The sequence below is a fragment of the Sphingobacterium chuzhouense genome (assembly GCF_014692525.1).
In the GTDB taxonomy this organism is placed as follows: Bacteria; Bacteroidota; Bacteroidia; order Sphingobacteriales; family Sphingobacteriaceae; genus Sphingobacterium; species Sphingobacterium chuzhouense.
Map to the genome: position 1 here is coordinate 576,715 of NZ_JACNYL010000001.1, position 57,671 is coordinate 634,385.

Below are 57,671 nucleotides of genomic sequence, written 5' to 3' on the forward strand. Positions count from 1 at the left end.
ATGGGTTTTCCGGCATAAGCCTCAAACCGTTTGTCCGATCGACCAACTTCTTCCGCTTTTGCCCGCAGTGAAAAATCTGCCGATGCCATGGAGGTCATATATTCCAGTTTATTACCCCTGTTCACGTTCAATATCTGGCAGACTGGTCCCAAGCCATGTGTTGGATAAAGGTTACCATTCCGGGCAGCGTTTTCCTTCAACCGCCAGAAATCATAGCGCTTCTCCTCCACAAAGAAACTGTCCAGGATATCGTGGATATAGGCGCCTTCGCAGTGCACAATGTCACCAAAAAAACCTTGTCTTGCCAAATTCAGCGTCAACAGCTCGAAGAAATCATAGCAACAGTTCTCCAGGATTACACAGTGCCTTTTCGTCTTTTCAGAAGTCATCACCAGTCTCCAGCAGTCCTCTACTGTGGTGGCGGCCGGGATCTCCAGAGCTACATGTTTGCCGTGCTCCATTGCGTAGATAGCCATCTCGGCATGCGTTGCCCAGTGCGTGGCAATATAGACCAAGTCTATGTCCTCCCGGTCACATAACTTTTTCCAGATTTCTCCATCACCGGTGTAGATCTGCGCGCCATGTCCCGGAGAAGCTATCCTTCCTTTCGCCGCCTCCGCTTTCTCTTCCCGCACGTCACAGATTCCCTGAATAGCAACCCCTTCGATCCTGCTCATACGTTCTACCGCAGCGGAGCCACGGTTACCGACACCGATAAAACCCAGCCGAACTGTATCCAATGCTGGCGCAGCATAACCAGACATGTTAAATATAGGATCATACGATTTCTCAACTTCTTTGATGATATGGTCTAATTGGGTTGGCATCTGCCCCCGACTGGAAGTTTTGCAACCCGCCAGTAAGCCTAGCCCGGCCAGTCCCGACAATTTCAAGAACGATCTTCTATTTGTATCCATACGTTTTATTATTGATGCGTTAAAGTTTTCTATTGTATCAACGAGCTCGTTGCACTCGGTTATTGATGCGTTAACGTTTTTCAACGGTTAAACGAATTTTACTTGTATTCCCTAACGTTAACCTGATTTGTTCCATTTGTTCCGCATACCGCCTTATATTCGATTCATCTATTGCTCGTCCCGACATTCCAATAACACGCTCCATGTATACATCTGCCGGGCTAAGAGCAACCAATCCTACTATATCTCCCCAAGGGATTATTCCTGGAATATGCGACGCCATGTTCAGTTCATTTTCATTAACATTTGTTTGATAATCAGGAACATAAGTTACAGGCATATCAGACAGAAAGAAATATCCGGGGTATTGATCAAGTACACTATAAATCAGACTAGCTATGGCGGTTTCTCTGTCCGCAATGATGTGGATCTCCTGGTCCGGAAAACGTTCATTCAGATATCCCATTACCAACCCTATTTCGGAGGTCCAGGTAGCCATTATACTTTCTCCCATCCACAACAGCGATCTCGATAGCGTGTGGAAACGAGGCAAACGCCCGTCGATATCGTCGCCTTGTTTTGAGCTTCGCTCCCCCAATCCAAATAAATCCACCATCACGACACCATCTCCATTGGTCGTCCATCTATCCAAGCTATCCGGGGATATCGATGAAGCACCTCGCGACGGAAATACAACGTTTAATACCTGCTTCCCAACAGCAGGTTCTTTAATCAACAGAGGAATAAGCCGCTGATCCGTTGCCGTCAAAAGAAAACGTTGGTAACCGGCTTGCTCAGGTATTTTTTCTATCTGACGAATAGCTAACTCTTTATAGCTTAACAGCAGCTCTCTTAATTCCTGAATCTTTACTTTCTTATTGATCTTTTCAGACTGTACTAACGCATTTTGCATATGTTTTCCTCGTGCACTTACGTATTCGACAGTTGTCGTGATTTTAGCTTTGAGTTCCGATGAAACGCCTACTGTCAACTCCTCTTCGTCCAACGGACAAAAAGCCGTGTCGATGGAATTCGCTGCATCTGCTTTCAAATATTGGTCAAACCAATCCAGCATACGACGTTGCATTTCCGCTGTATAGTCGTGTTTTTCGTCAAAGAGTTCATACACGAAATGCGCGCTATGTCCGGCTTCATCATAGTGCTGTTTTGCCTTGTCGTATGTTTTCAGCATTTCGTGCACATTGAATGCGGCATTTCCATCTTGTAACGCAGTAAGTATCTTAACCGCTCGTGGCGCTATCGATGCCAGTACATCGGCTTTTTCCATATCGACAAGACCTTTTGGATGAAGCTCACACACGCAATTGCTGTTCATAACATAGGATTCAAAAGTTCCTACACTCACTACAGGGACAGCCGCCTTAATCCGTTCATCCAGTGCGGTCAACCACCACGTCTGGTTTCCACCACCACTCGCTCCGGTTGCACCAATTCTATTCGGATCTACATACGGAAGAGATTGCAATAAATCGATGGCCCTTTGGTTATCGATCAATTGCATACCCATCAAGGGGATCCCGAGATCTAAAAGTGACGATCCCAGACTTGCACCGTGATATTCATGGAGGTGATTCGATCCTCTTTCTCCCGCACCCCAAGCATCCATATTCAAGCATACATAACCGTTTCGCGCCAATAATTGTGCTGTCTGCTGTACTATATGACCTTTTTTCGCTCCGGGCCAATGGCCGTGGCTATTGATAATTGCAGGAAAAGGCCCATCCCCTTTGGGCACATATAGATTTGCTGGCACATATACACCTAGTTGGGTCTGGAACAAGATATTATGCACAACCAAACCATCAAGGTTAATCGTTTTGACAATATGCATGTCCAACTCGCCAAAATCAACCGCATCCAGATTCAGATTTTTCCGAATCCATGTTGTTATATCGAGCGGTTGTTGACGAGCGTTCCTGTCCCTTGACAAACTCCGCACATGGTCCATAACCCAGCTCTCGGTTCTATCTAGTGTTTCTGGAATTCCTAAAACGCTAGGCAATGAATTAACTTGTTGCGCCTGAGACAATTTTACCATAATCGATTGAAGAATGATAATCACAGCAATATAAGTATAATGCATCAATCGATATCCCACCATAATGTTGTTGCTGCGTTATCAGTTCCTCCCAACAAAGCACGACCTTTATTCAATTCTTCCAAATTATTTGTTTCTTCCGTCAGCGGATAGGGCATCCGTTTGATAAAGGTTCCTACAGGTAAATCTGCATTTTCTGACTGGATTAAATTGTACATTTTAGGGAAACCCGAACGTCTAAATTCTGCCCAAGCCTCCATCCCATCGGGAAATATGGCTAACCATTTCTGTACACCAATCTGCTCTCGTTGCGTAGCTTCTGCAGTAGCCCATGCAACAGGTGTATTCGCCACTGCCAGAGAACTATGATAATCCCCAGGCGCCGCTGGCAGCCTGGTAGAGGTAAGATAAGCGTTGATAGTATTGCCATCACCCACACCCCATTGTGCTAAACTCGTTTTTATGCCATCTTCGTACAAACTTTTGGCATCCGCTCCCATATTCCATCCATTCAAGGCCGCTTCTGCCCGCAAAAAATAAGATTCTGCAGCACACATAACGTGTTGACGTTGTACCAGATTGCCTTCGATAACCACATTCTCCTCTTCAACAGAACCACTATACCGCACCCAGTAGGTCCCTACATTCGAATTGCGAGCTGCTTGATTACGTGTTATGCCTAAATCTGTTGCCGTGGAACCATTGCGTAAACTATTAAACTGTCCTCCATTTATACTTGGCTGAAAATAAATACCCAGACGGGGATCTTCATAACCTTTGAGATAAGATGCAATAGTAGAACTCATGGCGAATTCATTCCACGCTGCCACCTGGGCTAAACCATTGGTATCGTTTCCATCTAAGACTTTTGCCAACGATGCATTTTGCCCGTTTTCCTCCATTACACCAGATGCCACTGCCGCTTCTGCTTCCGTCCTTGCTCTAGTAGGATCGGCCTTCGATATCCGCAATGCTAATCGCAGGCGAAGCGAGTTGGCAAATTTTATCCAATTATCAATATTTCCATTGTACATTAAATCATAACCTTCGTACACCTTTGTTCCTGCCGGAAGTGCCTTTAAAGCATCCACAGCTTTTGTCAACCGCACAAAGAAATCGTCATAGATTTTATCCATCGGATCATAAGGGATAATATCTTTAGGTTCTGCTGCATCAAAATATGGAATAGGCCCAAATTGATCCGTTAAACGATGAAACGCATATACCCACAATATATTGGCTAAAGCTCCTTCTCCGCTGTCTTCCTCCACATTATCCATAATACTTTTCAATTGCGGAGCTGTATCCACGTATACGACTGTCCAGAACCGGCGTTGCCAATCCGGTGTTAAGGCATATCTATCTGTTCTAAACGAGGTTGTTGTCAGCGCAAAATATTGCGCATAAAGATCTGGTCCTAAATTTTGGACTGTTTGATAAAACGACCGGTTCATAGCCGAGGAAGATTGCGCCTTTGCAAACATAAACGGCCTTTCCTGTGCACCAACTTCCGTTAGATAATCAGGATCTCTGTTCATCTTTTCAAAATCCTTCGTACATGATACCAAGCCAAAAACAACTATCGCGCTATATATAAATGATCTTTTCATGTTTTCTAAAATTTAAAATGTAACCTTTACGTTCAAACCATATGTGCGCACCGTCGGAGGCAATCCTACCTCTACGCCTTGGTAATTACCTGCCCCTAAAGCGCCTTCCGGATCTACGGGGTTCTTGATTTTACCTAATCCCGGTATATCTAATTTCGATTTTCCTCTATAAAGGAAGAACAGATTGCGACCAGTCAACGAAACCTGTGCCGATTGAATACCTTTCCAGGATTCCACATTAAATTTATAGCTTATCGCCAGTTCCCGGAACCGGACATTCGTCATATCATACGTAAAGAACTCACCCCAAGCATCACGACCACTTTGTGAGACCGTCGTCCAAAACTGTTGAGACGTTATCGCCGTGCTATTGGTTGTACCATCTTCATACACCGCCGGGATCACCCAATTGCCTTCTCGATGGGTTTCTGTAAAATCGGCTACGCCGAATGCGGCTAAATAGGCTGCAGTTCCCGATACTATTTCACCACCTATACGTGCATCTAAAAGGGTATGTAAGGATATATTTCCATAGGTAAATGTGTTGGACCAGCCTAATAACGCTTTCGGATTAAAGTTGCCTAGCTTTTGATTCGCTTCCACTACAGGTAATCCGTTGGCATTCACAATGTATTGTCCGTTAGCATCTTTTTTCCACACATGCCCATATAAGTCTCCGTATTTCTCCCCTTCATTGACGACGACCGTAGCGTATTTGGTGTTTTCGGTTACATTGGCACGTTTTGTTTTTTCATGTAATTCCAAAATCGTGTTTGTATTCGTAGCAAAGTTCACATTCGTATTCCAGCTAAATACATCATTTCTTATCGGAGCCCCTGTCAATTGAATTTCAAACCCCTTGTTTTCTATCTTTCCGGCGTTGATGTACTCCCGGCTAAATCCACTCGCCATAGGTAATCCCAAAAATATCAATTGATTAATTGTGTTACTTTTGTAATAGGTTGCATCAAAAGTCAACCGATCATTGAAAAACCGCATATCCAACCCCACTTCAAATGATTTCGTTAACTCTGGCTTCAAATCCGGGATCGCTTTTGTAGCACTACGCGACACAAAACCTCGACCCGCACCTAGACCAAATTGGTACAATTGATCTAATAAATAGGGATCCGCATCATTACCCACTTGTGTATAGGATGCTCTTGCTTTACCAAATGTCACCCAACTGGGCATGTTCAACCATTCGTTGAATACAACCGACAGACCCGCTGATGGATAGAAAAAGCTATGCGGTGTCGGTAAAGTCGATGACCAGTCATTGCGCGCTGTCAAATCCAAAAAGATATTATTGTAGAAGCCAAGTTGAGCACTACCGTAAACGGAGTTTAGCTGCCGTTCATAACGGCGCACGTTTAGAAATTCAGGTGTGGTGGCCATCCGGAAAGAAAAGTGATTAGGGATGGTCAATCCGTTTGCCATATTTTGGAAAGTATCATAAGTTCTTTTCAAAAAGCTGGTTCCCACATTGTAATTCAACTGGATATTATCGCTTAGTTTATGCTCACCATTCAGCAAGAAATCAAAATTCTGTTCCGAATATTCAGTATGGGTTTCATAATACTTCCCTCCGTAACGTACGTCCCCTAACGAAACCGTACTATGATAAAACGAGCCATCCACGACATCCTTATACTTATCAAATGAATAGCGTCCTAAGACATTAAGCCAGTCTGTCAGTTGATACGAAACAGACCCCAAAGCAGTTATTCTATCGCGCACTTCGTTTACCGATGTACGGTTAAGACTCCAATAGGGGTTATCATATAGTGTAGAGCCAGACCAGTATTTACGAAGCGGTTTTCCGTCTGCAGGGTCAATAGTCTCAAAATCTTTTAATTCCCCATCATCCATATCCCTCGGCATGATATACGCTTCTATCGGAATTCCCATATCTCCCAAACGCGGACGGTTATCAACCTGCTGGTTGACATAGTTCAGCTTTACATCGGTCTTTAACCCCGGAATAAATTCGGTGTTCAGCCTTACATTCAAACTGTTCCGTTTAAGGTCGTTGCCTTGGAAAATACCGCCAATCTTGTTATTTGAATAGGACATATATCCTTGGACTTTTTCAGTTCCACCATAGGTACTGATACTGTTATTGAATGTAGAGGAGTTTTGAAAAAAATTACGCACGTTATTGCTATATGTCGTACCTCGCTCTCCCCAGCTCTCACCAATATTAGTTCCTGCCACGCCGCCATTTCCGCGGCCATACGTGTTTTGGAAACTGGCCAACATATTAACTTGGTCGATAGCCGCACTACCATTATATTCTATATTATAACGCCCCTCACGACCTTGTTTCGTTGTGATGATGATGGCACCGTTCGCTGCACGGGTTCCATACAGTGCCGCGGCGGAAGGACCTTTTAGGATGTTGATGGATTCAATGTCATCCGGGTTGATATTTGCCGCACCATCACCGGTTCCATAATTAGGGGTCGTACCTGTAGCTTGTGTACCAGGCGTATTATCGTAAGGTACACCGTCTACCACAACCAGTGCATTATTATTTCCCGATATCGATTTATTTCCCCTTAATACTACACGTGCCGCAGCGCCGGGACCTGAAGAAGCTGTGGTAACAACGGCGCCTGCTACTTTACCGCTTAAGCTGCTCATGATGTTACCGCTATTATCCCGCGCATCATTGACCGCCTCTGCGGAGATTTGCTGGGTAGCGTAGGTCAATCCTCTTGTTTCCCTCTTGATACCTAAGGCTGTCACGACGACCTCACCGATATTTTGTTCTTCGGGAACAAGGACAACCTCAACACTGTTTTCGCTGCCCACAACCGCCGTTTGGGCAACATAGCCTAGTAAGGTTACACGCAGTTTATCGCCTGGCGATGCTTCTAGGTTGGCTGTCCCGGTTTCATTCGTTGCCGTAGATAGTTTTGTTGTTAGGTTAACCACGGTAGCACCCGGTAAAGGAGCATTATTGCGCCCCTCTTTTACGGTGATAGTCCTTGAGATTGTTTGCTGCCCTAGAGCGACTGTTGCCCCAAGACATACATAAAGGATCACAATCCCTGATAGAAATACTTGTTTAAGGTAATTTTTGCGTATCATAATGTTGTGGTTTATTATTATTTTGACTCTTGTGTTATCAAAATTTGATAAGGTCAAAGAAATACGATATGGGTGTATATTCCAACTATTTCCCTAACTAAAACATCGGTAGCGTTATCGGAAATGTACAAAGTACACTACAAAAAAGCCCCTTTTTCAAGTAAGAAAAAGAGGCAAAATCCATCAAAAATAGACCTATATCTTTAAGGATTCAGCAAATCATACACCCGGACATAGTCCACCTGATATTGTGCAGGAAAAACTTCATCATCTATACCTTGTTGACCTCCCCAATCGCCACCGACAGCAAGATTTAGTAGCCAATGAAACTTCTTATCAAAAGGCCATACTTTATATCCTTTTCCTTCATTCGGAAAATTGAACAATTGAACACCATCCACAAAACCACGGATATATTGTGGCGTCCAATCTACGCGGAAGGTATGAAACTCAGTAGTCGCATTTTCTATTTTCTTAAAAGCGGTCTTTTGTGTACCGATGGAATGGTTATAGTCTTCGGTATGTACGCTGATGTGAACAACATCCTGATCGTATCCTACATGTTCGAGAATATCAATCTCTCCCGATGCAGGCCAATCCCCATACGCCCAATCACTAGGCAACATCCAAGCGGCAGGCCAAGTTCCTCGACCTTTGGCAGCCTTGGCTCTCACCTCAAACCGACCGTATAAAAAATCACCCTTACCTTTGCTAACCAAGCGTGTAGATGTGTATTCACTGCCTTCATAAGTTTCCTTACGGGCGGTAATGGTCAATAGGCCATCTGCCACCCGCACATTTTCAGGACGTGCTTCGGTATAATACTGCAATTCATTATTACCCCAGCCACTTCCTCCGATATCATAGCTCCATTTTGCAGCATCAGGAAGTCCCTCGTAATCAAACTCGTCTGCCCAAGAGGGGGTAGCCGAAAACTCATATTCCTTTGGTGCCGGAGGTTCAGGGATAACGATGTTGTTCATATACGACTTCTCAGAACAAGACAATAAAAGTGCAAAAGGTATTAACCAAAAATTCATATTTCTTTTCATTTTAATTTTAATCAAAGGATACTTGTTATTTTAATCTACTATTTATCCCGCTCCCCGCGAGTTGGTGGGAAGCAGGATATTACCCAACGGATCTCAAGGTAAATGTCCACCAGCCATCACCACCAATATTGACACCTATTTTCAACAGGTCATATCCCTTTCCATCGACATTTTTATTCCTCTCCAAGATATCATACGTTACTTCATTCCAAGTAGGCGCACTATCTGTTTCACCTCCATTATGTGCTTTCTTTACACCAATGTGAGCTCCCTTACCGATTAACCGAAGTTGTCCCAGTTTCCGGACACCGGCCCCTTCTACTACAGAAAACTTAAATGTACCTGAACTCCATGGTGTTTGATCACCTTTCAGGTTCGCCGCAGGTTCGCAACCCGCGGTTTTATTACCTAAATATCCATCTGCAAAGAAATCGCCGTGGTTATCGTAAACGAATGTACCTTCCGCATTAAATGAAAAGGTGAATTCATCGTTAAACTCACATGCGCGGGTTATCACGTCTGCAGTACCGCTGCTCCACCATTCGCCGTTATCCGCCCCCGGCCCTACCTTAAACGCACCTGCTTCCGGATTTAATTTCCAAGTTTTTTGTGTACAGCTTGCCAAAAAACCCAATGCCGTTTCATCATCACAAGCTTGGGGGTCGTTCTCCGCCACTGACACCGTCTTGGTCACGGTAGCCATTCCTCCCTGTCCAATGACATCCAATTTAATATCATAGGAGCCTTCAAAAATCAAGCTTGCCAGTACTACATCGCCTTCCAATTTCTGCCCACTACTTAATACCGTCCAACGTGCAATAGTGGGAACATTGGTTTTATTCGTTAATTGTATTCGACCCGGCGCTACTTCTGTAGCTTCAAAATCAGGCTGCGGCAGATTGTCCAACGACAGGTTGTCGCCCTCAATCTGACAAGCTTGTACCAGAAATAGCAGGAGCAACACACTCCATCTGTTTATTTTTGTTCGTATTTTACCCTCGATTATCATGATACTGTTTTTTATTTTGTTCCACCGTATTCTTTATTTTGCTCTAACAAGGTATTGTCCAGTTCCAGGAGCGGGATAGGCAGTACTTCGTGTTTACCTGCCACAAATCCGCGATTGCTCAGTGCTTCGGCAGCATCTCCCCAACGCACGAGATCAAACCAACGATGTCCTTCACCGGCAAGCTCTAGCCTTCGTTCACGCTTAATGTTCTCAAATGTTGCTGCTACAGATCCCAGCCCTACCCGGGCACGCACCGCATTGAGAAGAGCTGCTGCGCGCGTGGCGTCGCCACCGCCCCGAACGAGTGCTTCTGCTTCGAGCAGATAGGTATCCGCTAATCGAATTTCGTAGAGGTTTTGGGGAAAGTTTAGCTCATACGTTCCCACGCCTGTCCAACGGTTAGACTCTCGACCTGCATATTTTTCCAGAAAATAACCCGTATCCATATAGCCAGGTGTATACGACGCCTTTCCTTCGGCCACCAATTTATTCATATCGATAATGGTGTAAGGATAGCGAGGATCATTTCGCATTGCATCTGCCAAATTTTCCGTTACCGGTAAAAAGCCCCAACCAGCCACATAATCGGGAGCACCAGCTCCTTGTCCGTAGCTGCGGGGGCCTATCATAATATTCAGAATATTGCCTTCGGTGCATTGAATACATGGCCAATCTCCTATAGAGGTGTTTGTAAAAGAAATTTCGAGAATAGATTCACTATTAAATTTATTATCTACTTGAAATATATCTCCATAATTGTCCAATAAACGATAACCATAAGGACTACTTTGGCCAGGTGTTCCGTTGACATCAGCAAGTTCTGCCGCTGCTTGAGTAAATTTTTCCTGTTGTAGATATACTTTTCCTAAAATCGCTTTCGCCGTACCTTGTGAAAACCTTCCTGCTTCTTTTTGAAGCGAAACAGTTAATGGCAAATCAGGTATCGCTTCAGTAAGATCTTTCTCCATCAGCGCGTATACATCCGCTGGAGCTGCCTGTAACACTTGATATATGGCATCACCGGCCAAAGGTTCCTGAATCAAGGGAATATTTCGGAAATAGCGAATGAGATCAAAGTAAAAATAGGCTCTCAATGCTTTCGATTCTGCCGTGAATCGACGTTTCTGTTGTTCATCCATCTGGATATCCGGCAGCTTCTGCAACAACACATTCGCGCGCATAATACCCATATAATTTCTTTGCCATAAGTCTTCCTGTGGTCCTACTGCCGGAGTTAACGAATAATCTGACCAAGCCTGGATTTGGGGTTGGTCGGATGACCCGCCACCACCCGCATAGTGATCATCAGAAGCAGCAGATGCTGCTAATATCTTCGTGGTATAGTTAGCGGCTTGATACCCTACGATGTCGTAGATCGCCACTAAACCATTGTAGGCTTCTTGACTATTTTTGTAATAGTTTTCTTCCAGATCGGTTCCACGCGGTTTCAGTTCCAAAAAGCTATCCGAACAGGATTGAAAGCTTAAAAACGAAAGGCCAGCTATGACTGTAAATAATTTGATATGTGGTTTCATTTGTAATTCTCTTTAAAATGCAACATTTAGTCCGAACATAAATGACCGTGCCTGAGGATAAATACCACGGTCAATACTCATAACATCACCACCAATCTCCGGATCGAAACCAGAGTAGCGAGTAAAGGTCAACAGATTCTCTGCCATAACATATATCCGCGCTTTCTGCAGGCTTATACGCTGTGTCCAATCACGGGGCAAAGTGTAACCTAACTGTACTGTTTTAAAGCGGAAATAGCTACCATCTTCCAGATAGAAATTGGACGGATTCGTAAAGTTGTTATTTCCGTCATTGTCTGTTAAACGTGGAAAATCGTAAGAAGATCCTTCGCCTGTCCAACGACCTAGGGCACGTGTAGAATAGTTCGCATTGTTCACGTCTAATCTTCGTAAACCTTGAAATATCTTATTTCCGGCAACGCCTTGTCCGAAAATCAGCGCATCAAAATTCTTCCAGGCAACATTCAGTGTCAAACCGAACGCCCAGTTTGGCGTCGGATCGCCGATAAATGTTCGATCGTTTTCGTTGATGACACCATCACCGTTTAAATCAGCCCATTTAAAATCGCCGGGGCGTGCATTGGGTTGGATAAGATTCCCCTCGCTATTGGTATAGGCGTTAATTTCTGCTTCGTTTTGGAAAATTCCCATGGTTTGAAAACCATAAAACGAATTATATGCTTCTCCGACCATAGTACGGGTAATAGGGTAGCTTGACGCTTGAAAACTTGCTCCATTAAAATATTGTACCCCTGCACCAATGTTCGTTACCTCGTTCCGTAAATAAGAAACGTTGCCATTGAGGGACAGCTGTACATCACCGAAACTATCGTTATAGCCTAGTTCCAATTCTACGCCGGTGTTTTTCATATCCGCGACGTTTGCGGCCGGATTTGATATTGCGCCGACATAAAACGGAATACGAGGATTCTGTAAGATACCTGTGGTCACTTTGTTGTACCAGTCGAACGTCATACTAAACCGCTGTAGCAAGGTTGCCTCCAAACCGATATTCGCTTGGCTCGTTTGTTCCCATTTTAAGTCTGGGTTGGAAGGTGCATTCGGACTATATCCAATCACTGCGATGTTATTTTCCGTCCCTATATTGTAATTTCGCCCCCCACTGATCGTAGCAAAGTAAGCAAAGTCGCCAATATTATCGTTACCCACGACGCCGTATCCTCCGCGAATTTTCAACATATTGATATAAGGATTATCTGTCAAAAAGTTTTCACGACTGGCGACCCATCCCAATGAAAAAGAGGGAAAGACACCGTATTTATTATTGGATCCGAAACGGGAAGAGCCATCACGACGAATCAGTCCTTCTGCGATATATTTCTCCTTATAATTGTAATTCACGCGTGCAAATAGAGAAGACACGGTATGACCGGGATCTTCATAGCCAGAACCTTGACGTTGGTCTGTAGGAACGTTATAGTTCAACGAGGCATCCTCGTAATTATTAACGGGTAAACCCGAATAAATGACGTTAGTTCCTCTTGCTCTTCTATCATAATATGCGCCCTGTCCGAGTAATATCGTCATATTATGTCCTTCAATACCACGGGTATAGGAAATCGTATTTTCTAAATTCCAGTCAAATCCTCTATGGTTTCCGCGTGCAAAGCTATTTTCATCTCTTTTGACGAGACTATTCAAATAATGAACAGGAGTAAAGTTTTCATCACCCCAAAACGATAGTTTCGATCCTAATGTGGAGCGTATTTTCAATCCTTCTATTGGACTGATTTCGCCATATACGTTTCCAACGATATTATCGGACCAGCCGTGATTGCCCAATCGGGTCTGCATATACGCAAGCGGATTGGTCATCTCTTGTAATACAATGGTGGATATGGCATATGGGTTACCAAAGGCATCTCTTGGTACGGCTTGGGTAAGATAAGGTCCTTCGGGATTATTTAAGATATCCGCGTCTGTTTCGATTACCGGTGTTATAGGGTCGAGGTTAATAGCGGAAGACAGCGGACCGCCATATTCACTGTTAGTGTTTCCGATCCCTTGGCTTCGTTCGTGTGAATAACCTAAATTTTGTCCCAACGTCAACCATTTTGCAATCTTATGTTCCGAGTTCAGCCGGATATTCGCACGTCTATAATTCGAAATCTCCGACGCAACAATCCCTTCTTGCGTCAGATAACCAAAGGAACTGTAAAAAGTGGACACTTCATTTCCCCCACTGACGCTCAATTCATGGTTTTGTCGGAAGGCGTTTTTATTGAAAATTTGTTCTTGCCAATCCGTGCCCTCCCCTAAGGATCTCGGATCACTAAATCGTGGAGTATTTCCTGCTGCTATCGCTGATTCATTGCGTAACGTCGCATACTCCGTTGCATTTAATAAACTTAATTTCCGAGCAGGAGCAGAAGTTCCCAGAAAGGTATTGTAATTAATTCTCGGAACTCCTTGCACACCCTTTTTTGTTGTAACCAGAATAACGCCTGCTGCTGCCCGTGCACCATAAATGGCTTGCGAAGAAGCATCTTTCAATACTTCGATAGATTCGATATCCGATTGGTTCAGGTAACTGATGCCTCCGGCATCGACGACGACACCATCCACCACCCATAATGGATTGTTGTTACCAAACGTGGTGAAGCCCCGGACACGGATAGTAGCCGCCGAACCCGGCTGTCCTGAATTCGTCGCAACGGTAAGACCCGAAGTTCGACCTTGTAAGGATTGCTCAATACGGGTGACCGGCATCGTTTCCAGATCGCTGGCCTTGACACTGCTGATGGCTCCAGTGACAACGCTCTTCTTTTGTGTACCATACCCTACTACCACAACCTCTTCCAGTTCGTCAGAACCTTCCTGCAATTGGACATCATAAACGCCACTCTGGGTCACCACAATCCGGGAAGAAAGCATACCCAGTTGGGTGAATACTAATGCGGCCCTGTTTCCAGCTACTTCCAAGACATACCGTCCGAATTGATCGGTACTGGTTGCCTCATTACTCCCTTGGACAGCTACAGTAACACCCGCCAAGGCTTCCTGATTAACGGCAGACGTCACACGTCCCCGTAATTGCATCGTCTGTGCAGCAAGTTCCATAACAGAAAAGCACATACAAAGCAAAATGCATGCATGTAAAATTCTAATCCTCATAAGTTGAATTGTTTAACATGGTTTATAAATTTTAGTTCGCTGTTGTTCTCCCTAGCGCGAAGAACCTTGGTTCAAAAATAGACTTCAAATTGGAAAAGCCAATTTTTTTCGAGACTACAATTACCACTACAATAGGCGTTTGGAAGCCTAAAACAACATTAAAACACCACTACAAACACCCTACAAAAAAATATAAAAGACTGGTTATCAACAGTATTTTACACAACCCATATTTATTGCTTCGACCTCATCACTCATCAGTCTTCGTATATTGCATTAAATAATCATATAGGTTGACCTCAGAATCGATTTTTAATTTTTTTCGCAAGCGGTAGCGGCTTACCTCGATTGCTTTGACGGTGACATGCATGAGTTGGGCAATTTCTTTGGAGAGAAGATTCATGCGTAGCAACGCGCACAATTTTAATTCATTTGCGGTCAGATCAGGGTGTTGCTCTTTTAATCTCAGGAAAAAGTTTTCATTCGCATGATGGATATGGGTATTGAATTTTTCCCAATCTTCATTTGTCCTTTCCGCAGAGCGGATAAGTCTAATCAATTGTTTGAAGTTTTGTTGCGCTTCCTTATCTTCCATACGATCCATCGTTTGGGCGATATTATTTTTAATCTTACTCAATACCTCGCCGCGCTGGATAATGTTCATGGTTAAATTTGCCAGTTCTTTGTCCTTAAATCCAAGTTCCACTTCCAATTTTTCATTACGAAGTTTGATAACTTCTTTCTCCTTCTTCTCGATTTCTAACTGTCTTACGTGAAGTTCATCCCTATGTCTTTCTTTTAGCTTTTTACGTTGTATACTAAGCAACCAGAAGATAAATACAAGCAGTAGCCCCCCATAGAACAGGTAGCTAACTGGATGCGCATACCATGGTGGTGCTACACGAAAAGAGAATGCCTGTTCTTCTGATTCATTCCCCATCCCATTTCGAGATTTGACTCTAAAAACATACGTGCCGGCCGGCAAATTGGTATATTCCTTTTCACTCCTATTACTCCACGCTGACCATTTTGTTTCCAATCCTTCCAACATATAACTGAACTCTACTTGCTCCTGTTGATCATACATGGTCGAGCTAAAGTTAAATTGAAGGGAATTAAAAGCATAGCGCAATTTTGTACTGGGTACATCTTGTTGTAGATAGCCTCCAAACAACAATTTCTCTTTCTTATCACTATCAAACGCTTTTACTGCACGGAGCAGCATATTGGGTTTAGATGCGCGATCCTGATAAGCTTTGTAATTCAGTAAAATGCCCCCCTTTTGCCCACTTATAAACACATTTTCTGCATCGTGTACATAAACCGACTCAAATCCGCCTAATATCTCTCCGTTCAATTCCGGAAAATAAGAAACGGTATAGGGATATTCTCCTAAAGGACGGGAAAAATCTAATAAGCCTAATCTTTTATTGGTAGCAAACCATACATTTCCCATCTTATCCTCCGTCATGTATTGAATAGGTATGTTAACAAGCGCCTGATATTGATCTGCCGGTGTAAAAGTATCATGTCCGGCATCGTATATGTACACGCCCTTAGGCGTCGAAACAAGTATATCGTTTCGAATATGAAAAACATAGTTGTGCAATATAGCGGGCAATCCTTCCGCGACGTCATACCGCTTGTGTTGGATGATTTTCTTAAAATCCGGCGACAAAGATAACTTAAAAACGCCGCGATAAGGATGTGATACCCATACGACGTGATTTTTATCATCGTAATACACAAATCGTAAAGACTCGTCTGAACCACCTATATGCCCATTATCCACAAAATATTGACCGTCGAATAAGAGATGTCGTAATCCCAGATAGGAACCAACAACCATATTCCGCGAGGGAGAAACTCGAGAAGCTGCTTGATATGTCCAGATTCCGGTGGCGGTATGAATCGGTCTTACACCATCATCCCTAACTTCAAAACTTCCCTCTTCATGTCCGATTAGCAACCGACCGTTCACTTCCTGGATAGACCATACCTGTCCGTCACTATGCGCCACCTTTTCAAATCTTGCCTCCGACATGCCGATATTTTCCAACGCATTGCCCCTATAGGGCGTTACATACAAACCGTTGGACGTCCCGAGATATAGTTTATGGTTGAAAATACGTAGACTATACGTTCCCAGCTTCGTATTCTGGTCTGGATATATATATTTTATAGCACTATTGACTGCGATATAGTCTATTCCGTCATCCAAAGCTAACCATACGTTGCCATTTCTATCTTTAAATATATCGCGGATATTATTCGTCTGTAGCCCCTCTCCGTAACTATATCGCTGAAGGATCTCTCCGCTTTTATCAATAATTAACATGCCTCCGGGATACATACTTACGGCAAACAAATCATTTCCTAAAAATCGAATACTGGAGATTCGGTTTGTCGAGAACCGGGAATCCATCGACGTTACTTTGGGGAAAAAGTTGCCCTTTGTTAAATAAAAAAGACCGTCTTTCATCGTCGCAATCAACAAGGTATCTGCTCCGTACGGCACCATACCCGTCATGATTGCACCTTTTTTTAATGGATTTTTTCCAGTCGTCGATTTCCAAACACCATTTTCGTAATGCATAACCCCTCTTTCCATATCCTGCGCATATAATGCGTCTTCAACCGAGGTCATATATTGCCAACTGCTAGGCGCTCGATCTACATTGATTTTATCCTGATAGTAATGAAAAATATGATTATTAGCTTGAAAAAAGACATGGTCTCCCGATAAGGCAATATGCCATACATCGGCAAATTGCCTTTCCCTCACAGGGATTTCTTTCACTAAGGAATGATAAACTAACGTGCCCTTTTCATCGGCTTCAAAATAGCCTATTTCATCTTGTCCCCCTACATAAATCCTTCCATTTCCGTCATAACAAACCGAGCGTACAATAGTGGAATTGGGCAATGGATATACATGCCAATACCGTCCGTCAAAAGAAAGTAACCCTTCATTGTTAGCGAAATACATGATACCCTGCGTATCTTGGGTTATACCCCAGTTTTGGACACCACCCTGATATGCCTTACTAGAATAGTTCACGATTTGCGGCATCGCTATTGTTCGTTGCGCAAAACCTTCCTTCTGGAGCAAGAAGAAAGTTAATAAAAGAATAAAAATATACTTGCTCATCTTATTTAGGCATATACACAATCCCACTGATCCGTTTATATTTGATCTCTCCCGAATACGTTTTTCTCGAAAGACGGAAGCCGATGGACGAAGATAGCAAAATACCCCTAAGAAGACAATTTCGCTTAACAACAAACAGATGACAGGATTCTCTTTTTCAATGTGTAAATTTGTAACGTAACAAACCATTGTCATGATTACAAAAGAACAAGTATTGCACGCTTTAAGTCATGTAGAGGAGCCGGATCTCAAAAAAGATCTGGTCACTTTGAATATGATCCAACATATAGAAATCTTACCAAATAAGATTAAGTTTGATGTGGTATTGACGACCCCTGCTTGCCCGTTGAAGGGGCATATAGAACACGCTTGCCGAAACGCTATCGGTCTATTTGTAAGTAAAGAGGTGGACGTAGAAATCAACATGACTTCTAGGGTGGTGGGTGTAGACGCGGCACAGCTGGAAAGTATTAAAAACATTATTTTGGTTTCGTCAGGTAAGGGTGGCGTGGGCAAATCGACCGTAGCGAGTAACTTGGCGTTGGCTTTAGCGGAGAGCGGTGCAAAAACCGGTTTATTGGATGCTGATATTTACGGCCCTTCTCTACCACTTATGTTCGGGTTAGAAGGTACACGTCCCGAATCCGTTCAAATTAATGGTAAACAGAAAATAGCACCCGTAGAGAAATTTGGATTAAAGCTATTATCTATTGGCTTTTTCACCGACCCCAATCAACCTATTCCCTGGCGTGGACCGATGGCAACATCGGCTATCAAGCAGCTCTTTGGCGATGCACATTGGGGTGAATTAGATTATCTGGTTGTTGATATGCCGCCGGGAACAGGTGATATCCATATTACCGTAGCCCAGTCTTATCCTATTTCAGGTGCTGTTATCGTAACTACACCACAACAAGTTGCCTTAGCCGATACCATGAAGGGTATGGCGATGTTCCGCATGGAAGGTATTAATATCCCTATTATTGGGATTGTAGAGAATATGTCGTATTTCACGCCAGCTGAATTACCGGATAACAGGTATTATATCTTTGGCAAAGATGGCGGAAAACGGCTTGCTGAAGATAATAATGTACCATTTTTAGGTGAAATACCGTTGGTAAAAGCTGTTGCCGATGCGGGTGACAATGGCTTCCCCATTCTTTTAGATGCGGATGAACCTGTTGCTAATGCCTACAAACAAATCGCTGGTCGCGCTGCACAGGAGTTAAGCATATTAGCAAATAAAGTAGGTTAAAATTATTCCTGTCCGCACGTTAGCGGACCGGACAGGCTCAAGTAGAACTATTCAGCGCCAAAAGCGCCGTAATAACCAGCACCGATCAATGCGGCCTGACTGTTTAAAATAACACGGATGGATACTTTCTCCAACAAATGCTTCATGTGTGCATTTTGGATGAACTGCTCCCGGAAAAGATCTTTTTTCAGCAATGGAAATATCCTAGGCGGGATTCCTCCCCCCAGCCATAAGCCCCCTACCGCTTTATGCTTCAGCACCAAACTAGCCGACTCACGTGCCATATAGCTTACAAACAAGTCCATAGCCAAACTACAGGTAGCGTCTAGCTCCCGCATAGCAGCATGGCTGATCACTGCGGCTGGATTATCATTGTTTTTGAAATTTTCTTTTAACCAGGCTGGTTCACTATGTCCTTTAACGTCCCGAAGGAATTTATATATTCTAAATATTCCCGGTCCGGATACCACATGTTCCCAACTGATAATTTCGTCTTCGTGTTGTAAATACTTCAGTAATTCCACATCGAGATCTGTACGGGGTGCGAACTCGCTATGACCACCTTCGGTTGCAAACGGGCGATGGTATTCCCCGTCCCAAAATATGCCAGCTTCACCCAATCCCGTTCCTGGCGCCAACACCGCCATATTACCAAGGATTGTTTCTGAACTTTCAAACAAGGAAACTGTATCTTCCGCGCCTAACCCGACTAAGCCATACGCGGTAGCTTCTAAATCGTTAATAATATGTACTCTTTCTATATCAAATTCGGTCTTTAACAACGCGGCATCCAATTCCCAAGACAGGTTTGTCAATGTTACTTTATTTTCCAATACAGGTCCCGCCACGCCGATTGATAGCACATCCGGTCGCGCGCCATTATCAAATGCAAGAAATTTTTGTAAAATCTCCTCAAATGTACCCATCGAACGAGATGCAAATGTTTCCTCCCGTAACAGGGAAAGTGCGTTATCTTTTACTTCAAAAACACCAAAACTCGTTTTGGTCCCTCCTATATCTACGGCCAAAATCTTCGTACCAGTTCGGCCTCCCCCCTCTTGATGCGGCAAATAAAACCTATATGACATAGCTCTTCTGATTGATACGCTATAATACGAATCTTTCTCGAGCTATGCAACCAAAATATTTATCTTCAAAAACAAGTTTAGTATCCAACGCCATATCGTCGTGCGGAAGTATCCCATCAGCGCACGGAAGTGCGGCAACGTCGTACGCCGACATCGCTTCGTCGCCCTACTTTGTGTTACTTCCCTCCATCTTTATCGCTTCCTCGTACGGGGAGATGATCTCGGTATACGGAATAATGACTTCCCCCTATCGGGAAATCACTTCGTCGCCCTACTTTGCGCCACTTTCGTCCTTCTTTGTCGCATCGGCGTACGGGGAGACGATGTCGGCATACGGAAGTATCACCTCGGCGTACGAAAGAATAGTTTCCCTGTATGAAGAGATTAAACGGAAGACCATCAATATCATTTCCCTGTACGAATTAGCTAAGTCGCCGTACCACGAAATCATTTCGTTGCCCGACGCACTGTTCAAGTCGTACGACGTCATCACGTCGGCGTACGGAAAAACAGCCAAAAGACATTTCTTTGTGATTATGTGCATGTACATGCGAATGCCTGCACGGAACATATTTGCTTTGTACAACGTCAGCATCAACATGTAATGTGACTTTACCGCTAACTACAGGAACATATTCGTTAATGCAAGTGACATCTGGATACCTGCAAGGTACAATACGTTTATATAGTCTCATGTGATCGACCTGTTGGGGGACTGGTTCGCCCTGTCAGGCAACAAGTGGATTTTGCACCGTGTCAATATCGACTTGTGCAGTTTCTTGTTCGTTATGTCAATGTACATAGATGCTATATACATGGTCAATGGGGCTATGTACATGTGCAAAATCATGCATTTGCCGTCGTACAAAGAAGAATCTAGGGATATTGGAAATTACGCATAAATATTATAATATTACGGGAATAACATTTTAATATTATGATATGCCGTGCAATCCAGAAAAAAATTCAAGAACGTCTTTTCAAAGGAAAAGCATTGCTTATTTTTGATCCGAGACAGGCGAGGAAGTCAACACTTGTAGATGGCCTCATCACTGAAAGTACACTTATGACAATCAATTGCAGTTGATCAAACATAGGAGAGCCATAACAACTCTCCTACACTATAAACAAACAATCTAAACAATTTAATTATCAAAAGGATTTAAAACTGTACCCATAACAACTTGGTAAGTATTGTCAGGATCTGCTACATCGGTTAGCAAAACCTCATTGGGCTCTTCTTCCGAGTCAATCGGTGTAATTTCAAATGTTCTTCCATTGAACGGAGTATGAAAACTCAATACGTAATTATTCCAATACACAGCCGTAAAACCCTGCAAGTTCAACAAACTTCCGCCAAAAGCTAAAGTAACGCGATTTTTGGATCCGGAAACTGGTGTGATATTGTAGGTTACACCTCCCTGCACAGCACCATTTTGAAGGATAAATGACATGGCTTCATAGCCATAATAATACCCTATATTAAAAGCATTTAGTATTAATCCATCGTTATCTAATCTGCTCTTTACAAGATCCCAATAATATCGACCCGTTTCTCCCACTTTGCTATATGCAAGTCCCCAAGAGTTAACCTCAAACCACATATTTAGCGGATAAGAAATCACCACAAGCTTTATTTTTCCACTTTCATCGGCTAAGTAGCCTTTAGGATATTCCGCCGTTGGTTCATGAAACGTCATGCTGGAGAACTTAACACCATCGACTTCATGCTCCTTATAAAATTCCAGTCCGTTGGGCACTATCCGATAGGAGAAGAGATCTGTTCCCATCTGGGAGAGATCCTGTAAGGTATTATAACTTTGATTTAAGAACGTTCTTTCACCTTTTGTATTCTCTAGTTCAAAGGCAGGAAGGAAATTGAAAAACTCGGCACCTTCTCTGAAAGCGTTAGCCTCAACTTCCAAATCATTTTTTAAAGGTAACATCACAATTTCATTCCCACTTTTCTTTCCTTTTAGCACCACCGAATCTGCTGTTGCTTTCAATACGATAAATTCGAAATCTCCCTTCATCCCGGTATCATCCGCCCCATGTCCTCCATTATCCATCCCCGGTTCTGAAAATAAATGGATAATATCATTATATCCGTTGAATGTCAGCACAGGTCCGGAATCATGAACAACACCATACGTGCTGGTTAATATATCGTCATCGATATCCGAGGTAAGCATCGCCTGTGCATTCGATATAAATTTGACAAAGATGGTATATCCTCCAAATTCCAGGTCGCTGCTTGGATAGTATTTCATCATCCAGCCCGTTTCACTTCCTTGCAAAATATTGTAAGCGTTAGTGACAGCTTCCGTCATCCGTACCGAAGCATTTTCCTCAAAGATTCGGTCTTCCTCCCGTTTACAAGAGGTCACGAGCAAAACCGGAAGCAAAAATGCGAGTATAATATATTTTAATTTCATAATTTTCTAGTTTAAAGATGTCTGATCAAAATCCGGCAGGGCTGCTTGTCTTGCCAGTATTTCGTCCCTTAATTCATCCAGATCAATATCCCATGTATTGAGGAAATACGTGCGAACAATATCCAATTTAGCTTCGATTATTTCCTGGCCTGCCTCTCCCCCACTACTGATACGTGCTTCCCATTCCTGGGGTGATAGCGTGATATAGAAAGAATATGTTTCCACAAAATCCTCATTTGCTTCTTTGGAGGCGTAGGCCGAAATAAATCCATCAGCTACTGCTGAATCATCATCGTATACGTCACTCCAGGCATCTGCAACATAACCCGAACCTGTAATTTCCCTAAATGACGAGGGATAATCCTTCGTTTGATGCAAAATATGCGCAAACTCATGGTGCATGGTATGGAAATAATAGTAGTTCAAAAAAGGAATATTCGTACTGGTTGCTGCGGTCAGATCATTCAAAGCATAGAGTGTAATTTTAATACCCCCTTCTGCCGTTCCAAGTACAAATGTTCCATTATTTCGATAAGCAGGCGAGCCGATATAGTTCAGAAGCTTTGGGAAATACGCACGTATAAACTCCTTGCTACCGGTTATCTTATCATAGGGTTCTATTCCGAGATAGTATAACAGCTTCGTCATCCGCACAGCACTTTCATATCGCGCAGGACTAAGATTATAGTTGTAATCAGACTCTGGTTCTACAAACTTATATACAATAGCAATATTGTAATCTTCGGTGTATGTTTCTTCAATATAGTTATCCAGCTCGTTTCGGTCGATTTCCTGATCCACAAAGATACTATCCGGATCTAAACTATCTTCCGAACAGGAAAACAATAGCAAAGAAGAAAACAACAGTACATTTAATTTTTTTATCATTTTCATAATTATCTTGGATTAGGGGTTAAACCTGCGGAAATAACGTCGGGAGGCAATTGCAAGGCTTTTCTATTGTCGCGAGCCGTCAATTTCGTTGCCGATTCGACAGTGCCTATCATCGTACCCGAAGAAATAATCCGACGTTCAATCTCGATGCCGTAACGTTTTACATCAAACCAGCGTAATCCCATATGCAGCGTTTCAATACGGCGAATAAATAACAAAGCGTGGAGCATATTTTCCTGCGTTCCTTGCTCAAACTTAATCATATCCGGATCAAGCCTTTTCTTGGGTGTGGGTTCCTGGGGGGTAAAATAGGATAGCCTATTTGCCCAGGTATTGATGCTCGCTACAGTAAAAGTAGCCGGAGGATTCACCAATGTATTATCAACCCAACGCTTCATATCCACTAGCGCTTCTTCATACCGTTTTAGGTGAATAAGCGCTTCCGCTCGTACCAACATCGTTTCTTCCGTTGTAAAGGGGGCATACGCTGCACGACGATAGCCGATTCCGGCAACGGGATCAGTATATTCAAACTGATAAGAAACACGGGGGAACAGATGCTTATCCAAATTTGTTCCGGCATAAACAAACAACATTGGTTTATATCCGACGGAGTTCACTCTGCCATAAGGAGCGGCTGACAGCGCTGTTTCTGTGTTACTGATCAGTGCACCATGCGCATATTTGGATCCTGTATAATAATTACCAAAATAAGCACCGTGATTTGTACCGGCTGTAGCGAGCATTAAATTTGCTTTAATAGAGCTCCGGTTATAATAGATTGCGGCATCCGTAACACCTCCCACCGCTATAGAAGCAATAAGATCGTTATCACGCATGATAGAGGAAGGGTTTGTTCCAATAGCGGCATTGGCATAGCTAATAGCTTTTTCCCAATCTTGCATATACAGCGCTATCCGCGCAGCCAAGGCGTTCGTTGCCCGGGTATTCATGTGGTATTTAGGCGTAGCCCCATACGATGCATCATCGATCAACGGCAGTGCTTCTTCCAGATCGCGCAGCATCAGATCGTAAACCTCTTGTACAGTGGGCCGTTCGTATTTAGGGTCTAGTTCTTCCTCTGGCTCCGTCATATAGGGAATACCCATGTCACTTGCTGCATGTGTCTTATGATAATGCTGCGCAAATACATTTACCAAGATAAAATGTCCATACGCACGCGCGGCCAAAGCTTCACCACGTTGTGGATTTAAACTTGCCGGATTCCCCAGCTCCTCAATGGCCTCCAAAGCAGCATTGGCACTACCTATCGCTTTATAACAAGATTCCCAAAGCTGTTTCGGACTGTCGTCCGTATCTTCCGTCACTTCGTTCCAACGAAACAACTGCTCTAAATCCCGCTCATTGTATGGATTGCTCGCACCATAATCGTCGACGTTATCTGACGAAAATTCTGCTGAAACCAAATAAGCTGTTTCCGGATACGCGGAGACCAATATCTTATCAATTTTTGCCTCGGTATCCAGTTTCGCCCGGTTATCCGGCATCTCATCCAGAAATTTATTACAGGAGGAGAAGCCTAGACCACCTATCAAGGCTATTACTATATATAATTTGTTCTTTCTTTTCATTTCAATCCTATCTTAAAGTTTCCATTACAACCCTAAACGCAATGTCAAGGTATACTGTCTGGCAATCGGAGCTGCTACACCACCTGCGTTTACAAACTCAGGATCTTGTCCGTTCAGTTTTTTATCTGCATAAAGCAAGAACAGGTTGGTTGCATTGAAACGTAGTCCCAACGAGTTCACCTTCCAGGCACTCAGCCAGTCTTTCGGCAACTCGTACGTCAATGACACGTCCTTTAAACGGATAAAATCTCCCGCTGCAGTCCTTACGGATGAATAATTATACGTATTGTACGCATACTCTAAATCACTACTATAAGCGCGGTTTTGCCCTTTAGAGGCTATAATAGGCACATTCGTATAAGCTTCATCTCCCGGTACCATCCAGCGGTCTGCAAATTCTTTCGTTGAAGCGGTAAGGTCGTTGTATTCATGTTTAAACACGGGGTCTAAACGCACCACATTTCCATACGAGTAGGTAAAGAATACATTCAACCCAAAATTTTTGTAATTGAATTGGTTACCCCAACCTCCGGTATGAATCGGATCGGTTGGTCCTTCGAATTTAAGATAATCAATTCTATCACGTTCCTGGAAATATATGCCTGTAATGGTTTCTTCATTATCCGCGCCTAAGAACACCGGAAGACCTTCGTTATTCAAATGCGAAAAAGGAACGGAATATAATCCCCTTACAGGACCACCTTCTCTGGCAAATCCGGTTCCGGTAATCAAATCGATAACACGGCTGCGGGTATCCAAACGGGTGACTTTTGTTTTCACAAATGAATAGATTAAATTAGATGTCCATTTAAACTCGCGATCCCGGAATATATGACCGGTTAAACTCAATTCCGCTCCATGTGATTTCATATCCGCCACGTTCCCCATTTTAGAGATGATACCGCCGATGCCTTGTGTGTTTACCACTCCGATGAGGTCGAAGTTGTTCCGCTTAAACCAATCAAACTCCAAATTGATTCGATTGTCCAAGAATCCCATGGATGTCCCGATATTCAGCTCATGCTTTTTCTCATAAGTTAGCTGGCTGTTCGCCAAATCCATAATTTCCAATCCGGACTCCGCATCCTCTGCTGTTGGTCGCCAGGGGTTATATGCGCGATATACCGCCAACGAGTTGGTTACGTTCGCAGGGCCTCTATCCCCCGTCAAACTATAAGAAGCTTTCAAGGTCAAGTGAGACATTGCCGGAGAAAGGCTTTCAAAAAAGTTTTCTTCGTGTGCGTTCCAGGCACCAGCCACATTAAAACTTGGCATCCATCTGGCGGATGTCGCTTCACCCAGCTTATTCGCTCCCTCGTAACGGAATGTCCCGTTCAAGATGTACTTGCCAGCATACGCATAGGTCAAGTTAGTAAAAAACGCGGCCTGCTTATATCGTGTACTGGTGGGATCATTGTCTTTGTTTCTGTTCATGTGGAAATACGGTGTATTTTCCTCCTGTCCTCTCTTAAACACCTTATAATCCGTAAACGGGCTTTCTCCTAATTCGTATTGTAAGCCCCAGCCCCTAAACCAAGTATTGTTTCTATCCGATGCCGTCAGTTCAGAACCGGCAAACGCACTTATGGTATGGTCATAATTGAAGGTCTTATTGTATTGTGCCGTGAAACGGAACAATTGCTCAAACATTGTGTAGTCGGTGCGATTATAAATTCCTCCCTCCGGTAATACTGAAACCGGTAATGCATAAGGATTATCCGGGTCCGTATACAAGAACGGGTTTCTGTCCCGTATCGTCGTATTCTGAGGATCGACACCGGCTCTATAGGCCATCGCTTGGTTGGACAGGTCTTTCACATAGTGATGTTGTGCGGTAGATTGGTATCGTACCGAACCAAAGGCACCTACTTCCAATTCCGGGATGACTTTCCATTTCAAATCCCCTTGAAAACGCAAATCTGCAACGTTCACATCCATATAATTGTTTTCCAATTCATGTAGAATGTTAAATGGTGCATAATTACGGGTATAAAACAGATCTGGATCTAATGTACGCGAAGTGTTCATGGCATAAGCATAGGGGTTGATGTCGAAATCACGCTTCACCTCTCCAAATACCACATCCATCGTTTGCCCTAGAGTTCCCGGCGCCTGTTGTTGACGATATGATCCGTTGGTAATGATATTCAAGCGCAGCTTATCTGAAATATTGTAATTAGCGTTCAAGTTACCGGTATAACGATTTACTTTACTCCGCTTGGTCCATCCCGGATCCACCAATGCACTGATGGATGAATAATATTGGGATTTTTCCGTACCGGACGACATGCTCACCGCATGGTTATGCTGTAGGCTGGGTTGAAACAATTCGCCAAACCAGTCGGTATTTCTATACTCCGCTTCGCGTAAAAACTGATTCACATGATGTCGATTACCGAATAAATCATTCGGGATTTCACCACTTTGAATACGTCTATACAAATCGCCATAGACACCGCTATTATCCGCTACCGCTAAATCTGCAAATCGGATATAGCCTTTCTCATACATATCCTGGTAAACCGACATCTGCTCCTGGGAATTCATGATATTAAATTCGGAATAACGCGGTGTTGCCCGGGAAGTATATTCTCCGGTATAGTTCAATGAACTACGACCCGCTGTTCCTTTTTTCGTTGTGATAACGATGACCCCTGCCATCGCTCTTGCACCATATATGGAGGTGGCTGAACCGTCTTTCAAAATCTGGAACGATTCAATATCGTGTGCATTCAAGCCGGCTACCGCGGAGCTAATCAAGGTCAGCGCGTCTCCCGAAGACAGGGCATCTGCGTTTACATCAGCGACATCTTCTACAATTACACCATCAATAACCCATAGCGGTTTTGATGCGCCATAAATAGAGGTTGCACCACGCACGCGAATTTTCGGAGCCGTACCGAATGTCCCGGTTACGTTTTGCACCGAAACCCCTGCCACACGGCCTTCCAGTCCACGGCTGGGGTCAATCTGTCCACCAATCTGTGCGGCTTCACCCGAAATCTGTGAAGTTGCACCGGTAAACAAACGACGGTCTACCCGTTGCCCCATCCCCGTGACGACCACTTCTTCGATCGCTTGGTCTTCCGCCATCAGCTGCACATTCAACGTCCGTTGATTGCTTACAGGTATATCTTTCGTCAAATAACCTACGTAGCGAAACGTTAAAGTACTGCCGCTGGGAGCATTAATCGAGAAATTACCATTCTCATTGGTTGTGGTGCCTTGTGAGGTTCCTTTAACACCTACAGACACGCCTGCTAAAGGTTCGCCATTCATAGTAGTCACGCGACCTGTAATTGTGTTTTGTGCATCAACTGCAATAGGGGCCGCATTGGGCGCCATCTCCCTATAATTTACCGTCACCGTACCCGCAATAATCTTAAATGAGTAGTTTTGAGTCGGTAACATCATATGCAGTGCATCTTTTACATCCGTTTCACGTACATTAAGATTAACACGCGATGATTTAGAAATCACATCATCATTGTACAAAAATTTTAGGCTTGTCTGTCTGCTAATCTGCTGAAAAGCATCTTCCAACCTCGCATTCTTTAAAGAAAGTGATACTTTCTGTGCAGTTCCTTCTGCATAGGCACAGGTCATGAAAACCAGCAGGAGAAAAGTTGTAATCTTCATCGTCCGGAGAATTAAGACAATAGGCGGCATCCATGCTTCTTTTCGCCTTTTGTCAAATAAGAAGTAATTCATACATTTGAGTAATTGAGTTAATGTGTAAGGTTCATTGCTTTATTTAACTTGATTTCAACAGGGGTGCTGCAACATCCCTGTTTTCGTTAAATATCATTGTTCGTTGTTGTTGTCAAGTTCTATCTCATAGTTTGTTCTTTTTTGTGATTAATAGTTTATTCGTGTTTAGTGTAAATTTTAGATCGCTTACAAATGCCAGCATGGTTAATACTTCCGATAGATTGACATTCCTGCCGATTTCACCCGAATACGTATTGTCTAGCGGCACATCCTGTGATAAAGACACATCGATATTATACCAGCGTTTCAGTTGGTTTGCAATGTTGACAATATGATCTTGCCGGAAATAGAATATGTTATTTTTCCAGGCAAGATCTCTTTGTAGGTTAGTTGTGCGTACTTTTAGATTTCCGTTGTTCCACTCGGCGCTTTGTCCCGGAGCAATGATGACAGATTGCGTATCATTCATCACTTCCACGGCACCCTCTGCCAAAGAAGTCTTTACATTTTTCCCATAAGCGGATACATTAAAATGCGTTCCCAATACACGAATATCTACTTCTTCCGTTTCCACAAAGAAAGGTCTTTCCTCATCCTTCGCTACCTCAAAGTAGGCTTCTCCTTTTAGGTATACACGCCGCTCCCCTTCTCCGAATTGTTCCGGAAACCGAAGTTCGCTCACAGCATTAACCCACACCGCTGTTCCATCTGCCAACGTGATCTTGAAAAAATTGGCTGCAGGAACGACCAACGTATGGAAAATGAGTTCACGTATAGCAGGCTCACTGGAAAAGTTTAATTCATTCTCTATCATTGACGATCCGGAAGCGATATTCAACGTATCATCCACTTTCACCTCTTTACCATTGGCAAGGATAATCTTAGCGCCTAAAAGAGCCGGACCTACATCATCTGTATTTAAGTCCAATTGTGATGTAGCAATTTGCTCCTCACCTGTTGTAAAATCTGTTTTATAAATCCATAAAGAGAGGCACAAAGAAGAAACTAATGCAATAGTCGCAGCGACGCGCCACATGAATTGATGACTACGCTTTTTTTCACGCTTCTTTTCAATACGTTGCCAAGCAGATTCTTCGTCTAAATTATCCAGCCAGTTTAATTTCATGGACCCGCCTTGCGCTAGGAGCTCATCAAACAATTGCTTGTTCTTGGGGTGAGCATCTATCCATGATTCCAATGCTCGTTGTTCATGGCTGTCGAGCGATTCATTTCTGAACCGCTTAGCAATTATATCAGCGATATTGAATGGGTTTGTATCCATAATTTAAGTTAAGAAACCTAAATTAGGATTTGGGGTGACAAGAAAAATAAAAAATCGTCGCTGCGGATATTTGAGAAAAATGGATAGTACTAAGGATGTGCATATGCGTGAATTGAATTGATCTATGGATTTCGCCTCAGTAGGATAAAGAGCGAAAACGGTATTTAAAACCCTATACCGTAGAGTAGGAGAAACAGCCAGAAATAATTGAAATTCAGTTTTTCGCGCAACACGCTAAGCCCTCGGCGCTTATGTGTTTTTATGGTATTGATACTGACTTGTAACTCTTGCGCGATTTCCTCATTAGAATAGCCATCCACATAACTCATGACCATAATCTTTCTGCACCCTTCGGGAAGTTTTTCCAAAGCGCCATAAATTGCTGTCATAAACTCTGCCCGAATAATCTGATGTTCATAATCGATGTCATCAGACTCTGTAAACGCCGTACGTTCCCAGAATTTTTGCACGACTTTATTATGACGGCTCAGATTGTATACGGCATGCTTTATCGAAGCGTATAGAAAAGATTTTATGGCGTTTTCGTCATCAGACAATCGAGTTTTGTTGTTTAAATAAGCAACGAACGCATCCTGTGCCAAATCTTCAGCGACATTCTCATCCTGCACCATCTGCCAAGCAAAATAGCATAATGCACGGTAATGCTTACTAAAAAGGAGCTTATCTTGATCTGTAGCCTTCATGGACAAGTCGCTTAACAACTGAAAAAGTTAGTAAGTTAGTTGCAATTCAAAGCTAATATACAAAATAATATTTTGCGTGGTAATTTTTGTAAAAAATTGTTGGAATTAACTTTTTTGCATTTTGCCTAAGGCAGTACAAACACCAACTCTCCTTTTTGCTTTTCTTTATAAAACACCATGGTACATAGATTTTTGCTTCTATCAATTGCGAGAATTTCCAATTTCGTTAAAGCAATATCCCGTTTATCTCCGTCGTCTACTATTCGAAGTGTCGCCCTAGGTTTCAATCCGACAGCAAACTCTCCATTCCATGACAAGACTAATTGTTTCCTTTCTGCTACGTTGGTCATGGCAATCTTGTTTTCCAGAATCGTCGTACTCCATTCGTTGGCTTGCTCCAATTCAATCAGACCGTCCCAATAAAAGCGTGGATCGTCCGCATCTAGTACTGCCGGAATTACCTTAATATCCAATGCCGCTTTTCTTCCTGTTCCATCTAGGATAAAAAGCCGTTCTTCTCCGTAATTTTCCGTTGCTGTAAATGTAATCGTATTGCCATCAATTTCAATTTCTACCAACGAAGTCTCCGAAACAGTATAGTTTCCGTTGCCACTCTTAACTTCTATCGTTGATGCGTAGCCCTCCAAAATTTCGATACTGTTTTTATCTAGCTCCAAAGCTTGTAATGGTACTGCTTTTTCTTTCTTGCAGGAGAACAGCACAGTTCCACTAAGCAACAAAAGGATGATAAGGTGTATATTTATTGTTTTATTCATATCTACTTTGTTTTAGTCTCTACTTCACAATTTTCAACCTGATGACGTCACCGCTTGCGGTCACCGCACGAAGATCAATCTCTCCTTCGTACACTGTCAAGTTTACCCGGCCTGTACTAAAAGGAACCCGTGTGCCATTTACAAAAAAGCTATTAAATCTCCCAGCTCCGCTGCCTACAACACGAGCGACATTATGTTCAACTACAATCGTCGGTTCTTCAATCCATTCGTAAGTAGCGACATTATTATTACTTCCTGCATAGAAATAGCCCATTCCCGCAGCGTAAAACGGACTGCTGGTTTTTAATTTCAAGAAATCTATATCGGGCAGACTACCGTCTGGATTACGTGGCCACAGGAGTTGACTCTCGTCAAGACTGATAAAATCATCCGCCGTGACTTCCATGTTCACGGGTAGAAAAGAATTATTGCTGATCTGAGAAAGCGTTTGATCGACCATCCGAATATGCAACCCAGCTGTACGTGGACTAAAAGACAGGTTATGCCGGATAATATGCCCGTAGCCATCCACATCTACGGCTTCTTCCCTACTTTTCCGTGTTCTCATATCATAGTTGGCGGGATTTCTGTAACCGGTATTGTTTTCGAAGAGAAGCCCCCCTAAGTGATGATTGGCATACAAACCTTGATTGTTGTTTTGAAAAGCGATATTGTTGCGGATAATGTGCATCGGGATCGTAGATGGTGTACTAGGCGATTCAGACATGCCATAACCACCGGATTTAATACCTGCGCCGTCGCCTGCCACTTCGAATGTGCCGGGTTTATAGCCGTTGTAAAATGCCCAACAATTTTCAATCGTATACGCTGCATGGGCATTGATCAGATCAAATCCATCATCGCTGTTCCACCAGGCACGGCACCCTCGGAACACGTTCCCTGTACTGGTGGTGTTCATGGGATGTCCGCCAAAACCATCCACATTTCCTCCACGTCCGCCATCGGAGATATAATCAAAGTTGTTGTAGGCGTCGCAGTTTAAAACCAGGTTATTGGCCCCTCTTACTAGATAAAATCCAATAGCCATACCATCATGCATCGCCAGGTTTTCAAAAATGTTATTGTTTCCTCCATCGTTCCGGAAACACTCCGATTGCGTATGGCCAACGATAGTTACCTGTGTGCCGACAACTTCAAAGTTTCTAAAATGTAAGTTAGAACCACTAACATAAAAAGCAATTACTCGTCGATCGACTGGTTTGATATCTGACATATCGAATATCGGGCGCTCCCCGTCATAACCAAAATAATGTATTCGTTGATTTTCACTCGCACCACTTTTACTCATATCAAACACGTGTGCCCATACGCTTCCGCTGGTGGGTGTCATAATCTGCTCCGGTTTGATCCGATACGTTCCACCGCGGAAATATACGGTATCACCGGATTGCACCAGCGACTGCGCTTTGTTCAGCGTTGCAAAAGGTTCTGCCTTTGTTCCGGCATTATTATCATCTCCGTCTACGGCGATGTAATATGTATGTGCGGACACCGAAAAACCTATCGTGCATAGCATTATTAAAATAAAAAGAATATTTTTTTTCATCGTTATTGGTTTAAATTATTCTTCTACATTCCATTTAAACGGCATATACCAATTTTCACGGTTCATCAATTTACTACGCACCGCATCGGCTTGTGGATTGCCCTCTTTGCTCAATTTCTCATAAATCTTATCCGCGAGAAACGACGGATCGTTACGGCGTATCGCTATGCGTAACAAATCCTCCCAACGGCTACCTTCGAATGCCATCTCCAACGCAGCTTCTTCGATCAGGTAATTCTCAATCTGTGTCAGGCTATCTGTTGGGTTGATATCCCGAAAGGTCACATAAGCCCGTCCCCGAAGACCGTCGTTACGATGCCATGTGCCCCTATAAAACGGATTGCTCCCGTTACGGGCGTCGAAATCATAGGGAAACGGCAAATGTGTTTGCTGTATATCCGTTTTATCCGTCTGATTTGGATCGTCGTAAACCCGACCGATTCCATTATTTAACAGCCCTACAGCCAATTTATGATGGCCGTCTCTATTAGCCGCCTCGGCAAAGCGTAGGTGCAGTTTTGCCGCCCGATACAAATGCCATTTGCCGTCACGTTGAAATTTATCGATGGGTACCATCGTCCCGATATCCGAAAACTCGTCCGTATATTTTGTAACGACGCCCTCTTTCCCTATCATGGACACTGACAGATCCCGTCGTGCATCATAAGGCACACCATTCCGCTGTGTCTGGCTATTCCATAAATCAAACGATTCCTGACTCGGTTTCAAGAGATGGTCACCACCATTTGCAGCGAACAAACTGATGAATGGGTTTTGCGGACTAAAATTACTACTGAACGGTAAGGACCATACCCATTCTGTATCCCACAACACATCTTGTGTACGCGAGAACATCGACCGCCAACCCTGCGTCTTGCTGTTAATCAGGGTGCGTACATCCTGCTCGCGGTATCGCAGATAACCCACCGCGATATCATTGTTTGTTGCTACTTCAGCCCATTTGACTTTATATCTGTCGTAACGGAAGTTATCGTTTCCTAAATTATCATAACTTGTCATCACCAGCTTATAATATTCCGCCGCTTTTTGGTAATCGTTCTTCCATAAATGTAAATCGCCTAATAGCGACTGCTTATTGATATAGAAACGCTCCATTATATAGCCATCGACCGCATACATCAATGATTCCGTACTCGAATAAAGCAGCTTATAGGGAATAGCTTCCATATCGGTGATAAGCTGTGTCAACAGCTGTTCAAATTCCAGCAATGGGTACTTATTGTTGTCCAATACGGCATCCGTATCTTCGAGTGGATCAGTCACGTAGGGCACCCGTCCGAAATGTATTCCCAATTGCAGGTATACCCAGCTTCGTACTGCCATAATATCCGAATAGCGTTGGTTGTATTCCTCCGGCGTAAATTTATTTTCCTTGCGCATCACCTCAAAATTGGCCAGCACATCGTTACAATTGAGAATAACTTCGTAAAACTTACGCGGATTGACGTACGGATTATCGCTGCTGATGGCATCGACATCGTTCGTATTGATTTCCTGCAAATACGGATTTGCCCTGTTGGTCACCGTGAGGAGGTCCGCACGCAGCTCGTTCCATAGCACGTGCTGCTCGGCCAGCGACAATAGCTTTCCATAAACGCCAATAACGGCAGCATCCGCATCGTATATATTTCGATACATCTGTTCTTTGACCAACACTTCGTCCGGTTCCACGTCCAGAAATTTGCTACAGGACGAACCAGCGAAGCAAATCATGGCAACTGAAAGACTATATATAAAGCTCTTCTTCATTTTTTCCTTTTTTTATGTTAAAACCCAGCTTTTATCCCTACCTGTATCGTCCTAAACTGCGGCGCCCTTCCGATATCGATGCCTTGGCTATAGATCGAGCTGTTGGCACTAAATTCCGGATCATACCCTAAGTATCTCGAAACCGTAAACAGGTTATTGATCGTCAAGAAAGCATCAAATGATTTCAGAATATCATGATTTACCGGCACTTGGTACCCCACATTGATTGTCCGCAGACGCAGGTAAGAACCATCTTCTATCCAGCGATCGGAAAATTCTGCATTGTCAAGCGGATCACCCCAGTTGGCACGAGGTATGTTCGTTTGCTGCCCTTCCTCTTTCCAACGGTAATTCGCGGCTATGCTCTGGTTGTGATAGCCCGATACGCTTTCCAAACGGTGGCGTGTCGCATTATAGACATCGTTGCCCAGTGAATACGTAAACAGCGCATGCATTGAAAAACGCTTGTAGCGGAATGTGGTGTGTAATGAACCGAACCAATCCGGATTGGGGTTGCCGATAACTGCCCTATCCTTTTCATCAATGATATTATCACCGTTTTGATCCACAAAATGTACATCTCCTGCTTCAAAAGGCAACAAACTACCATCCGTTAAACGTCTGCTCAAACCGGTGTTCGCGGCATCACGTGCGGTTGCGAATACACCGTAGGTCTGTAGACCATAGAATTGGTTTGCTGCGCCGCCTTCCTCCGTAATCATACGCGCACCGTAATACGTTGTTTCAAACGGACCGTCCGGTAGTGTTAGCACCTTATTGCGATACGTCGCCAATTGCAGCCCCATATCCCATTTCATATCTGGTTTATTGATCAAACGGCCTGTGATGTTCAAATCCAGTCCTTGATTCTGCATCGTAGCACCATTGGTAAACGCCAGATCCATACCTGTTTGCGCCGATAACGCCTGATAGGTAATCACGTCTTTAAAGCGATGGTTATAGATATCTACCGATACATTTACACGTTCTTTTGCCAATGAAAGATCCAATCCCAGATTTGTTTTGAAAGCGCGTTCCCATTGCAGGGCGGGATTTCCGATATTGCCCCGGATAAGACCCTGTATGCCTAGAAAATTCTGGGAAATATAATACGTACGCGCAGCATAGTCGCCGATATCGTCATTTCCGGATAGGCCATACGAAGCACGCAATTTCAGGAGGTTGACAGCGTCTGTACGGAAAAAATCCTCCGCAGAAACTAGCCAGGCAGCATGAAGTGCCGTGTTCATAGCAAAGGCGTCCTTACCCAGCTTCAAAGCACCCCGACGGGCTTCATTGCCAAAACGCGAGGAACCGTCCAAGGCCGTATCCCAGCGTAACATATAGCGTTCCTTATACGCATAGTCGTGCGACATGTAGGTGTTCACCCAGTTCGCATTCCCAAATCCACCACGGATCTGACGCAGCAGGTTGCTTCCGCCCGTTACATTCACATAATTGTCGTTTGCTGTATTAAAAGCCAATCCGTAATCATATTCCGCGTTGCGTTGCTGTATGCGGAAACCGATTCGGTTGCTTAGACGATGATCTGCTCCGAAATTATGATGGGCACTAAAGTAGGTATCATTGAACAAACTAAAGAGCTTCCGGTTCTGGACACCGGCTTCGTTCCGTATCGCTGCCGTAGGCTGGTCTTCGGAAAACACACCCAATTCGGGTATGAAGAAATTCTCACGGCCTTTATCGTATACTAATCCGGCTACGGTACGCAAGGCATAACGTTCATTAAATTGATAATTGAAATGCAGGTTTCCGACAAAACGGTAACTCTGATTTTGCCCTATCGTGTTCTCGCTCACCAGCACCGCTGGGTTACTCTGATTGAAAATATCTATATCAGCAAATACCGGTGACATGTTACCCTGCTCATCAAAACCATAAGGTGCCAAAAAGGGTGATTTAATCAACGCCTGATATAACGGGCTGCTGTGCGAATCAATCCCTTCGTTTCGTATATCCTGCCGATTGTAGAAAAAAGAAAGGTTACTCTGCATCGTAAACTTTTCAGATAACGTAAGATCCCCGTTCAATCGCATATTGTATCGCGTCAGATTATCGTATTTTAAAATACCCCGGTCATTCGTATAACCGGCCGACAACGCATACTGCGCAATATTATCTCCCCCCGCTACTTTCAGATAATAGTTTTGGTTGATACTATGATCCATGACCTCCGATTGCCAGTCGGTTTCATTCATATAGCTATAGCGCTCGGTATTTTCGGCATCCAGTTTATAATATGGTAACCGCGCAATAGAATCAGCTCCCAACCCCTGTGTACTCAACAATTCCGACAAGTAGTTTCGATATCCCCTGCTGTCCATCACCGGCAGGTTTTTCGGCTTGTTGTTGAAACCGGTCGTTGCCAGGAAATCAATCCGGGTTGCCAACTCCTTCGCACGGGCGGTCGTTATAAAGATGACTCCGTTACTTCCTTTGGTACCATACAGTGCCGATCCATCTTTTAGCACGGAGATATTATCAATATCTTTCACGTCGATATTTGCTAAGCCCGATTGGCTATAATTGGCGACCATCTCCGCACTATAGTCTTCGTCATCGTAAAGAACACCGTCGACGACCAGTAATGGTCTGGATGTGCCGTAAAAAGAATTGATACCGCGGAGGCTTAGGCTTGCGCCTGTATTGGTTGTTCCCGAATTACGCACCACATTCAACCCTGCGATTTTTCCTTGCAGGAACTGCGTCGTGTTATCATTGGATGTCGTTTTCCAGCGGTATTTTTCCAAATCCACCGTCTGCACCGCTGCGACCTGTGACAGCACACTTTGTTTTTCGTTAAACAAGATCGCTTCTTGCCGAATCGGATTATAACCTTCCTCGTGCAACCAGATCTCCAGGTTGGATTCTCCGTTCTTCGTAAACACGATTTTCTCCTGATAACCGGGTGCAGTGACGATTATTTTCGCTGTAGGTGCAGGTAATTTGAGGGAAAATGTACCATCATCTTCGGTAATGGCAGCCGAGAATCCGACCACCTGCACGTTGGCACCGACCACCGGCGCACCACTGTCCGCTGCCCGAACCGTCCCCGATAAGGTTAACTCTTGGCTAGCACCCATCGTCATTTCCAGTTTTACGGTTGGTACTACCGACGGCGCTGCTTTCAGCGTTCCCACAGCCATGCAGCTGGCCAACGTAGCACTACCGATGAATATTCTATATATCAATTGCATCATCTAATTGGTTTAGTTGGTTTTTAGTTTGGGTACAAAGCGTAGATAATCCAGCACCAGCGTGTTATTTCCGTCAGCCGTAGTTGCCGCTGATCGCAATACCGGGACAATCCGGTTGTAGTCTGCCAAGTTGAACTCCCCCAGATAGACTTCGTTGTAATTATTACGTTCTACATTCGTATACGGAAATTCATAAATTGACTTTCTGACTTCTACATCGGGATCCTCTTCGCTCGGACGTGTATCAAATTCAAAAATGCCGACCTGCTGCTGGAATACGTTTGTCTGAATATCATTCAAGGCACGCCAATACACATCGTAGGTCGTGCTGTACATCCGAGAGGTCCGGTATATTATCTGCAGACTAGAAACTTTATGATTTTGCACCATAATATCGGTAAAGAATTCACCGAATGGATCCTTACGGACACGGTGAAAGGTTCTGTCCGATACCGATTCAGAAAACCCCCAGGGCTCTTCCCCTTGTACATAGGTATCGATTAGCTTATTGACAACGGGCAACGTCGATCTGTCCAACACATGTACCCAGCCGTTGCTCAATCGCACGGACTGGCTGATAGCCGATTTATCCACAGGGAATGACACATTTGATGTACTCAGCAGCATAGCCGGCAGATTATCTCTGCTATACGCCTGTTTAAAAAGCATATCTTTTACAATTTCGTACTGACCAATTGCATAGGAGGAATCGGCATGGTTACGGTAATTTACATAGGGTAAAAACTGCTCTACCTCTGCTGTAAAATCTTCATTCTTCAATATAAAATAGGTGAAATGTTGGTTTTCATCCCGTACGTCGCCCACTTCCCGCAGGAATTCGTTGTTTAGGTAGTAGTCTTCGGGATCTTCGACTGCGGCCGTATCATAGAGGTTGTATTCGTTGAGACTGAGAATAAACGCATTCTGGCGTTCATCGCTATGCGCGTTCATATATTCCCATAAGCTTTGTCTGGGCGTTAACACGTCTGTAATGATGTGGTACATCCCATCTGTTCCTGCCTGGTTTGACTTGCTAAACGCTGCCCCATCGATTTCGCTGTTTACGAAATCCAGGGTCTTCCCACTGAGCATCGTTAGGCGGACGGTATCCGCCGAGGCATTCAAGCGGTGGGTAGATACGGCAATATGATTTTTCACAAAATTTACCCGAGTTTCCGGATCATCGGACAACCCGGCCAATGCAGCCTGCATCCGGCTATTTTCCGGCGCAAAGACGGTATACGCATTATTGCCATCCAATATTTCGTCTACACCCGAAGCGCGTAGCAACTTCATAAATTCGCTGGCCTCGGATTCTTGGTCCAAACGTTCCAACAGCGGTTCGTTCGTTAGCCCCGCGTTATCCCGGGCATGTTCATCCCAGGGATCGGAGCAACCAACTTGTAGTAATAGGATACAGATCAATCCTATTACCGGTCTTACTATATGATGTTTCTTCATTATCTTCATCATTAAGGTTTATGGATAAACAGCATTGCCTTGCGTGTCAAACTGCGGATAGATTTGCTCTTGGTCTATCGGGATAAATTGAATAAAATCTAACCAAAACTGAGCGTTTACATTGGTATTTGTTTCAAAACGTAAAGTATGTCTGTCGGTAACATCAATATCCACAATACCCACCATTTTACAATTGTAATTATTGACACCCGAAAGGTTTCCGGCAACATGCTTTTTATAGCCTAATGCTTCTAACTCTCGATCAGGTAATGTACGTATCCGATATTCTCCAAGATTGAGTGAGCGCGATAATTTTACGCCATTGAGATAGGTATCAACAGTATTCCCTCCATTTTGACGCCACCCTACCCAAACTTTGTATCTGCCCCGCACAACCACAGGGGTTTTAAACTCTATCCATGGAATGACCGCAGTTCTTAACGTAACCTGTAATCTATCTCCATTAACCGCCCCTTGCATATTTGAAGCCGTTGAAAGTAAATAAGAGATTGTAGTGTTATCTGCCCCTCCCCAGGTTACATCTTTTAAGAATCCTTTCGTAATCCCTGTCAAATCACTTCTCCCATACACCCCTGCCACACGAAGCTCAGGCTGATCTGCAGGATCCCAGTCCACACGAAAAGGTTGCCGTTGTTTGATATAGATATCGTCTTTGATATAGTGCAGTACGCCGTTGACCGTCGTGTTATCACTAGCTTCTCGGTCTACTTCAGCCCCTTCTTCTAATTCCCCTAACCATTCCTCTTCGTTCAATATGATTTTCTCCCGATCCACTTTAACGAGCAATACTTCCCGTGGTACTTGTGTCGTATGCGAACTGGAGAACGCGAGGTCGGATACATATTTCAAATCCGGCAAGACATGGTACGCGATATGCATATACAAACTATCCTCCGGATTTTTTGGGTTTCCGGTATGATTGTACTTTTCCACTAAATCCTGTATCGTGTTGAAGCCTCGCTGGGCAAAAGCTGCATTGCTCACCGCCAATACCGAGAAAAACTGTTCCGCTACCCGCTGATTAAGCAAGGCATCCAAACCGGTCAGGTGCAAAGCTTCGGCAAAAAGACTGAGGTTCGGATCGGCTTCAATTTCCTCCATCACCGTATTAGTAACTTTCGTAAACACCTTATCGACGCCGTGTACCACGCCATTGCCGGTGCGGATATTCGGCATAATAATCTTCGATTCCTTGTTGAGAACGAAATAGGATTGTCCATCTATATTTTGCACTGCCGTGGTGATAAACATTCCGAAAACCGAGTTACGCTGAATCTTGCCATCCCGAAACTGTCCGGTCGATACCGTATCCTGCACGATGTGCAAGTTCACCAAATCTTTTACGTCCGCCTCAGCGAGATCGTTCAAGCCACTTTTGCCCTCGCTTTGCAAAAAAGCTTGCATAGCACTGTTGTTCGGAGCAAACACCGTATACGTTCCCCAGGCGTCCAAATAAGATGCGGCACCTGCCCGTTGAATAGCCTCGGCAAAAAGGCTGTAATCTTCATGTTCCGCTAAAAAGCGGTTGATATTCGGGCTGGTGTCCGTTGTTTCTGTAAAATTTTCCTTCGTACAGGAAAACAGCATCATAAACAGCCCTATCCACATACACCGGGTAATGCTTGATTTTAATAATGTTTTCATCTTCATCGTTCTCCTATTGTTAGTTTCCATAAAATGGGTTTTGTTTCAACACACCACCACTACGTTGAATTTCGATGTAGTAAATAGGAAGATAATGGCTATCTACATCGCGATATTTACCCAACATGGCCTGTTGTCTGTCAGCAGGTGCATAATTCACAATCATACTGGTAACCAGATCCAATCGTTCGTAGTTATTTCGGCGGGCATTACGCAATACATCAAACCAACGCTTTCCTTCGTACGCAAATTCCCGGGCACGCTCCTCCACAATAAAGGTCGTGATACCCTGCTGGTCATCGGCTCCAGGATTCAAATCATTACCCTGCATCGCATTTCCACGCTCCCGGATCGTGTAAATCAAATCTAAGGCCTCTTGACCGCGGTTTAGACCATTTAGTGCTTCCGCTTTCATCAGCAGCACATCGGCATATCGGTAAACCATCCAATGCGTGTAGGAGTCTTCCAAAAATTTGCTCTGCGTCCGGTTTACACCATGGTATTTATAAATCATATTGGTGGCGGTAGACAATGCACCGCGGTCGCCCCGCACATCAAAGTTTTCGGGATCCGTCGCATCAAACTGAAACAAACCCTCGTATACATTCTGTCCTGCCGTATAAATGGCATTTAGTCGGAATAAAGCAAAGAAAGGGTTAAGCTGTTGCCTGTCGTATTGCAGTTCAAAAATACCTTCTACCGAATTGCCTTGTCCAAACAACTCCGCAAGCCAAGTGGAAGGATCACCCGATACCAATTCAAATACACCGGCATCGATAATTTCATCACAGGCATCCGCCGCCTTTTGAAACTCGTCCTGCCACAGATATACATCTGCCAACAGCGCATTTACCGTATGACGGGTTATTTTACCCTTATCTGCGGCCGTGCTCCCGAACGTCTCACGCACCATCGGTTCGGCGCGGACCAAATCTGCTACCACGGCCTTCAGCACGTCGTTTTGTGATGATTTCGCTATAGACACCAGATCTTCATCCGAAGCGGTATAGGTTAACTTAATGGGCACATCTCCCCAGATACGAGCCAAATTGAGATACATCCAGGCACGGATAGCCAACGCTTCTCCGACATAGGCGTCCAGGTCTCTCTGTGTCAATGTGGGATCCAGATCTTTCACCGCCGGCGCATGGTCGATTATGTTGTTGCAATAGTTAATAATCTTATAGAACATTCCCCAGTTACTAAACGAGTTGGTCGGCAACATATCGGCAAACCGGTATTCCGTATATGCCTGTGGAGCAAACGTACTGATATCGACCATATCGGTACGGATCTCACCGTGCATAAAAAGCTCCTGACTTAGGTGTCGATTACCATAGACAGGTGTTATTAAGGAAATATACAATCCATTGACTGCTGCTCGTACCTGTTCCTTCGTTTTCCAATAGTCTTCGGCCACCACACCATCCTGCGGCTTTAGATCCAGCCATTTATCACAAGAACTGAAACTCAGCAGTGCAAGTGCCAAAGCGGGAATTGATTTTTTGAATATATGTATCATTACTGTCTTCTTCTAGGTTAAAAACTTGTCGATAAACCGAATGTAAAGCGCATGGTTGGTGGGGTACGTGAGTTATCGCGTGCCAGTCCAAAAATGCCTTTTTCCATATTGACTTCCGGATCCTGCCCTAAATAGCGTGTCCAGGTATAGAAATTCTCGCCTGTTACGTATAGGCGCAGATTACTCATTCCTATACGATCAATCAGGCTCCCCCGGTTAAAGGTATAGCTGATGGTAGCCGAACGGAAACGCAGAAATGAGGCGTCCTCTACATAACGGTCGGAGCCCAACCAGTTATAGCCCATGCCCATCAGCGCACGTGGCATGTCCGTGACATCGCCTTCTTTCCGCCAACGGCGCAATACAGCTGTCGATTGATTGCTGTAGTTGGTCATGTTGGTCGTATACATTAACGCATCGTTGATCGCTTCATACCCTAAACGGAAGTTAAAAAACAGGTTAATTCGTAAACTATTTTTGATCGTAATCGATGGACCGAATCCACCGGTAAATTTCGGATTGGAATTACCGAGGTATACAATATCCCGCTCGTCAATACTTCCATCATTATTGATGTCCGCGTATTTCGCATCACCCGGTTGGAACACATAATCGGTATAGGGGTAGTTAAACCGCATATACACGGGTTCGCCATCCGGCCCATATATCGATTGGCCGTTAACATCCTTCGCAATCGTTTCTTCCAAGGTAGAATACACCCCTTCGTAGCGGTAACCAAAGAAAGAGCCGATCGGATTGTTAATCTGCAAAAACCGTTTATAGTCGCCGTTCACCGTTCCTGTTCCGGCCTCGTTCACAAAAAATTCCGGCACTTCCCGAACTACGTTGAGATTCCGCGCAATATTAAAAGCGAAATCGACCATCAAATCTTTGGTACGATAAGGCGTCGCGTTCAAATTCAGTTCCCAGCCCTGATTGTCCATCACACCGTAGTTTAACCAGATGCTTTCAAATCCGGAGGTGTTAGATACGCCAAGATTTTCGAACAGCATGTCGGTGGTACGGTTGCGGTAGAATTCCATATCCAAGCGGAAACGGTGTTTCCACATTTCCAGGTTCAGCCCCACATTGGCTCCTTTCACCCGTTCAAACTTGAGGTTTCTATAGGCCATATTTCCCGGAGCCGTACCCGCTTCATCCAGATAGGTCTGATCGTAACTGACGATATTGCTATAAAAGAGGTAATCGTAACGGGGTGCTTTTCCGGAATGCCCATAACTCGCTCGGAAACTCAGCTCATCGATAAAGGGTAGGTTCTCCATAAAGCGTTCGCCCGAAACACGCCACCGTGTAGAAATCGACGGAAAATAGCCATAACGGTAGTTGGCTCCGAATTTGGAGTTTCCATCCCCACGCACACCCACATTGACAATATAGCGGTCTAAGAATTTGTATTGCGTACTGAAGACGGCTCCAATGGATCGAGATTGACCTTCTCCCCCTCTCAACGATAATTCGTTATTTTGTGTCCGACCCGGATTTGACGGATCGGTTAGCAAGATTGAAGCTGTATTCGAAATCATCGACTCATAACTCAGTCCACGGAAATCGTCCGTTTGCCAAGAGAACAACATCTGGAGATCGTGCTTCATCTTATCGCCCAGGTTTGGTGTATAAATCAAATTGCTTTTCGTCTGTATCCGAAAATCGTCGCGATCAGATTCCCCCGCCCGATTCACCACCGTTTCTGTATAAGGTCTACCTGTAGCTAGCTGCGGAAGGAAATTATTTACGCGTGTATTATTCATGTCGAACATCACGCTAAAATCAGAAAACAATATTCCTCGAATTAATTCATAACGCAAATTAAACGTTGGGGTGATCCGTTCACCCATGTGTTTGTTATAGGCGTATTCGGCCATCGCCGCGGGGTTATAGGTGCTCGGATAAGCACCTTGGATATTCCGGTCCGGCGAAAAGTAAACCGGCATGATATTCCCGTAAGGATCATATTCCCACAAACTCATGTTCGGCATTTTAATATAGGCAGCACCGCGGATATTATCCTGATCATCTTTGGAATTGACGTAATTCCGGTCGGTTACCGTATGGGTATAGGAAATATCTGTACGGAATTTAATACGTTCAGAGATATCATAATCAAGGTTTAGCCGTGCGGAAATACGATTTAAGCCGGAACCAACCGTGACTCCACGTTGGCCTAAGTAAGCGACAGAAGAATAATAGCGAGCCTTCTCTCCACCACCTTGTATCGAAAAAGTATGGTCATTGGACAGACCCTTCTGGTTGATCGCCGCAATCCAATCGGTATTCTGACTGTAATTATTATAATAGTATACGTCACCCGGATCGTATTGAAACTCTTTATTAGTCAGCGTATTCAACGGTAAACCGGTACGATTCATGTACATTTCCGGGATGAGCGATGAGTATTGGTCACCACTCAATAATGGAATAGCACCGGGTACGGTTGACATCGTACCTCGGAAAGAATAACCAATTCGCGGTTTTGACATCGTTCCACGTTTCGTGGTGATGAGTAACACCCCATTGGATCCCCGGGATCCCCACATAGCGGTCGCAGCGGCATCCTTTAACACCGAAATGGTCTCTATGTCTGCCGGAGCGACATTCAGTAACTGGGCGTAAGCGTCTTCATCGGCTGCCCCGAAGTTAAAATCACCAGGCACCTCGGTCTCGTAAGGCATTCCGTCGACCACGATCAGCGGTTCCGCGCTGCCACTTAGTGACGACGTACCCCGTATACGAATAGACATCCCCGATCCGGGATCACCTGAGTTAGCCGCGATATCGACTCCCGGCAAGCGTCCTTGCAACGATTCATCAATAGATGACGACTGCATCTCCTGCAATACACTCGCGTTGATGGTAGCCGTAGCGGTAGTCAAATCACGAGCGGATATATTTAATAAACCGGTATTGGGCTGTGCTCCGCCAACACCCGTAATGACCACTTCTTCAATCTGACTATCACTGGTACTCAATTCCATATTGATCTGTGTTCTGCTGTTAATCCGGACGACCTGCGCATTGTAACTGATAAATGAAAAATTCAACCGGTTCAACGCGGTGGTAACCGCTAAGGCGTAGTTACCTTCTATATCCGTGGTTGTCGCAGCTACGGTACGGTTATCGGCACTCAGTTCAGACACCGTAACACCCGCCAGAGGCTGTTTGGAAGTTGCGTCGACCACTTTTCCGCGCACAATGTGTTGCGCGAGAGCGGTATGGCCTACACAGCATATCCAAAACAACAAAAATGTAAAGCTATATGTTAATTGTCTCATAATCTGGATTTAATTATTGTAGTTTAAATAACCGTTCAGTTCATGCAACACGATACGATCACTTAGGTACAGATCGGGCGTATATACCGTTGGTACTGTTCTCCCTTTTCTATCCACAAAACGCAGGTTTCCGACCGCATTGGAAACATTGACTGTCAGCGACTCATCGTTTTCGTTCTTTGCTAACGTGACTGCGGATAAAATGTCACTATTGCCATCCGCAGCAACATTCACATTGGTCAGGATATGGTATTTAATAAAACTCTCGATCTGAAATTTGCCCACAATATCGCCTGTCGACGGGTCGGCAGGCAGTACACCGTCATTGATCGCTTGTTGCACAGCATCATTGTTGGGCATCAATAATGTGTAGGAGCTCCCACCGGCTACTCCGGTGATGACCCGGTCATTCGCCACATAGAGTGCTGATTTAGACACATAATTCCAGAATCGACTGACATTCGGGTTGATCGTCGCTATACGCGCCATCGCTTCACCTGCCGTTTCGCTCGAAAACTCCAAGAGATTGTCCACATAATAGACACGTCCATTGTTTCCAAATTTCGCTGTTCCCATGATGTGTACAGGTTCTTGCAGCCTTTCGTTGCCAGCGGCATAAATATTACCGTTATTCCATTTGATGAATTCACCCGGCAGTGCTTGGTCGCCTGTTTGGATAAAGCCTTGTGTATTGTTGATGTTCGCCAACTCATCGTTTGGCGTTTCTACAATATGGCTATAGAGTAAACGCGCCAGACGTGTCTGTGTCTGACTATGTCCTATTGTATTTCCATTACGATCTACCCATGACCACTCGCTCAAGCGTTCGTTGTAGGAATAGCCTAACCTATTGAGCAGGCTGTTGGAAAATAGAAATAGTGTAAAGTTTGTTCCGGGATTGATGACGAGCCGTTTGTGTTCCTGTTCTAACAACATCAGCATTAAGGAGTATTCCGGATCTAAAATCACGTGCTTGTATACGGTATTGAACAAATCGGATTCCTGTATCTTACTTGTTCCATAAAAGAACCCGTTACTTACGATTTGCTTATCAACAATATCCGTTTTTGTAAAACGGGCCGTTTCTTCATGTGGATTGGTTTTTGCATCGAACTGGCTAGGCCATACAGCGCTTTGCCACAACATCGTATTGACCAGATCGGCCATGACATTTTTCGGCACCCTGTTTAAGGTTTTGTAATGTTCCAGAAAGACATTCCGTATCCAAGGTTCTATCACATTATTGGTCGGGATGAACATACTGTAACCATCTTGCTGCCCGTCGTTATCTGCCTCTTTGAGAAAATTTTCATTGTTAGGCGAAAAGGCCAACAACGGATCATATACCTTGATATATACGTCTTCGACCTGTCCGGTACGGTATTCATAGGTCTTGCTCGCCGCTGCACTGTACTCGTATGTCACGAAAAACTGGTTTAAGATCGAATCCCGGAAAAAGCTATATTCATCATGCTCCCTTAGGTATTGATCCAGACTCGGACGAGGTAACGTGACGACATCCACTTCGTGTATCACACCATTCTCGGCAATGATATCGGCTTTCGCAACCGTTCCCCCCATGAAAAAGAAGTTCGATGCTCCTAAAGAAGGATAAAAGAATTGGTAATCATCTGTAGGGAGACTGTTGAATTGTCTGTATTTTTCGTGAAAGTACGTGACATATTTATTGTTGTTATCTCCGTCGACATAATATGGTGTTCCAAAGTTGACCGTGACATTGTTCCGGTTTGACGCTCCGACAATTAACTCTCTTTCCGTTCCGTTGATATTCACCTTTTCTTTCCGAAAGCCATCGTAATAGGCTGTACGCCTCCGGAATCCCATGCCTTCTTCCCAGCCTAAACTGCTTTGATAGTCAGAAATGTGATTGGTTTGGAAAGCATTGTAGACCAATGCATAACGGACGATCTGCTCGGCAATGGCGTCGGGAACTTGGTCTACATTTGCGTAGCTATGCTCCTTTAGAAATTTGTTGACCGCATCATCATTTGGCGCGAACAATGTCCAATACCCTGCTTGGTTGAGGGTTTCCATATATCCCGCCTTTTCAATTAACCGACGAAAAAGAGAAAATCTTCCTTCCTCTTCCAGGCGTGTGTATATCGGTGACTCCAGATTGTCAGGTCGGCTGTAATAGTTATCGAAAGCTTCTTTCCGACAGCTGAGGCAAAATGCCGTAAACAGCCCCAATAAAAAGATTAATTTGTAAAAACGCATACCATAGTTTTATAGGTTTATCAAAATTTAAGTATTACTATTTTCTTTTATTGGTCGAGGTTTTCCAATCTGATAATCATTGGCATATACCATCCTCGGACGGGATCTTTCATCCCATCTAAAAATCACTTCATAGCGTCGACTAAATTCTATTTACTTATTCGGTTTTTTTGTTTAGTATCGTTTATTTATTCGATTATACTTCTTCTCAATTACTGCTTATTATTAGTTCTTCGGTTGTTAATTGTTCATATATATCAAATATATTACGAAGCCTTTGAAGTGGCAACCTGTGGCATCCTGCCATTTATGCTCCTTCTCCTATGGAATCACCGGCAAACGCAAGACACTGCATAGCAGCTAAGCTCCATTGGGCAACAGCATTGGTAGACAAAGGTGCCTCATCCCGTTCGCTGAGTACTTCCGGTGGCCTAACAAGGCGTACCGGTGGTATGCCTAATTTCATTCCCGCAGCACCGGCATAAAATTCCTTCCAGGCGCGTTCCTTTAGTACATGGTCTTTCAAAAACCAACCGGCATAGGCGGTGAGTTTGCTATGCCCCTGCCCTAGGTTTGGTGTATTAAAGGTTTGATTAAGGTGCTTTTTTTGCCAGGCTGCATCCGCATTATACCCCTCACAGTACTGTAGCCATGCTTTCGTAAATACCGGCACATCCAGCGAACCAATGAGTTCCGTGCAGATTTCCGCCAAGCCAAACGCCGCATTGAGATGGGACACCCTGATATGCTGATGCTTCACGTGTTCAAACACGCCGTTGCTCAAATCCATATCAGCCGAACTGGTAAAAAAACCATAAGGCTGGTTGCCAATGCTACGCATACTGTTCAGCAAACGCTGTTTCATCTTTTCGTCACCCGTACGCTCCCATTCCGTAAACCAAGCGGATGCTAAAGCGCCCCAGTCGGTACCGAACGACATACTCACCTTGTCCTCATCTTTGGCGGCTATTTGACCTACCTTACGACCGGGCACAATGTGCTTAAGCGTATGTGCTGCTTCGATCTGTTCACGCATAAGGTCACCGATACGCTCATCAGCCGTGAGATAGTAAAGAAAACGTCGGTTAATAACGGTGCTGATGCGCAGTTGCTTGGCACTGCATCCCCAGTGCATAACATTGTGTCGTGAACCTAAGGGGGAAAAACGTCCGATATGATGCACATCAACTTCGCCGGTGTGCCGTGTCATCGCCTCTGCCATGCGGAACACATCATGCCTGCCTGAGCGCAGAAAATAATACCATAACCAAAGGTCCGTGGATAATTCGGAATTGTCCCATGCGTATCCACCTACATCATACCGCCATACGTGACGATCCTGATCATAATTATGCATAACATCACCATAGTTCCAAAACCCATACCATCGGTGCTGCTCGATCTGCTTTTTGTAATAATCGATATAAAATGCCAGCTGCGCTTCAATAGCTTTTTCGGCATTGGTTTTAGGCGGACCAACTGTATATGCCCCACCAAATACGCCACTTTGCTGATAGTGGATGGGAGCGCACACCAGCAACGGCGGATCTTGGATATGTTTGGCCATGAGCGCGAGTTCTTCATGGGTTGGTGTACTGTCTACGATACAAATTTCAAGCTCGCTGGTTCGGGCTATTCCATAGGGAGTGCCAAATCCGGGTTCGTAGTCCTCGTAAGTGATATCTAGCCCTTCCAGTTGCTTTTCATAGGTATCTTGTCCCATGCCGTCGTGGTAAAACCGGAGATCCATGGCAGGAGCATTCGGTGCCCACATCCAGAGCGTGAGTTTAGCCGCATCGGTATGCGCGTGCCGAATGTCTATCTGTGCGGGAAAGCTTTGCCAAAAATTTCGGATACCGAATACCAATCCGCCGCTAGCACCACCGATATATCCGGCACCTGCAGCGCGCTGACCGTGGGCTGAAGTGAGCCAGCCATGACCGGCAGTTGTTCGCTTACGGATTTCAAAACCATCTGGCGTGAGTTGGGTAAGCGAGTAGTCTCCAAAAGAAGGTATATAGGATAGCCCGTTTGCCACGCGTGGGTTGAATGTTGAAATTGGTGCTGTTGCCCTTCCGTCCACCTGCGCATCCCGAATTTCCTTACCCGGGTCGCGCCGCAAGCCTGTCAACCCCTTTACCGCCTCGCCAAACACCCCTCCATTGTCGGAACAGAATCGAATATGTCTGTCGTACAGGGCGTCTGTCGTCGGCACCGTGAACTGCATCCCCAATCCACGGATGAAATCTTTGTATTCGTCCGCATCATACACTAATGTATGAACCATACGAATGGCAGCTGTATGGAGATAACAATAAAATCGTACCGTAAACGGTAGTAGCTCACGCCCTGTATCCGAGCGGTGTATACCTGTTGTTTTGATGACCACGCGAATGGGTCCTTGATGCTCCACAACCGTCTCGTAGATTTCGCTCCGAAGTTCTTCGCTTAGCAACGGCTCGCCCATAGTCTGTTCCGGTAGGTTTTGCCACTGGAGTACTAATTGACCATCGGTAACGGTGGTTTGTTTACCTTGATGAATGGATCTGATCAACATATTCCCTTTTTTGGAGAATACGCATTGCATAGACCGCGTATCTACCTGAATTATATCGTCATCCTCCCTAACAGCAATTGATTCATCTCCCGTATGGGACGAAAATCCTCCCTTACGCAAAACCAAGGCAGCTTTGCCATCTTCTTGATCCAATACAGCGGCGTGTGCCGACCATTTTACCGATCCGTCAGGCCACCGGGCCGTGACCCAATGTTGACTAGGTAGCGTGCCGCCACCGGGGGCAACCAGTGTGAGCGCATTCGTTTCTTTCAGTTCTCCCTTACTCCACGGAACACCCCATGTCACACCTCGTGTTCTTTTGGGCGCATGTTCTCCCAACCAGTGTAAGTTTTTATCCTGTTGATATTGCCTATCTCCCTCGAATGCATGAAATGGTACTGAACCACTGAGGGGCAAGGTGGATGCCAATATGGCCGACTGCTTTAGAAAATGCCTTCTCGATTGCTGAAAATAGTTGCTTTTTTGTGGGCTCATTACTGTTTTGGTATTTGTTTGTTATTTTTGTTCTATGAAATTTGTCTATACGATTCTCTTTCCTATTTGGGTAACCGTTATCCTCACAGCATGCCAAAGTCGTTCGACTAGCTCTGCTGAAACTGAGCTACTCTTCGAGGAGACCTTCGAAAATGGATTGGATAGTTCTCGGTGGGTAGTCGAGATTGAACCCAAACCAGACTCACGTGTTTACGTGGCTGACGGTAAACTTTGGCTGGATACTTATGGTGGAGTGACGGTATGGCTAAACTATCGGTTAGATGGGAATGTAGCCATTGAATACGATCGCACTGTGATGATAGATACCGGTACGAACGATCGGCTTTCAGACCTAAATCAGTTTTGGATGGCCACGGATCCAAAAAATGACAATTTGTTTTCCCGATCAGGGGTATTTGAAAGCTATGATTCATTATCGTTATATTATGTGGGCATGGGCGGTAACACCAATACAACTACCCGTTTCCGAAAATATGAAGGCGATGGAACCAAACCCCTACTCTACGAACACGATAGCAGATTGGAATCCAACCGTACCTACCGTATCCGCACGGAAGTGATTGACGGTGTTACCACCTTCTCCGTGGACGGTCAAGAACTATTCAGCCATCGTGATCCGAATCCGTTGACACAAGGTTATTTCGGATTACGGTCTACTTACTCTCGCCAAGCGATTGACAACCTGCGTATTTATCGGCTTAAAGATTAACTCACGGAATACGTGTTATGCGGAGATTTAACCGTAATAAAATAAAAAGAGGCTAAACTCTTGTTATTACGAGAAAAGCCTCTTTCCATTTAGCTACAGCTAATATCCCGGATTTTGGTAAGCCTTTCTAGCGGCTTCGTCCAACGGTGTACCATTTTCATCCGTAAGCCTCACTAAGAAAGCATTTGGCCAAGGGCGGAAAGTATGGTATTTTTCCATTTGTCCTTTTCCATTCCCGTTCTGACCATTTCCGTTTGCCGTGTTGCTCGCCACGGGCCACAGACCTGTACGATTAGAGGCCATTTGGTTGAAATGGGCTGTCCGTTCGTAAAGAATGCCCGCGTTGTGAAGATCCTCCCATGCTAATCCCTCCGACATAAACTCTCTTGCTTTTTCATTATAAATGAAATGAATAAACATGTCAGCTTTAGATGTTACCGTAGGCATATAATTTTCCTTTTCGGCTTCCACTGTACCCGCCGTAAAATGGTTTTCCGATACGGCTATTTTATCGAAAGTATTGGCTGCACTTTGATAAGGAGCCTCCCGTTCCTCGGGAATTAAATCTTCTGCCTGCGCATCCCATTTTACGAGTACCTGTGGGCGCTCCTCTCCTGCTTTAAAAGCGGCTCTCCGACGAACTACGTTGATATCCTCCACGGCCAAGCCATAATCGCCCTTACGTCCGTATGCTTCCGCACGGATCAGGTATGTTTCCGCCAAGCGCATTAAAATAGCGTCGCGCGTACCAGCCTCGCTATTAAAATTGGCCTCATCTGCACTACCTCCACGTAACGGGTCCACATGCTTTCTAGAAGCCAAGTACGGCGCGGGAGCTCCTGTTGCAAGCCCAAGATTCGAGCCGTCGATGAACAGTCGATAATAATACCTTCCAGTGGCGGCAGAACGTACCCACCGAGCGATAAACTGGTAAGGCTGACTATGCACCATAGCTGAGTCTAAAGCAGTCTCTTTGGTATTTTCCACGTAAATAATGGCGCGTTGGTTTTGCTTGATACGCTTTTCATTCGCCGCTACCGTAGGTGCATCTGCCGGCTTATTGGCATTCCACCAATTTGCAGCAGCGGTATTCCAAGAATATGACGAGCTTGTTGCGTCGGGCATATTGCTGATGTACTCATGTTGAAAGGTCTTCGCAAAACGCGAATCATACATCCGGTCGTGGAAATTGTCATAACCCCAATCTGTCGGTTTAAACGTACCAAAAGGTCTTCCGTATGCCATCGAGCGGTCTACTCCCGATTGATTTGTATAGTTTCCGGTATGATAGTTTACGGAGCGATTACCAAAACGACTATGTAAGGTCTGGTTGACATCAAATTGGGCAGCCCAGAGGACTTCCGGATGTGGACTTGTCTCTGCCACGGCGGGATCAAACAATGTCCAATAATCCGGAGCTAGTCCCACAGGCCCTCCGGCTAGATTGATAACCTCGCTCGCGACCGTAATCACCGAGTCCAGATCCGTGCTGACATTGCCCTTATACAACATTTTCAAATGTTCTTCGGCACTGGATTGGAATCCGGCGGCCTGCGCCCGGTTGAGGTACACTTTGGCTAAAAAGTGTCCTGCCGCTAATTTCGTTACCCTGCCTTGGTCTGATTGCGTTGTTGGCAAATGCTCATAAGCAAATCTTACATCGGCAATAATCTGTTTATAGATATCTTCCAAACTTGCTTTTGGGTAATGATAGACCCCATTGTCTTCGCGTTTAGCATCCAAAAGCAAAGGTACCGCTCCCAATTGGTTCGAGATCAAATAATAACCCCATGCCCGCAAAAAGCGGATCTCAGCTATCCGAGTATTTCTAAATTCTTCATCCGTGCCAAATTTACCCGGAGCGACTTGATCAATCTGATCCAAGGCAATATTACAATTGTTGATGTGCGGATACGCTCCCATAGGTGCATAACTACTGTTTTCGGCACCAAGAAAGTTATTGATATTCCCAGCAATGCGGCTCACATCCGTTCCATATTCACTGCTGTTAAATTGTGCGACCGGCGCCGAGGCTGTTTGGTAGCCATCGGTTTCCGTTTCGATGAGCCGAGCCCCACTTCCATCCCATTCATGTTTATTCCTAGCGTACACATATAAACCCTTGATCAACGATTCCAAACCACCTTCGTTGTTATAAAAATCCTGCGTTAGATTAGATACTTGTCTTTCTTCCAGAAAATCTTTACACGATAAGAACATCGACCCGATTAATAAACCTATAATATATTTCTTCATGACTTTTCTTTTTTTGTTTAACATCGTTAAAAATTTGCCCTGATACTAAACACATACGACTGTGGCAGAATGGTATTGTTGTTGTTCCCGCCAAGCGGATTACCATCTCCGGAAGCAGAACTCCAATTGGTATCATCATCGGGGTTATAGCCCATTTTGACAGCTGACTTTCCAAAAATAAAAGGGTTCATGACCTGTCCGTTCAATTGTAGCCCTTTCACAAATTGATTCCCAAGCCATTCCTTCGGCAGATCGTAAGTCAACGAGATATTACGTACCGATATAAAGGATCCGTCATGGTATTGCATCGCGGCACTTGTGTTCTCTCTACCGGCCATACTACTTGCCATCGGCCAGGTACCGTTTGGATTATCCCAAGACCATAGGTCATTTTCGACGCGTCCGTTTGGCCAGATACCACCATACGAATTCGGATAACCACCAAAGAAGGTCTGGCCCCAACGGGCGTAGATAAATGTGCTTAATGTAAGATCTTTATAGCGGAATGTATTCGTAACACCACCTGTCCATTTAGGTCTGTTTGTTCCACGGATAACCATATCATCAGCTGTGATACGATAGTCGTCGTTTTGGTCGACTAGCCGCACGGTGCCCGGATAAAACTGATGTCCATTAGCATTAAACTGCTCTATTTCCGCAATGTCTTCCGGTGTATTTTGCCAGATGCCCGCATTATCATATTGGAAAAAGACCTGCAACGGATGACCGATAAACCAACGTTGCGCTAACATATCTTGGGCTCCGTTTTGCAATTCAACAATTTCCTCCCGGTTCGTATTCCAGTTGAACGATGTTGTCCACGTGAAATTATCCTTTTGTATATTCACGGTGTTCAAGGTAATCTCATACCCGGTATTCTTAGTTTTTCCGATATTCTCTAATTTCTGTACATAACCCGATACCGGCGGCAGGGAACGCGTTAAAATAAGATCATAGGTATTGCCTTGGTAGGCTTCCAGACTACCGCTAATCCGGCTATTCCACAAATTAAAATCTATACCGACATTATACTGCGCCGTCTGTTCCCAACCCAAAAATGGATTTCGAACCAGTTGAGGCAGATAACCCACTGCGGCCTCATCTCCAAATGCGTAGGGGTTTCTGCTCAGTGGACCGGTTGACGTATATGGATTAACAGCCGAATTTCCTGTAACACCATAACCGCCGCGTAATTTCAATTCGTTTAACCAGGATACATCTGACATGAAATCTTCATCCATGACGTTCCAAGCCAATGCAACAGAAGGATAAAAATGCCATTTATGCCCCGGTGCCAATACCGACGCTCCGTCGTACCGTCCGGTAGCAGTAATCAAATATTTCCCTTTATAGCCATAATTAACCCGTCCCATCCAGGACATCAATGTTTGTTCTGAAAAACCCGAGCCATAGCCATTGGGCCTGCCGTTGGTATTCGCCGCGAGGTCATACCAATAACTGATGTCGTAAATAGTTCCGATGACGTTTGTTGCGATATTTTCTGACTGGGAACGCTGTGCCGATTGCAGCAATGTCACGTTCAATCTGTGGTCTTTACCAAAATTTTGATCAACATAGAGTAAATTCTCCGCTACCCAAGAAAAGTTCTGACTGTTCGTATAACCAGCCGTATTGGGTCGATTATTTAGATGCGACGTAGCTTCTGGGCCTGTCCAGGCACCCGATCGATTATTCCGGAACTGTGCCCCAAAATTAAAACGGTATTTTAACCACGGTAAAAATCGTATTTCCGAGAACAACGTCGGAGAAACTGCATAAGCTTTCCGTTCATTTTTCACTTGATCGATGTCTATTACGGGATTGAACAATTGTAGATTTCCTCCCGGATTGAGAATCCAATTACCATTTTCATCCTGCGGAACTGCATAAGGAAATTGATTCAACGCCCGTGATAAAATATCTTTTGAACCCGTATTCGAAGTATTCGTCGAAATACCATAATTTTGGATGGACGTGGACGCCAAGATGTTCGCCCCAAATGTTAACCAATCTGTTGGGGTAATATCTCCGTTCAAATTCAAATTAATACGTTCATAATCCTGATCTTTTAATACCCCTTGTTGATCAAAGTAATCTAAAGACGCATACAAGCGCGATTTTTCTGTACCTGCAGATACGGAAACCTGATGATTCTGTGTTACACCTGGTCTAGAGACTGCGCCTACCCAATCGTAGGTAGGAATATTACCCGAATTATATATCGGCACTTCTGCCGGCCAGCCCATGGCTTGTTCGGCTGCTGTAGTCGGACGCATTTTCACGACTTTACCAAATTCTTCCCATTCATAACCTTTCCACACATTGTTCAGGGCGTTTACATCCTGGTTCAGACCGCCCATTCTACTTGCATCTTCAAAAGGATCGGGGTAACCCATCACAACCGGCGTGAAACCATCTGTAAACTGCGCTGTTTTGTAAAGTCCACCGTTCATTAAACTCTCTCGCCACCGGTCTATATATTGCCCTCCGTTCATCCAATCGGTCAGCGATTTATAGCGGTCTACCGTGGCCGTACCACGGTAACTGGCGGTTACACGACCAGCTTGTCCTTTTTTAGTAGTGACTAAGATTACTCCATTGGCCGCGCGGGATCCATAGATAGCAGTTGCCGATGCATCCTTCAAGACATCCAACGATTCGATGTCATTTGGACTGATATCCCCTAAACTTCCTCCCACCAACGGAATTCCATCGACCACAATCAATGGATCGTTAGCAGCTGTCAAGGAACGATTTCCTCTAATCCGGATACTGGGTGTTTCTCCTGGTCGTATATTGCTGGCAACATTTACACCAGCTGCTTTTCCCTGCAACGCTTCTGATATATTTTGAACCGGCCGTTCCTGCAATTCTTCACCTGAAACGCGTGAGATTGCACCCGTAACGTCCCGTCTACGTTGCGTACCATAACCGACCACGACAACCTCTTCCAGATCCTGTTGATCTTGTTCTAGCGAAACGTTGACATGGCTTCCACTAACGGCTATTTCCTTCGGGAAATAACCGATGACGCTCACTACAAGGGTTTGCCCTTGAGTCGCTTCGATGCGAAAGTTACCTTCGGCATCTGTTCCTGCTTGCGTGGTACTCCCCTTTACCGATACGGTGGCGTTGGGGATTGCTTCATTGGTTGATGCATCCGTTACTCTGCCACTGACAGTCTGCGTCTGCGCTGACAAAAAAGACGCATAAAAAATGCTACAAGTAATATAACATACCACAATGAGCATTCGAGGGATAAGTTTCATAGGAATAAAGTGTTTCATGAAAATGATGTTACTAAGTGTTTATAATTAGACCCCAAGTTTGTTTTTACACAGTCACCACAGACTTTTTGACCGGATGAGCTAGCGGTAAAATTACTGTTACAAGTTTATTCTCTACGAAGTTATCTTTTTGTTAAATCGGCAGCAACCTGCGGTATCCTGTATCCCTCCTTTTTAGAAAATTGTCTTCCCTAGTTTCCATCGGGTTTTATATCGCTGTTTTTAACGCTTAACGGCCACACCCAATCTTTGGGAGCATCGGGCTGTGTAGGCTTATAGCTTTTAAAATCGATAATGTATTTTCTAATCGCCAA

32 protein-coding genes (2 of these 32 only partly in view) are annotated in these 57,671 nt (G+C 44.4%); 3 read left to right on the top strand and 29 right to left on the bottom strand.

From position 1 onward, the window contains the following. The 9 genes from H8B21_RS02480 to H8B21_RS02520 form a co-directional block, all read right to left on the bottom strand. A protein-coding gene (locus H8B21_RS02480) for a Gfo/Idh/MocA family protein (RefSeq protein ID WP_190312199.1) crosses the window boundary here: on the bottom strand, positions 1-917 show its 5' portion. The gene continues 511 nt to the left of window position 1, outside the view; only the first 917 of its 1,428 coding nucleotides appear in the window; the start codon lies at positions 915-917; its stop codon lies beyond the left edge, outside the window. A gap of 70 nt (positions 918-987) precedes the next feature. Continuing rightward, positions 988-3,039, bottom strand: coding sequence for an alpha/beta hydrolase family protein (locus tag H8B21_RS02485; protein ID WP_223814783.1), 2,052 nt, complete (start codon positions 3,037-3,039; stop codon positions 988-990). After that, positions 3,021-4,586 carry a SusD/RagB family nutrient-binding outer membrane lipoprotein gene (locus tag H8B21_RS02490; RefSeq protein WP_190312201.1) on the bottom strand — a complete coding sequence of 522 codons (1,566 nt, stop codon included), beginning with the start codon at positions 4,584-4,586 and terminating at the stop codon, positions 3,021-3,023. Before H8B21_RS02490 ends, H8B21_RS02485 begins: the two co-directional genes overlap by 19 nt. A 12-nt stretch (positions 4,587-4,598) precedes the next feature. Continuing rightward, on the bottom strand, positions 4,599-7,682 hold the full coding sequence (locus H8B21_RS02495; RefSeq protein ID WP_190312202.1) for a SusC/RagA family TonB-linked outer membrane protein: 3,084 nt from the start codon (positions 7,680-7,682) through the stop codon (positions 4,599-4,601). A 203-nt stretch (positions 7,683-7,885) separates the two neighbouring features. Then, positions 7,886-8,722: a glycoside hydrolase family 16 protein gene (locus H8B21_RS02500; RefSeq protein ID WP_223814784.1), complete on the bottom strand. Its 837-nt coding sequence runs from the start codon at positions 8,720-8,722 to the stop codon at positions 7,886-7,888. Between the two features lie 91 nt (positions 8,723-8,813). Beyond that, complete coding sequence (locus H8B21_RS02505; protein ID WP_190312204.1) at positions 8,814-9,743, bottom strand: hypothetical protein; 930 nt, start codon at positions 9,741-9,743, stop codon at positions 8,814-8,816. Between the two features lie 11 nt (positions 9,744-9,754). Next, positions 9,755-11,278, bottom strand: a complete 1,524-nt coding sequence (locus H8B21_RS02510; protein ID WP_190312205.1) for a RagB/SusD family nutrient uptake outer membrane protein — start codon at positions 11,276-11,278, stop codon at positions 9,755-9,757. Positions 11,279-11,290: 12 nt separating this feature from the next. After that, positions 11,291-14,413 (bottom strand): SusC/RagA family TonB-linked outer membrane protein, encoded by a 3,123-nt coding sequence (locus H8B21_RS02515; RefSeq protein ID WP_190312206.1) that lies wholly within the window; start codon positions 14,411-14,413, stop codon positions 11,291-11,293. A gap of 250 nt (positions 14,414-14,663) precedes the next feature. After that, positions 14,664-17,564: a two-component regulator propeller domain-containing protein gene (locus H8B21_RS02520; protein WP_190312207.1), complete on the bottom strand. Its 2,901-nt coding sequence runs from the start codon at positions 17,562-17,564 to the stop codon at positions 14,664-14,666. A 193-nt stretch (positions 17,565-17,757) separates the two neighbouring features. On the opposite strand from H8B21_RS02520, the gene H8B21_RS02525 reads away from it, so the two are divergent. Further along, positions 17,758-18,819, top strand: coding sequence for an Mrp/NBP35 family ATP-binding protein (locus H8B21_RS02525; protein WP_190312208.1), 1,062 nt, complete (start codon positions 17,758-17,760; stop codon positions 18,817-18,819). 47 nt (positions 18,820-18,866) lie between these two features. Here H8B21_RS02525 and glk read toward each other — a convergent pair whose 3' ends face one another. Beyond that, positions 18,867-19,907: a glucokinase gene (glk, locus tag H8B21_RS02530; protein WP_190312209.1), complete on the bottom strand. Its 1,041-nt coding sequence runs from the start codon at positions 19,905-19,907 to the stop codon at positions 18,867-18,869. Positions 19,908-19,951: 44 nt separating this feature from the next. On the opposite strand from glk, the gene H8B21_RS02535 reads away from it, so the two are divergent. Beyond that, the gene (locus H8B21_RS02535) at positions 19,952-20,512 is read left to right on the top strand and encodes a hypothetical protein (protein ID WP_190312210.1); all 561 of its coding nucleotides are present in this window, start codon (positions 19,952-19,954) and stop codon (positions 20,510-20,512) included. A gap of 540 nt (positions 20,513-21,052) precedes the next feature. On the opposite strand, the gene H8B21_RS02540 is transcribed toward H8B21_RS02535, so the two are convergent. The 16 genes from H8B21_RS02540 to H8B21_RS02615 all read right to left on the bottom strand — a co-directional run bounded on the left by H8B21_RS02540 (position 21,053) and on the right by H8B21_RS02615 (position 51,084). Next, complete coding sequence (locus H8B21_RS02540) at positions 21,053-22,342, bottom strand: DUF4302 domain-containing protein (protein ID WP_190312211.1); 1,290 nt, start codon at positions 22,340-22,342, stop codon at positions 21,053-21,055. 6 nt (positions 22,343-22,348) lie between these two features. Beyond that, positions 22,349-23,236, bottom strand: coding sequence for a zinc-binding metallopeptidase (locus H8B21_RS02545; protein ID WP_190312212.1), 888 nt, complete (start codon positions 23,234-23,236; stop codon positions 22,349-22,351). A 2-nt stretch (positions 23,237-23,238) separates the two neighbouring features. After that, the gene (locus tag H8B21_RS02550; RefSeq protein ID WP_190312213.1) at positions 23,239-24,828 is read right to left on the bottom strand and encodes a RagB/SusD family nutrient uptake outer membrane protein; all 1,590 of its coding nucleotides are present in this window, start codon (positions 24,826-24,828) and stop codon (positions 23,239-23,241) included. A 24-nt stretch (positions 24,829-24,852) separates the two neighbouring features. After that, positions 24,853-28,539 carry a SusC/RagA family TonB-linked outer membrane protein gene (locus H8B21_RS02555; RefSeq protein ID WP_223814785.1) on the bottom strand — a complete coding sequence of 1,229 codons (3,687 nt, stop codon included), beginning with the start codon at positions 28,537-28,539 and terminating at the stop codon, positions 24,853-24,855. A gap of 124 nt (positions 28,540-28,663) precedes the next feature. Beyond that, positions 28,664-29,821 (bottom strand): FecR family protein, encoded by a 1,158-nt coding sequence (locus H8B21_RS02560; RefSeq protein ID WP_190312214.1) that lies wholly within the window; start codon positions 29,819-29,821, stop codon positions 28,664-28,666. 164 nt (positions 29,822-29,985) lie between these two features. Next, positions 29,986-30,525 (bottom strand): RNA polymerase sigma-70 factor, encoded by a 540-nt coding sequence (locus H8B21_RS02565; protein WP_190312215.1) that lies wholly within the window; start codon positions 30,523-30,525, stop codon positions 29,986-29,988. Positions 30,526-30,650: 125 nt separating this feature from the next. Beyond that, entirely contained in the window at positions 30,651-31,301 is a 651-nt protein-coding gene (locus H8B21_RS02570; RefSeq protein WP_190312216.1) for a hypothetical protein, read from the bottom strand. 19 nt (positions 31,302-31,320) lie between these two features. Continuing rightward, positions 31,321-32,868 (bottom strand): right-handed parallel beta-helix repeat-containing protein, encoded by a 1,548-nt coding sequence (locus H8B21_RS02575; RefSeq protein WP_190312217.1) that lies wholly within the window; start codon positions 32,866-32,868, stop codon positions 31,321-31,323. Between the two features lie 15 nt (positions 32,869-32,883). Continuing rightward, a complete protein-coding gene (locus H8B21_RS02580; RefSeq protein ID WP_190312218.1) occupies positions 32,884-34,638 on the bottom strand; it encodes a RagB/SusD family nutrient uptake outer membrane protein in 1,755 nt (584 codons plus the stop codon). Positions 34,639-34,655: 17 nt separating this feature from the next. Further along, a complete protein-coding gene (locus tag H8B21_RS02585; RefSeq protein WP_190312219.1) occupies positions 34,656-37,859 on the bottom strand; it encodes a SusC/RagA family TonB-linked outer membrane protein in 3,204 nt (1,067 codons plus the stop codon). Positions 37,860-37,868: 9 nt separating this feature from the next. Continuing rightward, on the bottom strand, positions 37,869-39,317 hold the full coding sequence (locus H8B21_RS02590) for a fasciclin domain-containing protein (RefSeq protein WP_190312220.1): 1,449 nt from the start codon (positions 39,315-39,317) through the stop codon (positions 37,869-37,871). A gap of 18 nt (positions 39,318-39,335) precedes the next feature. Further along, positions 39,336-40,988, bottom strand: a complete 1,653-nt coding sequence (locus H8B21_RS02595) for a fasciclin domain-containing protein (RefSeq protein ID WP_190312221.1) — start codon at positions 40,986-40,988, stop codon at positions 39,336-39,338. 13 nt (positions 40,989-41,001) lie between these two features. Further along, positions 41,002-42,504 carry a RagB/SusD family nutrient uptake outer membrane protein gene (locus H8B21_RS02600; protein ID WP_190312222.1) on the bottom strand — a complete coding sequence of 501 codons (1,503 nt, stop codon included), beginning with the start codon at positions 42,502-42,504 and terminating at the stop codon, positions 41,002-41,004. A gap of 17 nt (positions 42,505-42,521) precedes the next feature. Then, positions 42,522-45,794 (bottom strand): SusC/RagA family TonB-linked outer membrane protein, encoded by a 3,273-nt coding sequence (locus tag H8B21_RS02605; protein ID WP_190312223.1) that lies wholly within the window; start codon positions 45,792-45,794, stop codon positions 42,522-42,524. Between the two features lie 9 nt (positions 45,795-45,803). Then, on the bottom strand, positions 45,804-48,032 hold the full coding sequence (locus tag H8B21_RS02610) for a fasciclin domain-containing protein (protein ID WP_190312224.1): 2,229 nt from the start codon (positions 48,030-48,032) through the stop codon (positions 45,804-45,806). A gap of 307 nt (positions 48,033-48,339) precedes the next feature. Continuing rightward, positions 48,340-51,084, bottom strand: coding sequence for an exo-rhamnogalacturonan lyase family protein (locus tag H8B21_RS02615; RefSeq protein WP_190312225.1), 2,745 nt, complete (start codon positions 51,082-51,084; stop codon positions 48,340-48,342). Positions 51,085-51,118: 34 nt separating this feature from the next. Here H8B21_RS02615 and H8B21_RS02620 point away from each other — a divergent pair, with 34 nt between their 5' ends. Next, positions 51,119-51,814, top strand: coding sequence for a DUF6250 domain-containing protein (locus H8B21_RS02620; protein WP_190312226.1), 696 nt, complete (start codon positions 51,119-51,121; stop codon positions 51,812-51,814). Between the two features lie 99 nt (positions 51,815-51,913). Here the strand turns inward: H8B21_RS02620 and H8B21_RS02625 are convergent, their stop codons facing one another. From H8B21_RS02625 to H8B21_RS02635, 3 genes are all read right to left on the bottom strand, one after another. Beyond that, a complete protein-coding gene (locus H8B21_RS02625) occupies positions 51,914-54,070 on the bottom strand; it encodes a RagB/SusD family nutrient uptake outer membrane protein (protein WP_190312227.1) in 2,157 nt (718 codons plus the stop codon). Positions 54,071-54,096: 26 nt separating this feature from the next. Further along, the gene (locus H8B21_RS02630; RefSeq protein ID WP_190312228.1) at positions 54,097-57,339 is read right to left on the bottom strand and encodes a SusC/RagA family TonB-linked outer membrane protein; all 3,243 of its coding nucleotides are present in this window, start codon (positions 57,337-57,339) and stop codon (positions 54,097-54,099) included. Between the two features lie 209 nt (positions 57,340-57,548). Then, positions 57,549-57,671: the 3' end of a rhamnogalacturonan acetylesterase gene (locus H8B21_RS02635; protein WP_190312229.1), read on the bottom strand. 1,182 nt of this gene lie beyond the right edge of the window; only the last 123 of its 1,305 coding nucleotides appear in the window; its start codon lies off the right edge, out of view; it ends in the stop codon at positions 57,549-57,551.

Bases quoted from the DNA above. Each gene is read 5' to 3' on its own strand.
- H8B21_RS02485 (WP_223814783.1), bottom strand. From the start codon at position 3,039: ATGGTGGGATATCGATTGATGCATTATACTTATATTGCTGTGATTATC.
- H8B21_RS02490 (WP_190312201.1), bottom strand. From the start codon at position 4,586: ATGAAAAGATCATTTATATATAGCGCGATAGTTGTTTTTGGCTTGGTA.
- H8B21_RS02495 (WP_190312202.1), bottom strand. From the start codon at position 7,682: ATGATACGCAAAAATTACCTTAAACAAGTATTTCTATCAGGGATTGTG.
- H8B21_RS02500 (WP_223814784.1), bottom strand. From the start codon at position 8,722: ATGAATTTTTGGTTAATACCTTTTGCACTTTTATTGTCTTGTTCTGAG.
- H8B21_RS02505 (WP_190312204.1), bottom strand. From the start codon at position 9,743: ATGATAATCGAGGGTAAAATACGAACAAAAATAAACAGATGGAGTGTG.
- H8B21_RS02510 (WP_190312205.1), bottom strand. From the start codon at position 11,278: ATGAAACCACATATCAAATTATTTACAGTCATAGCTGGCCTTTCGTTT.
- H8B21_RS02515 (WP_190312206.1), bottom strand. From the start codon at position 14,413: ATGAGGATTAGAATTTTACATGCATGCATTTTGCTTTGTATGTGCTTT.
- H8B21_RS02520 (WP_190312207.1), bottom strand. From the start codon at position 17,564: ATGAGCAAGTATATTTTTATTCTTTTATTAACTTTCTTCTTGCTCCAG.
- H8B21_RS02525 (WP_190312208.1), top strand. From the start codon at position 17,758: ATGATTACAAAAGAACAAGTATTGCACGCTTTAAGTCATGTAGAGGAG.
- glk (WP_190312209.1), bottom strand. From the start codon at position 19,907: ATGTCATATAGGTTTTATTTGCCGCATCAAGAGGGGGGAGGCCGAACT.
- H8B21_RS02535 (WP_190312210.1), top strand. From the start codon at position 19,952: ATGCAACCAAAATATTTATCTTCAAAAACAAGTTTAGTATCCAACGCC.
- H8B21_RS02540 (WP_190312211.1), bottom strand. From the start codon at position 22,342: ATGAAATTAAAATATATTATACTCGCATTTTTGCTTCCGGTTTTGCTC.
- H8B21_RS02545 (WP_190312212.1), bottom strand. From the start codon at position 23,236: ATGAAAATGATAAAAAAATTAAATGTACTGTTGTTTTCTTCTTTGCTA.
- H8B21_RS02550 (WP_190312213.1), bottom strand. From the start codon at position 24,828: ATGAAAAGAAAGAACAAATTATATATAGTAATAGCCTTGATAGGTGGT.
- H8B21_RS02555 (WP_223814785.1), bottom strand. From the start codon at position 28,539: ATGAATTACTTCTTATTTGACAAAAGGCGAAAAGAAGCATGGATGCCG.
- H8B21_RS02560 (WP_190312214.1), bottom strand. From the start codon at position 29,821: ATGGATACAAACCCATTCAATATCGCTGATATAATTGCTAAGCGGTTC.
- H8B21_RS02565 (WP_190312215.1), bottom strand. From the start codon at position 30,525: ATGAAGGCTACAGATCAAGATAAGCTCCTTTTTAGTAAGCATTACCGT.
- H8B21_RS02570 (WP_190312216.1), bottom strand. From the start codon at position 31,301: ATGAATAAAACAATAAATATACACCTTATCATCCTTTTGTTGCTTAGT.
- H8B21_RS02575 (WP_190312217.1), bottom strand. From the start codon at position 32,868: ATGAAAAAAAATATTCTTTTTATTTTAATAATGCTATGCACGATAGGT.
- H8B21_RS02580 (WP_190312218.1), bottom strand. From the start codon at position 34,638: ATGAAGAAGAGCTTTATATATAGTCTTTCAGTTGCCATGATTTGCTTC.
- H8B21_RS02585 (WP_190312219.1), bottom strand. From the start codon at position 37,859: ATGATGCAATTGATATATAGAATATTCATCGGTAGTGCTACGTTGGCC.
- H8B21_RS02590 (WP_190312220.1), bottom strand. From the start codon at position 39,317: ATGAAGAAACATCATATAGTAAGACCGGTAATAGGATTGATCTGTATC.
- H8B21_RS02595 (WP_190312221.1), bottom strand. From the start codon at position 40,988: ATGAAGATGAAAACATTATTAAAATCAAGCATTACCCGGTGTATGTGG.
- H8B21_RS02600 (WP_190312222.1), bottom strand. From the start codon at position 42,504: ATGATACATATATTCAAAAAATCAATTCCCGCTTTGGCACTTGCACTG.
- H8B21_RS02605 (WP_190312223.1), bottom strand. From the start codon at position 45,794: ATGAGACAATTAACATATAGCTTTACATTTTTGTTGTTTTGGATATGC.
- H8B21_RS02610 (WP_190312224.1), bottom strand. From the start codon at position 48,032: ATGCGTTTTTACAAATTAATCTTTTTATTGGGGCTGTTTACGGCATTT.
- H8B21_RS02615 (WP_190312225.1), bottom strand. From the start codon at position 51,084: ATGAGCCCACAAAAAAGCAACTATTTTCAGCAATCGAGAAGGCATTTT.
- H8B21_RS02620 (WP_190312226.1), top strand. From the start codon at position 51,119: ATGAAATTTGTCTATACGATTCTCTTTCCTATTTGGGTAACCGTTATC.
- H8B21_RS02625 (WP_190312227.1), bottom strand. From the start codon at position 54,070: ATGAAGAAATATATTATAGGTTTATTAATCGGGTCGATGTTCTTATCG.
- H8B21_RS02630 (WP_190312228.1), bottom strand. From the start codon at position 57,339: ATGAAACTTATCCCTCGAATGCTCATTGTGGTATGTTATATTACTTGT.